Raw genomic sequence first — 43,395 nt, 5'->3', positions numbered from 1 at the left:
GGTGGTGAATCGATGAGAAAACTGGCGCAATCCGATCACTTAGGGTAAAAATAAGGGGAAGAGAGAAAAGATGATTTAGGTGATCGGATTAAACCGAAATGAGTGATCGCAATCGCCGGAATACGCAGTTGTTAATTATTTTGGTGTGTTTATGGGTGACTCTTAAATGTTGATACAATTAGAGGTGTACTAAATTCAATTTATTCGTATAAGAGAAAGCAATTGATTCGTATATGGGAAAACAATCTGTTTTGATAGGAGTGGCAGTAGGCGAATAGGTGATATCTATGGAAATAGCTGTTGCGTGACGAAATCATGCATGGAGGGTCGATGGATTTGAAGAGTGCAAGCTTAGTGAAGCGGAGAGGGAGGTAGGAAGCTTAATAAAGCGATGTTGTGAATTGCTAAGCGCGTATTAATGAGATGACGAATCGTCCGATAGAGGCCCTTTTCGACATTCCTTGTCGACATTCCTAGTCTAGAAGAATAGTTATCTTATCGGCCAATTTAGATGAGTGTCAGATAAACACAAAGGAAATGGCTTATTGCGCCACCTAATACGAACAGGTGCCAGATAGCATGGTTATAAGGGATTTTTTTGCCCACATAAAAGACAACCCCCAGACTGTAAAAAATCCCGCCAGTTAACAATAACTGGAAACCCAGAGGAGACATGGCCGCAGTCAGATCAGTGATGACGGTCATACATAACCATCCCATAATCAGATAAAGGACGACACTAAATTTCTTGAAACGATGGATAAACAGGGTTTTAAAAAGCACGCCACCCAAGGCTAAAGACCAAATTGAAATTAAGATCACCGTTGCTTGAGTGCCCGTGAGTGCGATCAACATCAAGGGGGTATAGGTTCCCGCAATCAAGAAATAGATGGCGCAATGGTCTGCGATTTTAAGTTTATGTTTCAACGATGGATCTGACACTGAGTGGTACAGAGTAGAACAGGCGAAAAGCAGTATGATGCTGGCACAATAGATGACAACACCGATTAACTGAATATTAGTTAATGTCTCTTGCCCTTTGAGCAAGGAGAAAATAAGACCGATTATCCCGGCTATTACACCCAGAGCATGGCTCATGCTGTTTGCCGTTTCTTCACTCTTTGTGTAACCACTTGAATTAACGCTTATCGACGGCGAGGGAGTGGAATATAGTTCCTGTACAGGCATAGTAAAGTCAACTTCTGGTAAGACCAATTGAGGTGAGTGTAACAGTGTTTAATTCAAAATGCCATGAATGAGCGTACACGTGTACGCTAATCTGTGGCATCTATCCTACAGCCATAAAATGGCTGGATTTAAAACCGAGTGTTGTAGGGTTACGCGAGTAAAAAACAGTACCGACAAAATCGAAATACCACTGTTTCTTAATGCTGATTGCAACTATTTAGTTTATTAAAATCCAGGCGAGTGCAGCTTATCTGAGCACAAAAGCTGAGGTGAATGACTGAATAGTAGGCATGTAAATGATGATTTTAATTCATGCATAGGGCTGGATTGGTCAACAAAAATGGAGGGTTTCTTGGGTAGCTATCTGTTTTGTATGAGGTTGTGTTGGATTTGTTATTGTGTCCCCTACCTAGTGAGAATAAAAAATAAACCCCTTGTTTAATTTAATGCATTAAGTCTATACTTCTCAGCATCTTGTCGGAGTGCCTATTGGCTGAGACCGTTTATTCGGGATCCGTTGAACCTGATCGTGTTAATACACGCGAAGGAAACAAGCATGATAATTACACTAAATCTGTGCGATAACGTTTAATAGTCGAGTACATTTGTACCAATAAAACTTAACTTACATTAAGATTTATTATCGATACGTTACAGTCGTACACATTAGTAATTATTTGATGCATCTTCATTATTTGTGTTGATGTATTTGCTATTCAACTCTCCTGGCAAGCAACTTCATTCTTTTTTAAAAGTGAGATTGCTTATGTCAACACGTCGTGAAACCCGAGCTCAAGCTCAACAATTTATTGATAATCTAAAACCACTCCAACATCCAAATTCTGAGAAAGTTTACTTAGTCGGTAGCCGTGATGATATTCGGGTCGGTATGCGCCAAATACACCAATCAGATACCATGATTGGCGGCACCGAATCTCATCCCATTTCAGAATCAAATCCGCCACTGAAAGTGTACGATTGTGCCGGTCCATATTCTGATCCCAACGCCAAGATTAATGTCCGTGAAGGTCTGGATAAGTTCAGGGGGAATTGGATCCTTGAGCGTAATGATACCGAGCAGTTGAGTGCTGCCAGTTCTGGTTTTACACAGCAAAGGCTAGCCGATTACGGACTCGACCATCTGCGTTTCGATTCTCTTCTTTCACCCAGAAAGGCCAAACAAGGTCGGTGTGTGACTCAACTTCATTATGCCAGGCAGGGGATAGTTACCCCCGAAATGGAGTACATTGCCATTAGAGAGAATATGGCTTTGAGTGAGGTGAGCGATGAGGTGTTAACTCAAAAAGCACCAGGTGAAAGTTTCGGCGCCGCGATAAGTCAGCCGATTACCCCTGAGTTTGTCCGGCAAGAGGTGGCACGGGGACGTGCCATTATTCCGCTGAATATTAACCACCCCGAAGCCGAACCTATGATTATCGGTCGTAACTTTCTGGTTAAAGTGAACGCCAATATCGGTAACTCTGCGGTGACCTCTTCAATCGAAGAGGAAGTTGAAAAACTGGTTTGGTCGACGCGTTGGGGAGCCGATACGGTAATGGATCTATCGACGGGTCGATATATTCATGAAACAAGGGAGTGGATCATACGAAACTCTCCGGTGCCCATTGGTACCGTGCCCATCTATCAGGCTTTGGAGAAGGTCAATGGCGTGGCGGAAGACCTCACTTGGGAGATATTCAGAGATACTCTGCTTGAACAGGCAGAGCAAGGCGTCGATTACTTTACTATCCATGCCGGTGTGTTACTTCGCTACGTCCCTATGACGGCCAAACGTTTGACCGGCATCGTCTCACGGGGTGGATCGATTATGGCAAAGTGGTGCCTTTCTCACCATCTTGAAAACTTCCTCTATGAACACTTCCGCGATATCTGTGAACTTTGCGCCGCCTATGATGTTTCATTGTCACTCGGTGATGGAATGCGCCCTGGATCAATTGCCGATGCTAACGATGAAGCACAATTTTCTGAACTCGAAACCTTAGGCGAGTTAGTTAAGATTGCCTGGGAATACGACGTGCAAACGATCATCGAGGGACCGGGTCATATCCCCATGAATCTGATTAAAGAGAACATGGATAAGCAGCTCGAGGTGTGTGATGAAGCGCCATTTTATACCTTAGGCCCCCAGACTACCGACATTGCACCTGGTTATGATCATTTCACTTCGGGGATCGGCGCGGCAATGATTGCCTGGTATGGCTGTGCCATGCTCTGCTATGTGACACCAAAAGAGCACTTAGGTTTACCGAACAAGGAAGACGTCAAGCAAGGCTTGATCACCTATAAGATTGCCGCTCATGCCGGTGATGTGGCTAAGGGCCATCCGACAGCACAAATTCGGGACAATGCCTTGTCCAAGGCAAGGTTTGAGTTTCGCTGGGAAGATCAATACAACTTAGGCCTGGATCCTGACACCGCCAGGGCCTATCACGATGAATCGCTTCCCCAGGAATCGGCGAAAGTTGCTCATTTCTGCTCCATGTGCGGGCCCAAATTCTGTTCGATGAAGATAAGTCAGGAGGTCAGAGAATATGCGGCGGCGCAAGAGGTTAAGCTGCATACAGACACAGAGTTTAAGGCTAAGAGTGTCAAGGAGTCGGGTATGGCTCAGATGTCTGCAGAATTCAAGGCTAAGGGGGCGGCGCTCTATCATGAAAGCGGCGCGCTGGTGAAAGATGTTGAACTTGTAGAAACTGAGGGCTAGGCCATGACTAATTTAGAGCTGACGTCGTCAGCTTTAAAGCCTGTGGTTTGGACAATTGCAGGCTCAGATAGTGGGGGAGGCGCAGGCATACAGGCCGATCTCGCGACAATACAAGACCTTGGTTGTCACGCCTGTAGTGCGATCACCTGCTTGACGGCTCAGAACTCGGTGAGTGTAACCCTTGTTGAACCTGTGTCTGAGGCGATGTTACTGGCTCAGCTCGATGTGCTACTAGCTGACCTACCGCCTAGGGCGATTAAGATTGGACTCTTAGCGAGTCAAGCGCAGGTAAATTTACTCGGTAAATGGCTCAATACCTCTTTGCGTGAGTTTACACAAACGAATGCAATCGATGTGAGCGTCATACTCGATCCTGTGATGGTTGCCAGCTGTGGAGCCCATTTTACTGCTCAATCAAATACTGAACAAAATACTCAATCAAGCACTAAAGAATTAGACGAAGGCTCAGGTCATGGTTTAGATCACGGCTTAGAGAGTGGCTCAGCTAATGGTTCTGGTGAATCCGTCCGTGATGGGACTATGAGTCATCTGAACTTTCTCCCCTTGAAAGGGCTGATCACACTAATTACACCAAATTCGGCAGAGCTCAGTGTATTGTCAGGGCGCAGGCTCTCAGATATGAGCGACGCTCAACAAGCAGCCGAAGACTTATCAAAGACATTTGAATGTAATGTATTAGCCAAAGGAGGGGATAAGGGCCCGGCGTGGGATGCCCAAACCGCTCAAGATATATTTGTCTGTGTTCAGGCGCCCGGTAGTGCACTCATTCATCAACAGAGGAGCTTCTTACTCTCGAGTCCGAGAGTGGATAGTAACAATAACCATGGTAGTGGTTGTACCTTAAGCTCGGCTATCGCCAGTGTTATGGCGTGTGGCTTCGTACTTCATGACGCCATAGTGGTCGCAAAGGCCTACGTAACAGAGGGAATAAAGCAGAGCTATCGTCCGGGAAAAGGCCCAGGTCCTCTTGCACGTACAGGCTGGCCGGACAAGCTTGGTGGTTTTGCGCATATCTCTTCATTAGATGGCGGCGCTTCACTGCCTGACGATCTGAACTTTAAGTTCCTCGATGACCGTCTGGGTGTTTATCCGGTCGTCACCGAACTATCCATGTTACAAACATTGTTAGACACCGGAGCCAAGACGATTCAGCTGAGAATAAAGGATTCTGACTGCCCTGAACTCGAGGCGAAGATCATCACGGCAATTCAGCTAGGCCGGGATTACCGGGCGAAGGTCTTCATCAACGATTATTGGCAACTTGCGGTTAAACATCAGGCCTTTGGTGTACATCTGGGCCAGGAGGATCTCTATGATGCAGATCTGACCCAAATTGCACAATCCGGATTAGCACTAGGGGTATCGAGTCATAGCTATTTTGAGCTGTTACTCGCCTCGCAATTTAAGCCCTCCTATATCGCGCTAGGACATATTTTTCCGACAACGACCAAGATCATGCCGTCTTTGCCACAAGGACTCCATAAGCTTAAACATTACGTTGACCTGTTAAAGGGGCATTACCCCTTGGTCGCGATTGGTGGCATCGATCTCAATCGACTCCCCGCTGTGAAGAAAACGAATGTCGATGATATCGCCGTGGTTCGTGCGGTGACAGAAGCCGATGAACCGGCAGTCGCGTATCAAACGCTGGTCGCAGCATGGAGTATCGAGGATGAATGATTTAGATTTTATCCGGTATTCAAGGCAGATATTGCTCGATGAGGTGGGTGAATCTGGCCAAACATCGCTACTGTCTCGTCATGTTATTGTCATCGGCGTGGGGGGATTAGGCTCGCTGGTGAGTCAACAGCTCGCGGCCGCCGGTGTAGGCAGGTTGACCTTGGTGGATCATGACAGTGTCGAGTTATCTAACCTGCCCAGACAACTCTTGTTTAATGAGAGTGACATCGGAAAGAATAAAGCGATTACGGCGAGAGATAAGCTGGCTTTGGCGTACAGCCAATGCAAAATCGAGTCGGTCACCGATAAATTTGGTCAAGACAATGGTGCATCTATAGTGAAAATGGCCGATATGGTCATAGATTGCACCGATAATTTTGTCTCTCGTCAGCAAGTGAACAGATTTTGCGTCGAAGCGCAGCATCCCTTAGTCACCGCTGCTGTGGCACATTTTCACGGTCAGATATTCATGGTCGACCTGAAATCTGCGCCAGAGTCCGGCTGTTATCACTGTCTGTTTCCTGATGATTCAGTGGTATCAGAAACCTGCCGCAACGTGGGGGTACTTGGCCCTATGGTCGGGGTTATGGCCTCTATGCAAGCATTAATGGCCATCAATCACCTGTTCGGTATCGGGCAATGGTCAGGAAAGTTGATGAGATTTGATGGTTTAAACCTTAAGTGGAGAGAGGCCTCATTGAGCCGAGACCCACAGTGCGATGTCTGTGGTCAGAAATATAGCGTATCCGGTCATCACCAACCCAGTCATGAACACTCTTGTCATGACCGGTCTCGTAATCATCAGTCTTTTAATGAGGAGTCCAGTCATGCACCCGACTAAACCTGTCCTTGAGTCTAAACATGTCAGTACCATCACTGTCTCTATTAATGACTTGCCCCATATCATTCCCGAAACGCTCTCCATAGAGGAGCTTTTACTGGCGCAAAACATTGCGATTAATTCCGTTGCGGTCGTCTGTAATTCCAAGGTCGTAACAAAAGGGCTGTGGAAAGAACAAGCATGTGTCGAGGGCGATAGCTTTGAAGTCTTTGCCGTAGTGGCAGGAGGTTAGAATGTTAAAAATTGCAGAACATGAGTTTAACTCCAGATTGTTTACCGGTACCGGAAAGTTCTCATCGGCTAACTTGATGCTGGATGCGATCCAGGCTTCGCAATCCCAACTTGTGACTATGGCCATGAAAAGGTTAGATCTTAGCAGTGGTAGCGATGAGATCTTATTACCCTTACAGCAAAGTGGCATCAAGTTACTTCCCAATACGTCGGGGGCAAGAAATGCTAAAGAGGCAGTATTTGCCGCAGAATTAGCAAGAGAGGTACTGAACACCAATTGGGTCAAACTTGAGATCCACCCCGACCCCAAATATCTGATGCCCGATCCGGTTGAGACGTTAGCTGCCGCCAAAATTCTCTGCGAGAAAGGCTTCGTTGTCTTGCCTTATGTGCACGCGGATCCGGTATTGTGTCGCCGTCTGGAGGAGGTGGGTTGTGCTGCCGTTATGCCACTGGCGAGCCCCATAGGTTCAAATCAGGGCTTAGCGACCGAAACCTTTCTCAAAATAATCATCGAACAAGCACGAGTTCCTGTCGTGGTTGATGCCGGGATCGGTACACCATCTCAGGCAACACATGCCATGGAGTTAGGCGCCGATGCAGTATTGGTCAACACCGCTATCGCCAGCAGTCAGGATCCCGTCGCCATGGCTCGCTGTTTTTCTCAGGCGGTAGAAACCGGTAGAGCGGCGTATCAGGCGGGACTCGGCCAAGTCAGCGTTCGCGCCGAGCACACGAGTCCGTTAACGGGGTTCCTCAATGAATAAGATGATCAGTTTAGATTCATTACACGGGAGTCACTCATGAGCTTCTTCTCTTATCTGCAAAATCTTGATCGGGATAAACTTAAACTAAAGCTTTATTCAACAACCAGGGATGACGTTGAGAAGGCACTCATAACACCTGTGGGCTCGCTCGACAGCCTTTTGGCCTTACTTTCCCCCGCGGCAGAAGCATTTATTGAGCAGATGGCGCAGCGATCAAAGGCCCTGACAAGGCAAAGGTTTGGCGCAAATGTGGGTATGTATCTGCCTCTATACCTGTCAAATTTATGTGCTAATGAGTGTGATTATTGCGGTTTTAGCATGAGTAACAAACTGAAGAGAGAGACCTTGAGTCTTAAAGGTATCGATGCCGAGATGGCCGTGATTAAAAAAACGGGCTACGACTCGATACTGCTGGTTTCGGGAGAACACGAAACAAAAGTCGGAATAGATTATTTTAAAACTGTCCTACCGAGAGTAAAACAACATTTCAGTTATCTTGCGATGGAAGTTCAACCGCTTAAGGAGAGCGAATACCGTGACTTGGTGGGCTTAGGCTTAGATGCGGTGATGGTCTATCAAGAGACTTATAACCCGGATACCTACGCAAAACATCACACCAGAGGTAAAAAGCAGGATTTTGCCTATCGATTGGGCACCCCGGAGAGAGTGGCCAGAGCCGGCGTCGATAAAATTGGTATCGGCGTGTTACTGGGCTTAGACGATTGGCGCTTAGATGCACTGCTATTAGGCCATCACCTCACTTATCTTGAGTCCAGATATTGGCGTTCTCGTTACAGTGTCTCACTGCCCAGATTAAGGCCCTGCACGGGAGGCATCACTCCCAAAGTAGAGTTGACAGACAAAGGCCTGGTTCAGTTGATTTGTGCGTTCAGACTATTTAATCAACAGCTTGAGATCAGTCTTTCTACACGGGAATCTGCACAATTACGCGATAATTTGTTTGAACTTGGGATCACCAATATCAGCGCAGGAAGTTCCACTCAACCCGGTGGTTATGTTAACCCTGATACTCAGTTAAACCAGTTCGATATTAGCGATGAACGATCGGCGCAAGAGGTGGGTGCTGCGATTAAGGCCAAAGGCTTGAACCCGGTTTGGAAGGACTGGGAATCGGCGTGGATCCCAACTCATTCACCATGACACAGGGGAGGACTTAGTTATAAAAGCAGAGAATGACCTCTTTATTTTGTGCGTGTTTCTGGGTGTTTAATTGGTATAACCAAGCAGAAGTCATTGGCCTCAATTAAAAAATTGATCATGGTTGCAGTGAATATCTCCGGTTACCTTATCTTCAGGAGCAGAGGACGCTGTACTTTCTGTTGCTAATGGTTAATAATTGACCATAGGACTCAGTTTTTTGGAGCAATAGTTATGCAAATCCCCCCCAGTTTATCCTCTGGACTGTCTGGATTACAAAATGCGCAGTCTGGTCTTACTCAGGCTACGGTAGATGTGGCAAAGCCTGCACAGCCTCAGCCTAACGCAAACCTGGAGGCTGATGCTACCAGGCCCGTTGAAAATGTAGATAAGACAGAAGCGTTAGTTTCAGCAATTGAAGCGAAAAACCAAGGTGAAGCTGCGGTTGAAGTGTTAGAAACCTCTTCTGAGACTATCGGCACGATTATCAACCTTGAGGTGTAGTCATTATGTTAGGCGTCACCTCTTCGCCTGATATTCAGCGAAGGCAGGAACAATCGTTACCTGCTTCGCCTTCTGTTACTTCAGCTTCGCTTACCTCTGTAGCATTAAAGAGTGATTCAACGACTCACTCATCATTTAGCTCTTCAACCAACTCAACTATCACCTCCTCTACGGTAACCCGCTCATCCGTCGGACCCAAGCCAGTCAAACCTTTCAGTATTCAAATTTCGCCAGATACAGTTGGTCTCTCTCCCAATGTTTTTGCCCCGGTGACAAGCTCAGCAGTGCTGACCTCCGATGTCACATCGCCTGAATATTCCAGACCGTTAGCAGCATCCGGCGCAGATCTTGTCTCTGTAGGTGCTAATGCATCAAACGTCAATGCAAGCCAGACTCAGGCTGTGTTTAGTCTGGCGCTCGGCCCCTTGTCAGTCGCTGGACTAGTCAATGCACAAGCATCCACCTCCGTTGTTGGGTTAAGCGAGCCTGCCTTTAGCCCTCAAACGGTTGAAGGTTCTGAGAGTCGCTCGGTTTTTAATGATATTTATGCAACGCCAGTTACTAATACCGACAGCAATCCAGTTACAGATAGCCAAGTTTCACCGACAGCTGGCGACGTAAGCGCTAAGCCATCGGATACGTCAGAAAGTGTTGCACAGAACATTTTTGCAAAAGAGCCTCCAGTTACAGAAGAGAAAGTGACGGGTTCAATATTTAAGCCCTCTGAGATTAGTAAGAAAGCATTTGAGGAGCAGGGCAGCGATAGTAATGCAGTTGCCGAGCAACAAATTTTGGCAGAACTTTCTAAACGAGACTCCGAAGTCAAGGCTCATGAGCAGGCCCACTCTTCTGTGGGAGGCAATCTGGCTCAGAGCCCACAGTTCAGTTATGAGCAGGGGAGTGATGGTAAGAGATATGCCGTCGATGGTGAAGTGTCCATCGATATCTCGGTCGTTCGAGGCGATCCTTTAGCGACAATAAACAAGATGAGGCAGGTATACGCGGCGGCTATGGCACCGGCTAACCCGTCGATGGCCGATATCAGAGTCGCCTCCGATGCGATTAGAAAGATGAATCAGGCGCAATCGGAACTGGCAGCTAAGAGGCAGAGTGAAGTCATGACAATTAAAGATATGGCGCCACTGATAGATGCGCAAGCCATCATAGATGGTTTCACCCCGCCAGAGCCACCAGATATGACGATAGGCGGAGAGGTAGACAGCACGGGAGCCATACGAAGAGCGCAGCCTGAAGAAAATAATGTGGTTAACCAAACTATAGAGACGATAAACGGGCAGTTGACGGCTTCGTCTGAACCCGTATTTGAGCTATTAAGCAGTAAAGATCAAACTGAAGGTTATCTCACTAAGACCTTACTCGAAAAATACCTACCCGTTAATAAAGCTTCCGGCTCCTTGAGCTTCAGTGTTTAAAGCTAAACCCATTAATTTTGCGCATTAATTTTAATTTTTGCGGTGCTGTTCCATAATCAATTGCTCTAGTCGCTCACTTGCGGGACCTTGCCTGTCTCTGTTGGGGATGATCAGGCTCATCATGACCTTTTTATGGCTACTTCCCTTGAGGTTGAGTTGAGATAATTTTCCTGCTTCGATTAATGAGTCCACTAAATGCTTCGGGACCCAGCAAAAACCGATATTTCGGTTTAGTATGGCTAACGCTTCATGGAAATTTGAGACGGTCCACCTCTGTTCAGCCTTTAGCCAGCCAAGATCGATATTAGCTGCCTGCCCGGTGTCTTTAATCACGATTTGAAGGTGTTCGGCTAATGTCAGATCATCTTCAATATTGGGTTCACTGGCCAATGGATGTTCCGGGTGGCAGACTAATAAAAAATCTAACTCGCATAAGGGTTCACTGAGAACGCCTTTAGGTGCTACACCACCAGAGATTGCAATATCGACGAGTTGATCTTTAATCAGCTCATGTGTGCCTGTGATAACAGAGTCAACAATCGTTATGCGTGTACCCCGGCTCTCTGGCTGGAAGGCCGATAATGCATCGACCAGCTTGTCCATCGGATAGATGATCTCTCTTGCAATGGTGAGACTCGGTTCCCAGCCATTCTCCAAATTATTTGCGAGTAATTCGAGTTCTGCCACTGACTTAGTTATGTGGCGTGACCGTCTCAAGAGTACTTCGCCCTGCTCGGTCAGATAGGCTTTTCGGCCTTTGACTTCGAGCAGTTCTATACCTAATTGCGCCTGGAGTTTTGCCACGGCATGATTCAAAGAGGACTGACTCTTATTGAGTTTCGCTGCTGCTTGCGAATAGCCGCCATAATCGACGACCGCTTGTAATGTACGCCATTGCTCGAGTGTTGATTTGGCTCTATCCATAATTAACTCAATCCATCTCAATTAATATCATCTAGTTTCAGCTGCTTATAACGTCTACGCTAATGTGTGTCGACTATTTGGAATACTGCATTAACTCTACCGGAGCCCCATTAACCTCAATAAAAGCAACCATCAAGCCTTCACTTGGTGAAGTGGGTTCAATAATTACTTTTTTACCCTCTAGTTCTACCATTAAATCGTCAACCTCAAAAGCGACGTGTGGTACTGTTTTTACTAATTCAGGGTATGGCGCATCTGCCCAAAAACGCTGCCATTGAATGCCATATGGATTATTCTCATGATCTGATACCGTCATCTTTAAATGAGGCAAATCAATTTCACCTTCAAAGTTCCCCGTTGTTGGAATACCTAAGTGATTGAATTTCATCTGAAGTCCTAATGAGTATAAATTCAAGCACACTACAACGGCCTGATGCCTGTCAGGTCATCGATGTTATGCTCCCGGGAGTAAAATCATCTTGCAGGCAAAGGTGATCACGGCTTTTCTTTTACCTGTTTAGGCAGGTACTTCTTCGTTGCCTTAAGTTGTCCGAAGTAGGGACCCTTATGCAGCTTTTCGGGCCACTTGAGCAACATCATGGCTAATACATTTCTGTGTTCCCCCATGGCCAGAGCGGGGTTTCCCATCGGGGATGGAATGATCTGCTCCTCTTTATCGAATGCATTAATGATATGTTGCTGAGTTAGGGCGACAACAGGATTATCTGAAAGCCCTGCAAGATGAAAGCTAATACCGACTTCGGCAATAATATCATCTGTGGCGTCTTTCAATATTCGGTCGATATTGGCTTCAAAATAGTCAAGGATCCAGGCGAACTCTTTAGGGCTGACGTCATGCTGATAGTATTCACTGTCAGCAAAAATAAAGTGAGTCATGCCGTAGAGTTTATTACGATACTGTTTCTTATTTAGCTTATTGTCTTTGTTATCCGGGTAGACAGATATAAATGCCTGTTTATAGGACTCTAAATAATCCCCTACGCCCAGTTGTTTAGCCCAATAGACATAGTTAATAAGTTGAGCCGCCCAAGACTTTATCATCGCCTTATCGGTCAATCCCGCTTCAAGTTCCGCATTCTTAAGGGTCTTGATTAATTTGTCATGACAGGGACCGGTTAAACCAAACTCATCGATACGACTCGAGAAGCGTAGCAATACATCCGTATAAAACAAAAACTCAGGGAAAGGTTCAAGGGCTTTTTTTCGTGCTTTTGCTCTCGGGCCTTTTCCCAGTACTGAGATGGCTTTTTCGGCTTCAGACTGAATAAAGTTTGCCTTGTCCAAGTTGCAGGCGTAAAAGTTCTGGGAGTCGCTGACCGCGTAAAGGTCGACAAGCGCGGCATTGGCATACTTTTCGTCGCCAGTCATGCGATACATTCTAATACCATAGTGCCCCTGTATTCTGGGGGGGAGTTGGTATAGGTGCTGCTCTAAGTTATTTTTGATCCCATAAAACACTTCATCTTGAGGTGTAGGGCTCGTCTTGCTGGTGGTCACTTCTGAATTAGCAAGAGTACCAAAGCTAAAGAGAGCAAGTGATAGGACGCTGATCTTGAGGAAGGGGGGCATCATTTATCCTTTTAATGAGGGAGTTGGCATCGATGGGTGAACCCAAGAGTGTCTCAAGTCTCTGCTCCAGACGCGAGGAGGGTTCATTAATCAAAAGTATGTCAAAAACCTTGTCTTGATCCTGACAGTTTTTGGTTGTTTGATAAACAAAGTTGGCCAGAGACTCTTGCCAAACATGCTGATAATAAATTGGGCCTTCTTCGGCAATGGCAAAGAAGTTGTAAGCATAATCTTGTAATTTACTCCAGGCTTGCCCAAATGCGCGAATAAACTCATCGCTCAGATTAGGATAGAGTTTTGGCTCTGTATTGGAATAAAAATTGAGTGCGACCTTCGCTCTAAAAACCTTTAACTGTCGACTATACGACGCTAATTTCTGCTCACGACTGTAATCATCCAAAGGGAGGAGAATTGCATCGGTGAGGTAATACTCTAACCAAAGACGACCTAATTTTGAAGTATCCCGCGTTTCACCTAACGCATTGATAAGGTAGTGGTGGCTGCTGGACGCTAACGTAGCTAAGACTATTGCTGTGACCTTAATCAAGGCTTGCTGATCCCGGTAGCTATTGAGCAGAGGCTTAGATGATATCTGCATCTGTCCAAATTGGCTCCCAACAACCGGAAATCGCAGAGTCTGTGCACGAATATAGGAGGCTTCACTGAAGAATATGTCGCCTAATAATCTGTGTCTGTGCCACACTCGATGAATATTATCTGTGACGATTTCAACATGAAAGCCGAGTGGTTCAGCGGCCTTGTACAAACGTGTCAGCATCGAAACCGAATCTAATGGCGCTACCTCGGTTATGCTACTTTGGCTGAGGCTGGTACCGAACTGCCAAGGCGGCGAGTCCACTCGTCGAGTCACAGAATCCAAATAGGCTTTTACAAGTTCCGGTTTCGAAAGAAACTGCTTTGATAGTGAGTAGTCTGTGTGGTCCCTGAAGCCTGCTTGAGCCGCGGTCTCGTTTCTTAATTGAGCGATACGGGTTAATGCTTCTGCGTTCTTTTCACGGGCACGGCCCTGGTAGGCATTCCAAACAAGCCGTTGGCAACGTGCGTCTTTTTGCTGTATCAAATAACCCGCGATATTTTTATCGAAGGATTTGCTTTTTGTTTGCTGTTCGGCTTTCGTCTCTCTTCCATGGTCTATATCGCAGAGAGTATTGCCGAACTGCAATGTTAACGCTTGGGAACGTAAGCCTAGTTTCACCGCGGCTTGTGACGTATGAAGTTGAGATTTGTGGATTAAGTTGGCGTTATCATCGACAAGGTCACTCCAGCGTAAACTTAATTGAAGCAGCTCTTGGTTGTCTTGGTTATTGAAGCTGAGTAGCTGAGCTAACGCGGGTGACGCTAATGTTTCAGCCAGCAGATCGGCCAGATGAAGTTGGCATTGCAGTAAACTTTCCTGGTATTTGGGTGATATGGCCAGGCTTTTATAGTATCGCAGGCGATCTTTGACATTAAACAGGCCCAACATTGAGGCCTCTAATGCTCGGCTCTTGGTTACGGCATCTTCAATATCACGCAAGGGAATCGGCGACGAGATAAGAGCTGGTTTCGGAGTTTGCAGCTGCAGGCACTGCTCAACGAGCAGGGGGAGAGGAGATACGGCGGACAGAGCCGCCGAATTGACACTTAGGTAGAGGCTAAGGCTGAGCGCTATGAGCAAAATGCTTTTTGGCATATTCGACACGTTCATCCACAGTCATATTATGGTTACCCAAAGAATCGACATGATCCAGGTAGGGTAAAATCCCCCGGTTATTGGCGATCTGAATCGCAAGACCCGGTCTGGCATTAAGCTCTAACAGCAGTGGTCCCTTGACTTTATCGAGTACCATATCGGTACCGAGATAACCCATTTCACTCATTTCATAGGCTTTAGAAGCGGTGTGAAGGAGGAAATCCCAATGAGGAACCTCTATGTCGGTTAGCTTCTTATTGGTATCCGGGTGTAGCTCGACTGGCGTGTCAAACTGAACCGCATGCAGCCCCTTTCCTGTACCAATATCGACACCGACGCCGACCGCACCTTGGTGAAGGTTAGCCTTACCATCGGAAGCCGCGGTGGACAGTCTGAGCATTCCCATGACAGGAAATCCCTTATACACGATCAACCTGATATCCGGCACACCTTCATAGGAGTAGCCATCGAAAACCGGATCGAATTGAATGAGTCCTTCGACGATGGCCACATCCGGTGAACCACCTAATGAGAACAAGCCACTGAGAACATTTGAGACGTGGCGGTACATCTCACTTGGCCCGACTTCTTGGCCGTTAGGTTTATAGTAACGACCCTCTTCGACCTTGGTTATCACCAAGATCCCTTTGCCACCAGATCCTTTAGAGGGTTTGATAACAAAGCCATCCTCTTCGAGAACCATTGCGGGGATCTCTTCGATCTCATGTTGCTCACGCACCACGCCAATCAATGCCGGCACCGCAATATTATTAGCCAGCGCAAGTTCTTTAGTCGTTAATTTGTCGTCCACCCGCTTATAAAACTTACGTGGGTTACAGCGACCAATATAATCTATGTTACGTTTATTCATACCCAGCACGCCTTTATTACGCAATGCTGAGGGTTTGGTAAATGACAGTCTCATGGCTACTCTCCGGCCAATGGCTTAAAGCGTCTAAGCTCCAGCAAGCGGTAACCTGTATATTGGCCCATCAACAAGACCACGGCCAAAATTACCAGGTGAATGCCTAAGAAGTTGAACACCCAATGCTGTACCCAAGTTGCGCTCATAGCCAGATAAGCAAGTGTTGCAACGAATAGGCTGCCGCCACCTTGTAAAACCACCTCTTTAGGACCTTCCTCTTCCCATAAGATAGACATTCTTTCTATGGTCCATGCGAGAATAATCATAGGGAAGAAGGTGATGGTTAAGCCCTCACTCAGACCGATCTTATAAGAGATGAGGGTAAATACGCCAATAATACCGATAACGACGATAATGACTGCCGATATTCGGGAGATCAACAGTAGGTTAAGATCCGATAGGTATGAGCGTATCATCAGGCCACAGGCAACGATCAAGATGAAGCCAATGAGACCGGTTAGTAAGGTTGTCTGGATAAACGCTAATGCAATCAATACCGGCATAAACGTCCCTGACGTCTTTAGTCCGACGATGACACGTAAAAAAACCACCATAAGCACGCCAATAGGGATCAATAAAATCCCCTTGAACAGGCTCTGCTCTTCCAGAGGCAATTGATAGAGTGAGAAGTCTAGCGCATCCTGGTTATTCATCACATCCAGAGAGGTTGCCAGTGCCGAACGGGTATCTTGAAGCATCGAGAAGTTGACTTGGGAGTTTACGCCACCGATGACATCGAGTACCGATTTACCCGAGCGATCCCAAAGTAACAGATTGTCATCACGACCCTGAGTACCATTAGTGGGATCGAAAAGGTGCCATTCTCCTTTATCGTAGACTTCGACAAAGGGGCTCAACTGCTGTCTGCGACGCTGATCTTCCAGGAACAGGCCACTCACTTCCTGAGCGGGTATCCCTTTGCTTTGGAGCATATGCAAAAATAGCTTATTGGGAGAGTTGCTGCTTAACAGAAGTTCAATATTCTGGCTTCTCTCCTGCGCATTCAAGGCTTTGTTCAGCTGTTGAGCAAAAGATAGGTTAGTTGCACTCTTTGCCCAAACATCTTGGGTTGCCTGCTCCGCGGCGGCCTGTTCAGTTGCTGGCCAGATATAAGGTTTTGGTGCAGAAGGCTCTGTGCTAGCCATGACCTTCGTTGACCCGGTTGGAATAATGGTCACTTTGTAGTACAGGTCTTGCTGCCCTTGCGCCGAACGGACAGACCAAATAGCACGCCTGTCTGCTTGTTCGTTAGTATCGGTAATTGATAAGCCATAACCCGGTGATGTTGCATTTTCGACAAGAATTTCGAATGCTGGATCGTTAGGCAGTGAAAAAGAGACCTCGGCAGGGTCACCAGTGCCTTGAAATTGCACCTTGGCATCGACAGCCCAACTTTGAACCTGCTTACCGGGCAGGAAAGGCACTTTATGTTCTACGCCACGATAAACGCTCGCAGTGATCCCCAAAATAAATAGCAGCGCAACGAGTATGTAAAAGGGTTTCTTAGAATGCATCAACTAAATTCCTATTTGTTTACGACCGTGGCCGTCTTCTTTTTTCCATGAACATAGGTTTGCCCGACATCGACAACTGCGATGTCTTGCATAAATTTACGACCGAGTAAGAGTGGAAATTCTAAGTGACTGCGATCAACCAGGTTAAGATCGGTTTCGGCCTTATACTTTCCTATCTTCAGGTGAGCATGAATAACCGGGCGGCGATCGGTTTTCTCATCGGCGTCCTGCTTTATGCGTACAAAACGTTCGACTTTTGATTCGAACGTTTGTGCCGGAGCCTCGGCTCCATCGGTGAATACATCGAAGCGGACCCACTGTTTTCCATCTCTCTCGAATAGGATGATATTTCGTGCGTCGAGTGAAGATGATTCTGCACCTGTGTCTATACGGGTATTAAAATTAGCTTTAACCTCGTCAATATAGACATTCTCTTCCGCTCCGAGCAGGAATTTACCGCCGAGGGGGGAGGGAGGACAATCCATTGGGACTGGAACAATGGTCTCCTTAGGTTCGATACTTGTCGTCGAAATTTGAGTCTCGAGTGCTTTTATTTGCGCAGATAATGCTGTAAAACCTGTAGTTTGAGCTTGTTTAGACTCATCGATAGCGATGACAAGTTCTGCCTGTTGTTTCGCCAGACCAGACTCTAAAGCCGCAGCATCGATAGGCTGAGGTGCATTTTCTGCTGTTTTAGTTGCTGCACAACCCGCTAAGGTTGAGATCACGGCAATACAGATTATCTGCTTTAACATAGTGCTTCCCATTTACTATTGTATTTCAGTACGTTTGATATCGATGTTTACTTAATCGACTCAATGGTAGTCATTACCAAAAATGTGAAAAATAAATTTTAAGTTAAATCTTTATTGGGCTGATTCTTTGTCGCGATAAACGTCGCGCGTTTAGGCGCCGGATAACCTTCGATGGTCAGGTCTACGTTGGTAGGATCCAGGTAATCGACTAATGACTCATTCGGCATCCAATCTGTGCTTCTCTGTTCTGCCAGTGAGGTGACATCGATATCTACACATTTAATATCAATAAAGTCTGCTTTTTTTAGCCAAAGTTCTAATGCGGCTGCCGAAGGAAGAAACCATACATTATTCATCTTGCCATATCTATCTTCCGGTACGAGAACAGTATTTTCATCACCATCAATGACTAAGGTCTCTAAAACTAATTCACCACCTGTTCGCAATTGATCTCTTAGTTGTAACAAATGATCAATAGGTGAGCGACGGTGGTACAAGACCCCCATCGAAAATACGGTATCGAATGCATCCAGTGGCGGAAGCTCTTCGATTCCTAATGGCAGTAAATGAACCGGGTGGTGATCGCCTGCTAGGCGTTTGATTGCCTCAAACTGACAAAGGAAAAGCGTGGAGGGGTCGATACCCACAACATGCTTGGCTCCTTCGCCTAACATACGCCACATATGGTAGCCACTGCCACAACCTACATCTAATACGGTGCGATTGTTTAACGAAGATAGGTGTGGAAGGATGCGCTCCCATTTCCAGTCTGAGCGCCACTCAGTATCGATATCGATACCATGTACTGAGAAAGGCCCTTTGCGCCAAGGTTGAAAAATACGTAACAGGTTTTCGAGCTTTTCCCGTTCACCTTTAGCCAACTGCTGCCCGGAACCAACAGAGACACTGTTTTTCAGGTCGATGGTATCAGGGGTTGGATAATGTAACTTGTTCAGCACTTTTTCCCATTTAGGTAGGGTGCCATGCTTATGCTCACGTTGCCATTGCCCTAAGATGGCGGGAAGGGTTTCTAACCAATGTTGTAGGCTGGAATCTGCAATTTGTTTATAGAAGGAGCTGAAACTGATCACTTTATTGTCACCCTAGATTGCTGCAAAATTGAAGCAATGGTATTTGGTTGATATTCGATGAATGATTTTAATTCATCTCATGGCATGATTCTTATGACTATCAATTACTTAATGGCAACCATAGATGCAAAGTTAAAGCATTGAAACCACACGTTAAAATGTTTGAAACCTTGTTTTTTTAGACGAGCTTCATGCTGCTCCAAGGTATCAGGTTTCATGACGTGCTCTAAAGAGCTGCGTTTTTGGCTGATCTCTAATTCACTGTAGCCATTGGCTCTTTTGAAATCCAGGTGCAGATCCACCAGTAATGACTGTATAGACTCATCTTCAAAGTTTAGCTTCTCAGAGAGAACTAAGATCCCGCCGGGTTTGAGTCCTTTATAGATGCTGCTTAGTAGGGTCTCTCTATCTTTAGGGGCCAGAAATTGCATAGTGAAATTAAGAACGACCATAGAGGCGTTTTCAATCTTGATGTCCCTGATATCACCGCAGACGAGATCGACTGGTGTTTCACTAACATAGGCACTAAGATTTTCTCTGCAACGCTGGATCATCGACTCACTGTTATCGACGGCAATTATTTTGCAATTACGATTATCTATGTGTCTGCGTATACTGAGTGTAGCAGCGCCAAGCGAACAGCCGAGATCATATATATTGCTGTCTGTGCTGACATATTTATTAGCAAAGTCACCGAGCGTGTTGATTATTTGACCATAACCGGGGACTGAGCGTCTGATCATGTCGTTGAAAACACCAGCTACTTTTTCATCGAATTGAAAATCGCTTATGTTTTCATATGCTTGAGCATATATAGTATCTTGGGATGTGTTCATTTGATTAACATGGGTAATTTCAACGTTTTATTCTAACGAATGATAGTTGCAACCAGCAAGTCTAGTACTGGAAATTTATCATAAAATTTTGTTTAATAGCTTAAGAATAACAAGATATTTACACTAGTGTGACGTTTGGGAATAGCATTTGAAATCATTTATTAAGCTTCTGACATTTTTGCTTGTCGCTTTTTTTGCCACCGGACTCTATGCCAATGAGGGAAAGCCGTTAGTCTTAGTCATGGGGGAAGATAGTTACCCATATCAGTTTGTGGATGAGAAAGGAGAGCCTCACGGCATACTTATTGACATGTGGAAAGCCTGGAGCCAACAAACGGATACTGAAGTCGTATTTGTTTCACGGCACTGGCATGACTCACTCAAACAACTCTCACAGGGAGATGCCGATGCACATGTTGGTTTAGCTCAGACTTCGGTGCGTTCAGAGATATTTGATTTTTCTCGACAGATATCGCAAGTCAGAACCTACCTTTATCTGCATAAAAACCTCTCCGATAAATTATCATTTTCAGATCTTTTACCCTATCAAATTGGCATCGTTTCTGGCTCCTCTCACGAAGTCGAATTGCTGGCTCTGGAGCCTAAATTATCTTTTAAACGCTACAACAGCAGACATAGTTTATTAAAAGGGGTGATAGAAGGTGAGGTGCATGTTTTTGCCGGAATGGAAGGCTACCTCAAAGACAATAACCTGAATCGACAGGTCGTCAGCTTTTTTCCCATAAAGAACCGACTCTTGATCAAAGAATCGCCTCTGCATCCGGCTGTTATCAAGTCAGATTTAAAGACTGTAGATAAGATAAATTTAGGATTTGCGGCAATTTCCAGTAAGCGTTTTGCTGCTATAGAGGAACGTTGGCTTGGCATTAATCAGCAAAAAAGAGGGATAACGGTTGCGACGACACTCAATATTGAACCTTTCGTCTCTCTCGGTGGTGATGGTCAGCCCCATGGTTTGTATGTGGACATTTGGCATTTGTGGTCTGAAAAAACGGGGATCCCGGTTTTCTTCTCCACAGGGGATATGAACAGTTCACTTGATGAAGTTCGAATGGGCCGCGCCGATGTTCATATTGGCTATCCAGAGAGTGACGCACTGAACAGTGGCCTACAGAGAAGCCAATTATTGTACAAGGTGAAAAGTCGATTATTTAGTTTCGGTCAATCAATAGATAACTTAGATACACTTGATGGAACACTCATCGGCGCGGTACCGACGGCGCCTTATCTTGGGAAATTAAAACAGGCCGTTCCGAATACCAAGCTCAAACTTTATGATTCTGTGGCGTCGATGATCCAAGCGGCTCGAGAGGGGCATATCAGTAGCTTCGTCGCATCATCAGCATGGACCCAGCACTATCTGGTTTTGAATAATGCCTGGTCAGAGTTCCATCAGTTTGATGAGCTTGAATTTGAAACCGACATATTTGTGTTAACCCGACCCGAGAATGTGGGGTTAGATAAACGTATCAAGGCGGGATTCGAGTTAATTGATCAAAATGAATTGGCTGAAATTGAACAAAAATGGATGCTTAACAGTAAGAATCGTGTTTTCGATGTTGAAAATTCGCGACTGGAATTCTCTCTACAACAAAGAGATTATCTGGCATCTGTCGATGTATTAAGAGTGGGTTATCTGAATAATTGGAAACCTATGGAGTATGCCGACTCAAACGGCGAGTTTTCCGGAATTAACAGTGAAGTTGTAAAACTTATTTCAGATAAGCTGAATTTGAAGTTAGAGTCTGTCGTTTATGATGAATGGCAGGATTTGATCACCGCACTACTCAATGGTGATGTTGATATTGCCGGCAGTGTGGCTGAGACAGAGGAGCGTAAGAAGAAACTACTCTTCAGTGATCCTTACTGGCCATCGCCATGGGCCTTGGCGACACCGATAGATCGAGTCTCTGTGTTTAATATGCAACAGTTAGCGGGTCAAAGGCTGGCTATCGTCGAGGGTTATCAACTGGTCTCCGATCTCATGAGCGCCGATTATGGCCTGGAGTTGTTGATTGTTGCCGATACTCGTGCTGGGCTGAAGGCCGTATCAGAGGGGAAAGCCGATGCCTTCGTCGAAAAAGTCATCAATATGGCCGCAGAGCTTAAACAGGGAGATTATGGACAACTAAAAATGTCCGTATTGGCAGACTTTTCAGAGCAGCACAGTCACTTTGGGATCCATCCGGATAAAGCAAAATTAGTCCCGATGATAAACATGGCAATTGGTACTGTAAATCAGCAAAAACAGCAAGAGATCTATCAAAATTGGGTTAAGCAACTGCCCCTTACACCGAAACCGACACTAGCTCAGACTTGGTGGTTTTTTCTCTGCTTCCTTATACTCGCAACGATGATGTTCCTTGTGTTATTCAAGTATCGAATGGGAGAAGAGATCAGCAAAAGATTAGTGTTAGAAGATAAACTGAATCATCTTGCTAACCATGATAGCTTGACCCAGTTACCTAACCGTTCACTGCTAGATGATAGGTTAGAGCAGGCAGTGCTCCATCACAGCCGGGAATTAAGCACATTTGCTGTACTTTTTGTTAATATCGGTTGCCTCAAAGAAGTTAATAAAAAGCTAGGTCACAAAATGGGTGATAACTTGCTTATCAGTATCACACAAGGGTTGAAACTGTCGGTTAGAAAATCTGATACTGTGGCAAGGTTCGGCGCCGACGAATTTGTAATTATATTGAATCGAACTAAAGATCTGGATATCGTCTGTCAAGTCGCCGAAACAATCTTAACTAATTTAGCAAAAGACCCCGTTGGCGACATACCTGCCCAAGATGTGAAGCCAAGTATTGGAATTGCTATTTACCCCGCGGATGGTGATACGGCAGTCGAGTTATTAAAAACGGCTGACAAGTTAATGTACCGCGCGAAAAAAAGTGGTGGAAATTGCTATAAATCATCGTGATAATGCATGTTAATTTGTACGAGCTCTGATTGCTCGGGAAAAGAATTGATTGATACTTCGCCAACTAGCGGCGTAGTGGTTTTGTAATCGGCAATATTTAACTATAATGCCGCTTTTGTCTTGTTTAGAATATTCCTCAGCCATAGGTTTGCGGATAAAGGAAAGAGTTAGATGCGCAGTCAATATTGTGGAGACGTCAATAAGTCTCACGTTGGACAAGAAGTGACCCTAGTGGGTTGGGTAAATCGTAGTCGTGACTTAGGCGGCGTTGTCTTTCTCGATCTTCGTGATAGAGAAGGTATTGTTCAAGTAGTATATGATCCTGATTTACCAGAAGTATTCGATGTCGCGAGCACGCTGCGCAGTGAGTTTTGTGTACAAGTAACTGGCTTGGTCCGTGCCCGTCCTGACAGTCAAGTGAATAAGGATATGCGTACCGGTGAAATTGAAATTTTAGGCAAGGGCCTGACAATTTTAAATAGTTCAGCTCCTCTGCCGATCAACATGGATAAGAACCAGCACAACACCGAAGAGCAGCGATTGAAATATCGTTACTTAGATCTACGTCGTCCTGAGATGGCCGATAGAATTGTATTTCGTTCGAAAGTGACCAGTGCTGTTCGCCGTTTCCTGGATGACAGTGGGTTCCTGGACATCGAAACACCGATATTAACCAAGGCTACCCCGGAAGGTGCTCGTGACTACTTAGTCCCTAGTCGCACATACAAAGGGCAGTTCTTCGCGTTACCTCAATCACCTCAGCTATTTAAACAGTTGCTGATGATGTCAGGTTTCGACCGTTATTATCAGATCGTAAAATGTTTCCGTGATGAAGATCTGCGTGCCGATCGTCAACCTGAATTTACTCAGATTGATATTGAAACTTCGTTTATGACCTCTGCGCAGGTGATGGCGAAAACAGAATTAATGGTCCGCGGTCTGTTCCAAGATCTTTTAAATGTCGATCTGGGTGAATTTCCTAAGATGACATTTGCTGAAGCTATGCGTCGTTTCGGATCTGATAAGCCAGACTTGCGTAACCCGCTTGAATTGATTGATGTTGCAGATATCGTTAAAGACGTTGAATTTGCCGTTTTCAATGGTCCAGCTAACGATCCAAATGGGCGTGTTGCCGTTCTTTGTGTTCCAGGCGGTGCCAAATTATCGCGTAAACAATTGGATAATTACGCTAAGTACGTCACCATCTACGGCGCTAAAGGTTTAGCCTGGATGAAGGTGAACGATCTTGATAAAGGTCTGGAAGGCATTCAATCTCCGGTACTTAAGTTCCTTAACGAAGACGTTGTCAACGGTCTGCTTGAGCGAACTAATGCTAAGTCTGGCGATCTGATCCTGTTCGGTGCCGATAAAGCTAACATTGTAGCCGAGGCTATGGGTGCGCTTCGTCTTAAAGCCGGTGAAGATTTTGACTTGCTCAATGGTGAGTGGAAACCGTTATGGGTTGTCGACTTCCCAATGTTTGAACCAACATCTGATGGTGGGTTGCATGCGATGCATCATCCATTCACTGCACCTATGGGCATCACGCCTGAACAGCTTGAAGCCGATCCAACGGCCGCTATCTCTGATGCCTATGACATGGTACTCAATGGTTGCGAACTCGGTGGTGGCTCAGTTCGTATTCATAACAGTGAAATGCAATCTGCTGTATTCCGTATTTTGGGCATCGAAGAGGAAGAGGCTAACGAAAAATTTGGTTTCCTACTTGAGGCGCTACGTTATGGAACACCGCCACATGCCGGTTTAGCATTTGGCTTAGACCGAATTGTTATGTTGATGACGGGTGCGACATCTATTCGTGATGTGATGGCATTCCCGAAAACGACAACTGCTGCATGTCCGTTAACCAATGCTCCTGGTTTCGCGAACCCGGCTCAACTTGTTGAGTTAGGTATTAATGTTATTGAAAGTGAAGATAACAAAGAAGAACAAGAGTAGTAACCACATCGGCCGGGTGATCGCCCGGCTGTTTCGAGTCCACTGTATTCACCGTTATAACTGGACTCGAATCAAGGAGAGTGAGATATGGCAGGTCATAGTAAATGGGACAACATTAAGCATCGTAAAGCGGCGCAAGATGCTAAACGCGGCAAGCTTTTCACCAAATTCATCCGTGAACTTACCGTCGCTGCCCGTGAAGGCGGATCGGATGTCGATTCTAATCCACGTCTTCGTGCAGCGATTGATAAAGCCTTATCCAATAACATGACGCGTGACACCGTTGAGCGGGCGATTAAACGAGGTGCCGGCGAACTCGATGGCCAAATTCTCGAAACCATCATGTATGAAGGCTATGGCCCGGGTGGTACTGCTGTGATGGTTGAAACCATGACGGATAATAAAAACCGTACAGTATCAGGTGTTCGTAATGCATTCAGTAAGTCCGGAGGCAATTTAGGTACAGATGGTTCGGTATCTTATCTCTTCGAGAAACGAGGCGTTATCTCCTACGGTGAAGGCGCAGATGAAGACACCATTATGGATGCAGCGCTCGATGCTGGTGCCGATGATGTGGTCACTCATGAAGATGGCTCGATTGATGTATTTACCACACCCGAGGACTTTGGCACGGTTAAAGATGCGTTGGATGCGACCGGTCTTGAGGCAATCAATGCCGAAGTGACGATGATCCCGTCGACAAAAGCCGAACTCGATGCCAGCACTGCCCCCAAGTTTATTCGCTTAATCGATAACCTCGAAGATCATGATGATGTTCAAGAGGTATACCATAATGCAGATATCTCAGATGAGATCATGGAATCCTTAGATTAAAACATGTCAATTATTCTCGGTGTGGATCCAGGCTCAAGGATCACCGGCTATGGTGTGATCCAGTGTGTTGGTAGGCACCAGACATATTTAGGAAGCGGTTGTATTCGTACCGCTTCCGATGAACTGCCTTACCGACTTAAACAGATTTTTGATGGTATTTCTGAGATCATACGTCAATATCAACCCGATGAGTTTGCCATTGAACGCGTCTTTATGGCGAAGAATGCCGATTCGGCGCTTAAACTTGGGCAGGCTCGTGGCGCTGCGATTGTTGCTGCAACGAATGCCGATCTGCCGGTAGCCGAATACTCTGCAACTCAGATAAAAAGTGCGGTTGTTGGAACGGGTAAAGCACAGAAATCTCAAGTTCAACATATGGTTCAACAGCTCCTCAAATTACCCGCCGCTCCCCAGGCCGATGCCGCCGACGCATTAGGCGTCGCTATCTGCCATTTTCATACCAGCCAAAGTTTAATTGCTTTGGGGGGAAGAGCTAACGCAAGAACTTATGGACGTTACAGATGATAGGTCGTTTAAGAGGTTTACTTGTTGAAAAGCAAGCACCTGAAATTTTACTCGAAGTGCAGGGTTTAGGTTACGAAGTTCAGATGCCGCTAACCAGCTTTTATGAGCTTCCGGAACTTAATCAAGAAGCCATCGTATACACCCATTTCGTGGTGCGTGAAGATGCGCAACTACTGTACGGTTTTATCACCAAACAGGAACGTGCGCTTTTTCGTTTGCTGATAAAAACCAATGGGGTAGGACCAAAGCTTGCTTTGACTATTCTCTCAGGTATGACCGCAAGTGAATTTGTTGCCTGCGTCGAACGTGATGATATTGCGACGTTAGTTAAATTGCCCGGTGTCGGTAAGAAAACAGCCGAGAGATTGTTAGTAGAGATGCGTGATAAGCTTAAGAGTCTGATGGAGGCCTCTGCAGGCTCTGAGCGTGAATTTATGCTTAAGTCTAATTACACTCCTGCACCTGTGATTAATACCGCAGAAGAAGATGCCATTGCGGCACTATTGTCTCTCGGGTATAAGCCTGCGCAGGCAAGTAAGGCTGTCTCAGCGGTATATCAAGATGGCATGGACTCAGAGACATTGATTAAATCGTCACTGAAATCGATGTTATAAACTGAGTTAATGAAGAGATATTGATGATAGAAGCCGATCGTTTAATCCATGCTGAGCCACAAGGGCCCGAAGAGCGTGATGAGCAGATAGACAGGGCGATGCGTCCTAAGTTGCTCGATGAGTATACGGGTCAAGATGATACCAGAGCTCAGTTAAAGATATTTATTAAAGCGGCCCAAAATCGCGGTGAGGCACTCGATCATATGCTGATCTATGGACCTCCGGGGCTGGGAAAGACAACATTGGCGATGATCGTTGCCAATGAGATGGGGGTAAATATTAAATCTACCTCGGGACCGGTGCTGGAAAAAGCCGGCGATCTTGCTGCACTCCTGACTAATCTTGAGCCTGGTGATGTCCTGTTTATCGATGAGATCCACCGCCTCAGTTCGGTAGTCGAGGAGATCCTTTATCCAGCTATGGAGGATTACCAGTTAGATATCATGATTGGTGAAGGCCCTGCTGCTCGTTCAATTAAATTGGATCTGCCTCCCTTTACGCTCATTGGGGCGACTACGAGAGCTGGGGCGCTAACTTCGCCATTACGCGCAAGATTTGGGATCCCTCTCAGGTTAGAGTTTTATAACACGAAAGATCTCAGTTCAATCGTATCGCGTTCGGCTAATGTTCTCGAGTTGCCGATCGATGACGAAGGTGCTATAGAACTGGCCAAGCGCTCTCGTGGAACGCCGCGGATCGCCAATCGTTTGTTACGACGAGTACGGGATTTTGCTGAGGTAAAGCACGATGGCGAAATCAATAAAGCTGTGGCAGATCTGGCATTAGATATGTTGGATATCGATGCCGAAGGTTTCGACTATATGGATAGGAAGCTATTGCTGGCCATCATAGACAAGTTTATGGGGGGACCCGTAGGCCTCGATAACTTAGCCGCAGCGATTGGTGAAGAGAGAGAGACCATCGAAGATGTGTTAGAGCCATTTTTGATACAACAGGGCTTTATCCAGCGTACACCCAGAGGCCGTATTGCCACAGACCGTGCTTACCGCCACTTCGATATTATTCAACCCGAAAAATAGCACCAACATTTGCCTGAGGCCTTAAGTTTTTACTATAAGGCCTCTGGCAGATAGATTGAAACGATTTCGTTCAACTCAGTCCAACCTGACTCACTCCAACCCAACCCAACCCAACCCAACCCAATCAAATCAAATTCAATCCGATTTAAGCCTGATTAAACCTGCTGAGTCCAATGTCATCTTTAAGACTGGGACGCGTTTAGCGTGAAGACGATGGTGAGTGTGCAAACACACTTTATACCGATTGGTATAACACTTCAGGATTCGTTTTGCTTTTGAAAGGAGGGCCTTTATCTACAGAGTTGCTCGCTGTGAACAGTGAGAGACTCTTGTCAGCTTCTCCTTTGATTTAACAACCATAATTCATAATGTGTAAACAATCATTTGATAACGATAATTCGATACCCATGCATTGAGTATTATGAATCGTAAATGTTATCCATGCCTTTCCATACTAAATATTCTTCATAACGTTTTGTAGTAAATAGTCATCCTGTCTATTTACCTGGCTATTAAAGTAAACATTCTGTTCTGAATGATGTCTGTTTCAATTCTATTTTAGCGGTGGTTTATATTTAACATTGTTTTATTGGTTAATTATCTTGGCTCTTACTTGTGTGTTGTCGCTGGTATATTGACATTTAGTAAATCATCTACTTCCCTGTTCACAATAATGCAAACTTAAAAGCATTTACCACCCAAAAGTATCGGTGTGTAACCGCATCGTTTTGTTACAAATGCATAATAATTTGGCATTTTGCAGGATAACTAACTGTATGAAGGCTTAAGATTTTATCAATCTAAGAAAGGTGAGCTTGTAAAAGTATAAAATACTGTTTCAAGCAACTTGCCCTGCCCATTAACAAAACCAGCTTTTGTGATCCGCGTCACAGTTTGGGTATTTTGCATGGTTACTGAAAAGTTGCAGATTGCGCAGTTTTAAAAACTGTTACGTTTGACTCTTGCCAGTTATAAAAACTAAATTATCAGATTTATTAATAATTGATTAGGTTTATTTTACAAGGTTGCCACAAGTTAAGTTATTTTGCTTAACAGTTATTTTGAGTAAGTTAATGGTTTGAGTGATTGACTGTATTAAGGTGAAACTTCAGTATCAATTTCAACGCCAATAAATAAATTCTAAAGGCGTAATAAAAAATAAATAATAAGCATAAGTTAGGGAGTAAGTTTTAATGATAAGAACCTCGCAGCATTCTCGTAGTAAATTAGCCTCAGCAATTAAATTTGGTTTAATTGCTTCAGTGTCAACCACAGCATTTACCGTATCAACAAGTGCAGTGGCAGAAGAAGCTAAAGTCGAACGTATTGCAGTAACCGGCTCCCGTATTCAACGTCAAGATATGGAAACAGCATCTCCTGTAACAGTGATTGATGCTGCAACTATCAAAGCTGAAGGTTTCACTTCAGTAGACCAAATGCTACAAGCACAAACTTCTATGGCTGGTGCCGCAATGGGTTCAAGCACCAACAATGGCTCAGACGGTGTTGCTCAGGTTGACCTTCGTGGTATGGGCTCACAGCGTACGCTGGTATTGTTAAATGGACGCCGTATGGTGAACTCAGGTTCTGGTGCTGACAGCGCTGTGGATCTGAACTCTATCCCTGTCGCTATGATTGCACGTGTCGAGATCCTTAAAGATGGCGCTTCAGCAGTATATGGCTCAGACGCCATTGCCGGTGTTGTTAACATCATCACGAAGAAAGATTTCGAAGGCTTTCAGATTGATGTTACTGGTGGCATGACTGATAAGAGCGATGGTGAAAACGGCGAGATCAGTGCACTCTACGGCTTTAATACTGATACGGGTAACTACACATTCGGTGCGGCTTACTCTGAGCGTCGTGGTGTTGTTCAGTCTGACCGTGACTGGACAGATCCAGGTGCCAGCTCATTCATTCCAAACGGGTCATTGGGCGGAATGGTTAAAGATGAGAATGGTAACTGGGTTGATCGTGAAGAAGGCTACGATTATACACAAGACAGCTTTTATCAAACGCCGAGTAAGCGTTATAGCTTGTTCGCTAACATGACGCAAGAACTTGGCGATGATCTGGTGCTAACGGGTGATATCCTTTACACCAAGCGTAAATCTAATCAGCAGTTGGCACCACAGCCAGCAAACTTAGACTTAGATGTTTGTGAGCCGGGTGTAGTATCTGATTCATGCGTTGAACTTGATGATGACATGATTGCTGCTGGCATTAAACCAAATGACAAGGGCCAAGTTAACTACAGAAAGCGTATGAATGACGTTGGTCCACGTGTTTATACACAAGACACTGATACATTACGTGTTTCTGCAGGTCTAGCGGGTTCAATTGATGTCAATACCGGTATGGACTGGGATCTTTCGTACACTTACGGTAAAAACAAGGCTAAGACGGCGGTAGAGAACTCAATCAATGCATCAATCATGACGGATGCAATCTATGCCGATCAAGATCCTTGGTTGACAGGTCAGCCGATGACAGACCAGGATTTGCTGAACAGCGTTGCTTACACCGAAGAAGCCGATGGTGGTAATGAGCAGCATGTATTCTCTGCGGGTTTAACGGGTGAGTTATTTGACCTTGATGCCGGTGCTGTGGCCTATGCTATCGGTGCTGAATACCGTTACGAAAGCGGTTACTACAACCCAGACCCAATTGTGGTTGCGGGTGAAAGTACTGCCGCACAGCAAGATCCAACCGATGGTAACTACAATGTAATTTCTGTATTCCAGGAAGTCAGCGTGCCATTTACGGATAAGTTGACCGGTGAATTCGCACTTCGTTTTGACGATTACTCAACATTTGGTAATGCGTCAACCTGGAAAATTGGTCTAACATACGAAGCGACAGATGACTTGATGATCCGCACCGTAGCAGCGACGGGCTTCCGTGCACCGAGTGTTAGCGAGCTATACGGCGGAAACTCAGGTTCATTCGATTACCTGGATGATCCATGGAAGAATGAGCAAGATCCTCAGATCCTAGTGAATCGCACCTCAGATGAAGATCTTAAGCCTGAAGAGTCTGAGTCATACACCGCGGGCTTAGTGTATTCGCCTAGCTATGTGGACGGTATGTCGCTTACTGTCGATTACTGGCGCTTTAAAGTTAAAAACGCGATTGCCCGTATGGATACGCAAAACGGTTTACAGAGCTGTTATGATTATCAAGAAAAAGGAATCGGCGATGACTCGGCCTGTGTGGCCTTTAACATTGGACCAAACGGTAATTTAGATAACCTGACAAATACACTAACTAACGTCGGTTACCAAGATACAAGCGGTATCGATTTTAACTTAGCCTATAGCTTTGAAGCGTTAAGCTTAGATTGGACAATAAGCAACGATACCACTTACTTGCTGAACTTTGAGCAAGATGGCGTCGATTACACTAACACCATCGATGGTAATTTCGGTGCTTATGCTCAAGTTCGCAACAACTTCAGCGTTAAAGCGGGTCAAGATGACTGGAGCGTCATGTACTTCAACCGTTATATTGGTGAAATGGATGACTTAGGTGAAGGTACTAAGGTTGATGCCGTGCTTTATCACAACGTATCAGCATCTTATTTCTTCAATGATACTTGGATGGTGAGTGCGGGCGTTAAGAACCTGACTGACGAAGAGCCATCAAATGTGTCTAACGGTAGTGCCGGTGGTACTGTACCAGAAGTGTATGACACCATTGGTCGCCAATACTACGCTGGCGTAACCGTTAAGTTCTAATGAAAAAACATCGTTAATTCGATAGAAAAAAGCGCCTTACGGCGCTTTTTTTATTCTTGAATTTGACCCGTCCTGAAATGTATTTAGCCAAGTCCTTTCTGTGCCGAACTCATCTGGATTAGCTCAATTTTATAACCGTCAGGATCTTCAACGAAGGCGATCTCTGTGCTCCCGCCAGCGACGGGACCCGGTGCCCGAACAATCTTACCGCCGGCATTCTCGATGGCTTTACAGCGGGCATAGATATTCTCTTCACCAATGGCAAGGTGACCGAAGGCATTCCCCTGTTCGTAACTGTCGGTATCCCAGTTATGGGTGAGTTCTATCACGGCACTGCCCGTTGACTCATCATCGAATCCGACAAAGGCGAGTGTGTATCTGTACTCACTATTTTCAGATTTTCGCAGTAGCTTCATTCCCATGATTTGGGTATAAAAATGTATGCTTTTTTCTAAGTTAACAACACGGATCATGGTGTGTAGAAGTTGAGACATGGTCACCTCGAGTGATTTTTTATTAATGGCAGGGATTATAATACCAATCGGTATAATACATCTGTTCAAGTTTGGGTGATGATCAGAAAAATAGTGCTATTCATTAACTTGAGACCAGATCACACTTTCAATATTTATTGGTTTGAATCTATGTTATTTCTTTAGATAATGCGATAGGGAACTATCACTACCATCTAATGAGAGTCTTAAATGAACACAGAATTAAAAATGGCCGTCGGTACCACTGCTATCATTGGCGTGTTTTTATCGGTTTTCTTCGTTTGCTTGTTCTAAGCGTAAAGCGAAAATGCAGATAAACAAAAAGCCGCTATGCGGCTTTTTTTGTTTCCGGACAATGATCACTCCGGATAGACTTTGTCTTTGAATTCACAAAGCTCTTCAATCAGGCAACTACCACAGCGGGGTTTTCTTGCTATGCAGGTATAACGTCCGTGAAGAATGAACCAGTGATGTACGTCGACCATAAACTCACTGGGGACCACTTTCAGCATCTTATCCTCAACATCGACAACATTCTTACCCATTGCAAATTTTGTTCTGTTAGCGACTCGGAAAATATGCGTGTCTATGGCGATGGTAGGCCAGCCAAACGCGGTGTTGAGTACCACATTGGCTGTTTTTCTGCCGACACCCGGTAGTGATTCGAGCGCTTCGCGATCCTCCGGCACTTCACCATCAAACTTTTCGACGAGTATTTCACAGGCCTTAATAACGTTAATTGCCTTGTTGTTATAAAGCCCAATTGTCTTTATATATGCTTTTAGACCATCGACACCCAGAGCGTGGATAGCGTGGGCAGTATTTGCAACGGGGAATAGCTTATCGGTGGCTTTATTGACACTGACGTCAGTTGCCTGAGCCGAGAGTGTGACCGCAACGAGCAACTCAAACGGACTGGAGAAATTAAGCTCAGTTTCGGGGTGAGGGTTATTCTCTCTTAAGATCTCAAGGATCTGTATTCGTTTAGACTTGTTCATCTCTTTTTTTTACTCTTTTAATGAATGCAGATTAGCTAACTTTAGTTATTCTGGCGCGCGTAACCGGTTCGGTAACAGTGGGCGTCGTTGTACGGTCAGAAATTTGCTTATCGACAATGTTTTTGAATGCTATCAGGAAGCCCATACCGATGAATGCCCCTGGTGGTAACATGGCGAGTAAGAAGCTGGTATCGACCTGCCAAAGATGAATCGTCAGGCTGGCAGCCCAATCGCCAAGCAGTAGATCAGCGCCTTCAAATAGTGTCCCTTGCCCTAAGATCTCACGAGACGCGCCGAGAACCGACAGGACAAGCAGAAAACCAAAGCCCATCATGAAGCCGTCGAAAGCGGATTTAACCACGGAGTTGCGTGATGCAAAAGCCTCGGCTCGCCCAATGATCACGCAGTTGGTGACAATCAGAGGTAGAAATATGCCTAGTGAGAGATATAAGCCGTAGGCATAGGCATTAATAAGCAACTGCACACAGGTGACGAGCGCCGCGATGATCATGACGAAAACCGGAATACGGATCTCCCGTGGGACGAAATCTTTCACGAGTGATACCAGCACATTTGAACCAATAAGCACTGCCATAGTCGCAAGGCCTAGCCCCAGAGCATTGGTGAGCGTTGCTGTGACGGCTAACAGGGGACAAAGCCCTAACAGTTGGACTAAACCTGGGTTATTTTTCCATAACCCTTGTAATGCGATTGTCTTGTATTCATTCAGTTCATTGTTCATTGGTAGTTAACCTCACAATTTGCAGGCCTTGTCAGCAAGGTATCTTTATTTGAATTGAAATACAGTAGGGCATTTTTGACCGCTTTAACGTAGGCTCTGGGGGTAATGGTTGCACCGGTAAATTGGTCAAAATCTCCGCCATCTTTTTTTACATGCCAGAGTCTGTCCTTCTCATCTTGTATGGATTTTTTATTAAAGCCCAGTACCCAATCTGATTTTCTTAAATCAATCTTGTCACCAAGCCCAGGTGTTTCTGAGTGAGTCAGGGTTCTTACACCCAGTACTTCACCCGCGGTATTGACACCTATAACGAGTCTGATATTACCGTTATACCCATCAGGCGCCACAGCCTCTATTGCGATAGCGACAGGAAGACTCTGCTTTGTTGCTATGTATGAAGGCAAGGGCTCATCGATACCTAATGCATCTTCATCATGAATAAGAATACAGTATTCAGTTAGTTCATTATCATGAAGTTCATCGGGGATGATTTGATGTAACACCCGCTTTAACTCGAGCTGCTGCTGCTGTTTTATCTTGTCGAAGGTTTGCTGGTTGACTACCGCCACGAGTGCAGTACAAAAAAATGCAAATACACCCAGTAGCAAACCGTTTTTTATCATAGATTTTTTCAAGTGAAGCTCCGGTCTGCTTAAGTCGCTGATCTATGGCCGTAGGCCCTAGGTTTCATGTAATGATCGATAAAAGGAGCACAGAGGTTGGCTAATAAAATGGCAAATGCAAAGGCATCCGGGTAGCCACCAAACGTTCGAATGATATAAACCAGGATACCGATCAAGGCACCAAAGACTATACGTCCTCTTACACTGGTTGCAGCCGTCACAGGATCGGTGGCAATGAAGAAAGCTGCCAACATGGTCGCACCAGAAAATAGGTGCAACAGGGGCCCTGTGAATGTGTCGGGATTAAGCAGGTAGCCAATACTCGAACAGATAAACAGAGCAGCTAATATGCCGCCAGTGATATGCCAACGAATGACCTTTAGTTTCAGCATGACTAGCCCACCGGCAAGATATGCCAAGTTGACCCAAAACCAGCCCACACCATACCCATTTGAAAAGATGGCTTTTGAAAGACTTTCAATTGTGGTCAGACCCATGGCCAAATCTGTCTTGATTGTATCGAGTGGGGTTGCCATCGATATGCCATCAAACCCGAGTTTATAGGCACTGATTTCAGAGGGGGAAGCACCAGTGAAAATCATTTGTAAACTATGAATAAAGTCTACCGGCTGGCTCGCTATAACTGAGGGGGCAACCCAACTCGTCATCTGTACTGGAAATGAGATCAGTAACATGACATAAGCAGCCATGGCGGGATTAAAAATATTATGCCCAAGTCCGCCGTAAAGCTGTTTAACTACCACTATCGCAAACAGGGTGCCTATCACCGTTACCCACCAAGGTGCGAGGGGGGGAATAGCGATACCTATGAGTAATCCTGTTAGTAGTGCGCTGTTATCTCTGAGTGTTTCGGTGACGTTGCGCGTTCTGAGTTTAAGCACAAGAGCTTCACTTATTAATGCAACACTCATGGCTAGTAGGGCTTGGATAACAGTACCCCAGCCAAAAAAGAAACACTGCACCGCTACACCGGGGAGGGCACACAACATGACCCGCTGCATTAAAGAGCTGGTCTGAAAACTACGACTCAAATGAGGCGAAGAGGCTATCTTAAACGCCATCAGTTATTCCTTTTCACTTTCTGTTTTTAACATTGCTTTTTTAGCCTTCGCCTTGGCGACCGCTGCCGCTATTCGAGCTTTCTTTTCATCTACGGGGGAAGCTACCTCTTGTGGTGCGTCGCTTGCGTCTACAGAAGCCACAAGTTCATCACTGCTACCAGTTTCAGAGGCTTGCTGCGCAGCCTTTTTAGCCTTTGCTCTGGCAACGGCTGCAGCAATCTTAGCTTTTTTATCATCGACGGGGAGGGCTACCTCTTGTGATGGATTGCTTATGTCTACAGAAGCCACAAGCTCATCACTGCTACCAGTTTCAGAGGCTTGCTGCGCAGCCTTTTTAGCCTTTGCTCTGGCAACGGCTGCAGCAATCTTAGCTTTTTTATCATCGACGGGGAGGGCTACCTCTTGTGATGGATTGCTTATGTCTACAGAAGCCACAAGTTCATCACTGCTACCAGTTTCAGAGGCTTTCTGCGCGGCCTTTTTAGCCTTAGCCCTGGCAACGGCTGCAGCAATCTTAGCTATCTTATCATCGACGGGGGGGGCTACCTCTTGTGATGGATTGCTTGTGTCTACAGAAGTCACAAGTTCATCACCGCTACCAGTTTCAGAGGCTTTCTGCGCGGCCTTTTTAGCCTTAGCCCTGGCAACGGCTGCAGCAATCTTAGCTATCTTATCATCGATGGGGGTGACCACCTCTTGTGACGGCTTGCTTACGTCTACAGAAGCCGCCAGCATATCATTGCTATCAGTTTCAGAGGCTTGCTGCGCAGCCTTTTTAGCCTTAGCCCTGGCAACGGCTGCGGCAATCTTAGCTTTCTTATCATCGACGGGGGGGACCACCTCTTGTGACGGCTTGCTTACGTCTACAGAAGCCGCCAGCTGTTCATTGCTATCAGTTTCAGAATCTTGCTGCGCCGCTTTTTTAGCCTTTGCTCTGGCAACGGCTGCGGCAATTTGGACCTTCTTGTCATCGACGGAGGTTGCCTCAGAAGGCTGTGAATGGTCTGTGGCGTCATCAGGGTTGCTCTGTGCGGCCTTCTTGGCTTTAGCACGAGCAATCGCAGCAGAGACATCCTTACGCTTATTATCGGGGGCGTCTGGTGCATTAGTGGGGACATTTGAACTGGCGGCTGCCTTCTTGGCTTTAATTCTGGCCATGGCCTGAGCTACGGCATCGTTGTCTGTAGCGGACATATTTAACTTACGTCGTTCGGCAGCGGCTTTTTGCTTCGCTTCACGGGCGAGTCTTTCATCCTCTAACCGCTGAGTTCTCAATTCAAATCTTTGCTTAGCCAGTTCGGCTTGTTTCTTCTCTTCAGCTTCCGTCTTTACCGCCGATTTGGCGATTCTGTAATACTCGACCAGTGGAATATTACTCGGACACACGTAGGTACAACATCCACACTCGATGCAATCGGCAAGATTGAAATTGACGGCTTTATCGTATTCTTTAGCTTTAGCATGCCAAAACAGTTGTTGAGGCAACAGTTGAGCCGGGCACACTTGAGCACATTCTCCACAGCGCACACAAGGCAGCTCCTTTTGCTCTGGAGCCAGCTCTTTACTGTCGGGCAAGAGCAGACAGTTACTGCCCTTTATGATGGGAGCGCTGTCATTGTATAGGGCATAACCCATCATGGGGCCACCGATAATAACCTTATCGGTTTCATTGCCTCTGAACCCCGTCTGAGTTAACAGATGAGATATTGGTGTGCCAATTGGTACCCAATAATTACCGGGGTTGGAAGTGTTATTACCTGTAACAGTGACAACACGTTCAATGAGCGGGTAATTTCTTAAGACCGCATCCTTGATGGCAAAGCTGGTCGCTATGTTTTGGACCACTATCCCAAGATGGGCTGGAATCGAGCCTGAAGGCACCTCTTGGCCAGTCAAAATCTGTATTAACTGTTTTTCTCCACCGGAAGGATAAAGGGTGGGAACACTGGTGATCCTGACTCCCTCTGTGGGGAGCTGACTGCGGTTTAACGCGTGATGCATCTCTTCGATAGCTTCAGGTTTGTTATCTTCGATAGCAATTATCAGTCGTTTAGGTTGAAGTAACCGGTAGATGATGGCGATTCCTAAGCATATCGCATCACTATGCTCTCGCATGAGCACGTCATCGGCAGTGATATATGGCTCACATTCAATGGCGTTGATGATCAGCAGCTCGATTTCGCTGGCCGGGTTAAGCTTGATATGGGTAGGAAATGCCGCGCCGCCCAAGCCTGCGATACCAGCATCTTGTATTTTCTTTAAGATCTCTTCGTTTGACCAAGAGGCAATGTCATTCCAGGAGAGTGGGGCATGAATGTTTGGATTCAGTGTATCCAGCCCATCAGGGGTAATGACACAACTTAACACCGGGAGTCCGGATGCATGATTACTTGGACGCTGTTCAATCTTAGTCACATGGCCCGATGTAGGCGCGTGTACAGCCAAATGGCCAAAGTGAGTGCCGCGTGTTAAGGGCGTGCCTTTGGTGACATACTCGCCCTCAGAGATAGCGAGAACCGATGATTCACCAACTTGATTCAGCGGGACTACAAACTCATCGGCCAAGGTCAATGTTGCAATGGAAGTTCTATTTGAGAGGGTTTTTCTCTCCGGGGGGTGGATACCGCCAATTGAACGCCAAAGTGTTCCTTTATCAATCTGTTCAAATAAAGTTAGCACTGGCAATCCTCATCCAAGGTTTTTACGGGAATAGCATTAAGCTTCCAATCCCAATTTTTAACGGTTTGTTCTACGGGCAGCATATCTATGCAATCAACCGGGCAGGGCGCTACGCAGAGGTCACAGCCAGTGCAGTAGTCGGTGATAACAGTGTGCATTAACTTACCGGTACCTAAGATGGCATCGACAGGACAGGCTTGAATACACTTGGTGCATCCAATGCATTCGTCTTCACGGATATAAGCGACTTTCTTGACTTGTACCTCTTCGGTGGCCGAAAGGGGCTCAGGTTCAACCCCTGCCATCTCGGCTAACTTTTCCATAGTGGCACTGCCACCGGGCGGGCACAAATTGATTTTTTCGCCGTTGGCAATCGCCTCGGCGTAGGGACGGCAGCCTGGGTATCCACACTGACCACATTGAGTCTGAGGTAAAAGGGTTTCTAATTGATCGACCAGTGGATCGCCCTCTACTTTAAATTTCTCTGCTGCAAAACCGAGTAAAATACCAAACAAGAGTGCCAGGATTGTGAGTAAAATTATTGCGATAAAAATTCCGGACATACTTATTTAACCAATCCTGTAAAACCCATAAATGCAAGAGACATAAGACCCGCAGTGATCATGGCAATGGCCCCTCCTCTAAACGGAAGAGGCACATCGGCTGCGGCAAGCCGCTCACGCATGGCTGAAAAAAGGATCAGTACCAGAGAAAAACCGACAGCAGCCCCAAACCCATAGATAGCTGACTCGATAAAGTTATGTTTCTCACTGATATTCAGTAAGGCAACACCGAGCACTGCACAGTTGGTCGTGATAAGAGGGAGGTATATACCCAGAGCCCTGTAGAGAGAGGCACTGGTTTTTTGGACAAGCATTTCGGTAAATTGAACGACAACGGCAATGACTAAAATAAAGCTCATCGTTCTTAGGTAGCCCAGCTCAAAAGGCAGTAACAGATATTGGTTAACCAAGTAGCTCAATACGGACGCGAGAGTAAGGACAAACGTCGTCGCCATCGACATCCCAATGGCTGATTCGAGCTTGCTGGACACTCCCATGAAAGGGCATAAACCAAGAAATTTGACTAATACAAAGTTGTTGACCAACACAGTGCTGATCAATAGCAGGAGATATTCACTCATCTCTTATTCATTTTTGAAGGCAATTATTCCCTCTATTATCGACTTTTCCGTGTCTATAAACAACACATAGAATACAAGGTTTTACTGAAATTCTTCTTTTGCTTTGTTATTACTCTATCGTCTGTGCAGCTTGGGGTTGTGAAATATAGTAGCCTTGTAAACCATCGACGTGCATTCTCTCCAATACCAGCTTCTCTTCCTGACGCTCAACACTCGTCGCAATAACCCTGATACCGAGCCTTCTGGCTATATCGACGATCATCTTAATGAAAAACTTATTGTTAGTGTCCTCAACAATCCCATCGGTGTAGCTACCGTCGAGTTTGATATAGTCGGGCCTCACCTCTTTAAAAAATTTAAAGGAGGTAAAGCCCATACCAAAGTGTTCGACTGAAACCCTGGCACCAACGCTATGCATAATTCGAACAAATTTATGGCTGGCAGATAAATTGGATTGCATGCCTGACTCATTGACTTCAAATACTAATCTGGCTGCGATATGGCGTTGTTTTGCGAGTAGATCTTTAATCCAGGCCACAAAATCATCTTGCATAATAGAAGATGCGCTAATATTTATGCCGTAGGCTCCTGACATGGCAGGGGTATTAATCAGCATCTTAATCGTGTTTATTATGATGAGTTTATCGAGATCTAACATCATGCCGTGGCGCTCAGCCATTGCGATAACCGTAGTGGTTGGTAAAAACTTCCCTTCACTGTTATAGAAACGGGTCAGCAACTCTTTATAAACTAATACCTCGGTTCTACAGGGGTGGATCGGCTGCTGATAAAATTTAAGAGCTTGTCTGTGAATAAGGTCATCGATAGCTTCTTTCCAGCGTGTATCTCCATATACCTCATCGCCATTAAATTTATCCTGCATATAAAAACAGTTTGGTCCCAATGTTTGGGCAATGCTTACCGCCGTATCTGCCAGTGTGAGTAATTTGACCGTGTCACTGTCGTGTTGATAAGGCACAAGTCCAACATGAGCGACGGAATCTGTATTTAGGGATTGTTGATATTCGTCAAATAGCGATTTTAATGACTCAAGAAAGGGGATGCCATCTTTAAGGATCAGACCTGGAATGAACACTGCAAAATCGGCTGTCGAAATTCTGTAGCATTCAGCGTCTGGAAACTCACTCAGAGATTTGCGAATGCAGTTGGCGACCTCTAATAAATAGTCGTCACCGGCTGTACGACCAAAGTTATCATTTACTTGTGCCAATTCAGAGGCTTTTACAATCGCCATCAGACCAATGTGCTCTTTACTCAGTTCTGAAAAAGATTCTAATTTTTGTGTAAAGACGGTGCGTGTGGCTAGGCCGGTAACAGGATCTTGATAAGCGACTTTAGCCAGTTTTTCATTTTCATCGGCGGCTTGTTCTAAGTTCGCCTTGAGCTTTACTTTTAACTTTTCCAGCGCCAGTCCGATAGGTTTTAACTCTGAGCCGAGTTTAGAGGCTTCAAAAGCATCAAATGAGTGATTTGAAAGGCCTGCAATATAGTTCGCCGAGTATCTGATCGCCCGCTTAAGCCTTAACATCAAGAGAAAAAAAGTGACGGCCACAAGCAGGTAGGCGGTTCCCAAGACGATTATTGCATTTTGAAAATTAGCTATTGCAGCATCTAGAATATCTTCTTTAAACAGCTTTATCTGTAGCCGGCCCTCTTCGAAAGTTCGGGTATCAGGCATCTCTATTGGAAATAGTGGAGCCAGAAGGTGATTAGAAACCAAAATTAACTCGCCTTGGGTAAGGTTATAGCTGCTATCCGTACTATGGATATATTGAAAGAATTGAAATTTGTTCTGTTTTTCCAGTTCGCCTAAGAGTTCATTGCCATGGGACGGCAAGGTTTGTTCGGTATTAAAGCTATTTTGATAAAGTGCGAGTCTGGAATGGGCTTTTTCTGAGAGTAAATGGGTTTGTTCTACGTATACGAGGAAACAGATACCGACAAAGAGGACAAATAAAAAGCTTTGAAATATTTTTGTTAAGCTCATAAAGAATCCATACGCAGAAATGAAAATTCATATTAATTTTAGTAAATTCTGGAGGTTATTCTATCTGAAAACGAGACTGAGCGAAAATTAAATGCTGATATTGGAGAGAAGAGGGCAAAAGAATGGAATAAATGGCTCCCCGGACTGGACTCGAACCAGTGACATACGGATTAACAGTCCGCCGTTCTACCAACTGAACTACAGGGGAATCGATCTATATCTATCAAACAAGTTTTTTTAATTTGGCTCCCCGGACTGGACTCGAACCAGTGACATACGGATTAACAGTCCGCCGTTCTACCAACTGAACTACAGGGGAATCGAATTAAAATGTACTACTAAACTAATGGCTCCCCGGACTGGACTCGAACCAGTGACATACGGATTAACAGTCCGCCGTTCTACCAACTGAACTACAGGGGAATTACTAGTTTATTTTTGAAAAAGTGGCTCCCCGGACTGGACTCGAACCAGTGACATACGGATTAACAGTCCGCCGTTCTACCAACTGAACTACAGGGGAATCGATTTTTCAATGATGCTTATTGTTACTAACAAAGTGGCTCCCCGGACTGGACTCGAACCAGTGACATACGGATTAACAGTCCGCCGTTCTACCAACTGAACTACAGGGGAATCGATTTTACTTTATCATTAACAAGTGAGTTTAATAATTTGGCTCCCCGGACTGGACTCGAACCAGTGACATACGGATTAACAGTCCGCCGTTCTACCAACTGAACTACAGGGGAACATCATTATTAAACAGGTAAACACCTGTTGTGCTTCACTTTAAAATAACTTTGGCTCCCCGGACTGGACTCGAACCAGTGACATACGGATTAACAGTCCGCCGTTCTACCAACTGAACTACAGGGGAAACGTTTAAGCTATTCGTCGTTGAAGACGGAGCGCATATTAAATCGCTCTTCATGATGAGTCAACTCGCGTAACAAAAAAAAGTGTAATTAAGCTGTTAAGTGCTCATCTAACGTCCATCATGATGTAGATTCCATCGTTTTGATGCTTGTCTGGCCATTTTTATGGGGCCGAATATTAATCAGGTGTGAGCATATCAATAAAAGGCTGATAGAAATGCGGTTTTTAACCCCTTATACCAATACTTGCTAATTGGAGATGGCACTATCTATACCGAGTAAGATAGAAATCCGGAGCTATCACGAAGGAAGAGTGAAATTTGCTGTGTGTGGAGGAGTAATGTCTGAGTCGTGAGAGAGTGTGTTGTTTGTCCATGGTTAAATGCCAATTAGAATGAGTGAACATGTCATGGCTTAGCAGCCATTAAATTAGGGCTCTCTATACAAGGCGATATGTTTTTAGCATTGCAATTATAAGATGTAGAATCGAAGAAAGGTTAATAGAGTTTCAAATGTAGCAAAATTACATACATTTCTTATGAGATGTCCCATCAGACTGAACCCTCCAAAACCCACGTGTAATCAGGGTTAGATTGACTTATCCACTAAATCTGTGGATAAACCTGTGAGTTAAGCCGAAAAATGTGTTTCAAAGCCTCATAAATAGGGACTTGAGCTTAAAATGCGCATCATTTTTGTATGTAAATAAAACCCTTTGTTTACAATGTTATACGAAAATCAAGAACTTCTTTAAATCTTATATTGACCTGTTGCTTAAATGTAACTGAATGAATGCTCTATCTTGTGTATTAATTTGGCATTTTCATTGGGGTTGCGGCGATATATTAACCATTTTTGGCATCGATTTGCCATGTTCTAAAATTTCATGCTTAAAACAAAAATATGTCATCTTGTTATGTTAAGAACCGAACAATCAAGGGGAGATGATTGATATTCTCGTTTCTCATCATGACTCTAGTGAATAAAATACATCTCTTAAAAAATCATCCAGTTAGAGCAATTACTCTTGGTTTTTTTCTTGATTTTCCTCTTTAAAGTGATTAATGACAGTTAAATAATTCTGAACTTGAATGGTATGAAGATGGCACCGAGATAGAAGCGACGAGTTTCAAGGTGTCGCAGTTTGTCGATACCGTTTAACAAATCCTTAGAAGTGACCGTCAGTTTGTACGCCTACCTTCCGGTGTTTTAAAT

General features: G+C 45.2%; 34 protein-coding genes, 7 tRNA genes and 1 riboswitch. Of the genes, 15 read left to right on the top strand and 26 right to left on the bottom strand.

Annotation, left to right across the window (positions count from 1 at the left end; all coding sequences use genetic code 11):
* Positions 1–507 precede the first annotated feature (507 nt).
* Positions 508–1,188: a PAQR family membrane homeostasis protein TrhA gene (trhA, locus tag EKG38_RS18265; protein ID WP_126521722.1), complete on the bottom strand. Its 681-nt coding sequence runs from the start codon at positions 1,186–1,188 to the stop codon at positions 508–510.
* A 468-nt stretch (positions 1,189–1,656) separates the two neighbouring features.
* Positions 1,657–1,755: riboswitch (TPP riboswitch) on the top strand.
* A gap of 199 nt (positions 1,756–1,954) precedes the next feature.
* On the opposite strand from trhA, the gene thiC reads away from it, so the two are divergent.
* The 8 genes from thiC (at position 1,955) to EKG38_RS18225 (ending at position 10,548) form a co-directional block, all read left to right on the top strand.
* Positions 1,955–3,913 carry a phosphomethylpyrimidine synthase ThiC gene (gene thiC, locus EKG38_RS18260; protein ID WP_246033211.1) on the top strand — a complete coding sequence of 653 codons (1,959 nt, stop codon included), beginning with the start codon at positions 1,955–1,957 and terminating at the stop codon, positions 3,911–3,913.
* 3 nt (positions 3,914–3,916) lie between these two features.
* A complete protein-coding gene (thiE, locus tag EKG38_RS18255; protein ID WP_126521720.1) occupies positions 3,917–5,614 on the top strand; it encodes a thiamine phosphate synthase in 1,698 nt (565 codons plus the stop codon).
* Positions 5,607–6,455, top strand: a complete 849-nt coding sequence (locus EKG38_RS18250; protein ID WP_126521718.1) for a HesA/MoeB/ThiF family protein — start codon at positions 5,607–5,609, stop codon at positions 6,453–6,455. Before thiE ends, EKG38_RS18250 begins: the two co-directional genes overlap by 8 nt.
* Positions 6,442–6,687, top strand: coding sequence for a sulfur carrier protein ThiS (gene thiS, locus EKG38_RS18245; protein WP_185826901.1), 246 nt, complete (start codon positions 6,442–6,444; stop codon positions 6,685–6,687). The genes EKG38_RS18250 and thiS overlap by 14 nt, the downstream gene beginning before the upstream one ends.
* Position 6,688: 1 nt before the next feature.
* A complete protein-coding gene (locus EKG38_RS18240) occupies positions 6,689–7,453 on the top strand; it encodes a thiazole synthase (protein ID WP_126521714.1) in 765 nt (254 codons plus the stop codon).
* A 36-nt stretch (positions 7,454–7,489) separates the two neighbouring features.
* Positions 7,490–8,614, top strand: a complete 1,125-nt coding sequence (gene thiH, locus EKG38_RS18235; RefSeq protein WP_126521712.1) for a 2-iminoacetate synthase ThiH — start codon at positions 7,490–7,492, stop codon at positions 8,612–8,614.
* 231 nt (positions 8,615–8,845) lie between these two features.
* Complete coding sequence (locus EKG38_RS18230) at positions 8,846–9,115, top strand: flagellar basal body rod C-terminal domain-containing protein (RefSeq protein WP_126521710.1); 270 nt, start codon at positions 8,846–8,848, stop codon at positions 9,113–9,115.
* Positions 9,116–9,120: 5 nt separating this feature from the next.
* Entirely contained in the window at positions 9,121–10,548 is a 1,428-nt protein-coding gene (locus EKG38_RS18225) for a putative metalloprotease CJM1_0395 family protein (protein WP_126521708.1), read from the top strand.
* Between the two features lie 30 nt (positions 10,549–10,578).
* Here the strand turns inward: EKG38_RS18225 and EKG38_RS18220 are convergent, their stop codons facing one another.
* The 9 genes from EKG38_RS18220 to cmoA all read right to left on the bottom strand — a co-directional run bounded on the left by EKG38_RS18220 (position 10,579) and on the right by cmoA (position 19,876).
* Positions 10,579–11,472: a LysR family transcriptional regulator gene (locus tag EKG38_RS18220; protein WP_126521706.1), complete on the bottom strand. Its 894-nt coding sequence runs from the start codon at positions 11,470–11,472 to the stop codon at positions 10,579–10,581.
* A gap of 73 nt (positions 11,473–11,545) precedes the next feature.
* A complete protein-coding gene (locus tag EKG38_RS18215) occupies positions 11,546–11,860 on the bottom strand; it encodes a VOC family protein (protein ID WP_126521704.1) in 315 nt (104 codons plus the stop codon).
* A gap of 107 nt (positions 11,861–11,967) precedes the next feature.
* Positions 11,968–13,062, bottom strand: a complete 1,095-nt coding sequence (locus tag EKG38_RS18210) for a DUF3541 domain-containing protein (protein ID WP_126521743.1) — start codon at positions 13,060–13,062, stop codon at positions 11,968–11,970.
* The gene (locus tag EKG38_RS18205) at positions 13,016–14,755 is read right to left on the bottom strand and encodes a hypothetical protein (protein WP_126521702.1); all 1,740 of its coding nucleotides are present in this window, start codon (positions 14,753–14,755) and stop codon (positions 13,016–13,018) included. The genes EKG38_RS18210 and EKG38_RS18205 overlap by 47 nt, the downstream gene beginning before the upstream one ends.
* Positions 14,718–15,680, bottom strand: coding sequence for an alpha-L-glutamate ligase-like protein (locus EKG38_RS18200; RefSeq protein WP_126521700.1), 963 nt, complete (start codon positions 15,678–15,680; stop codon positions 14,718–14,720). The genes EKG38_RS18205 and EKG38_RS18200 overlap by 38 nt, the downstream gene beginning before the upstream one ends.
* Before the next feature lie 2 nt (positions 15,681–15,682).
* Complete coding sequence (locus EKG38_RS18195; RefSeq protein WP_126521698.1) at positions 15,683–17,194, bottom strand: UUP1 family membrane protein; 1,512 nt, start codon at positions 17,192–17,194, stop codon at positions 15,683–15,685.
* An 11-nt stretch (positions 17,195–17,205) separates the two neighbouring features.
* Positions 17,206–17,949, bottom strand: coding sequence for an ATP-dependent zinc protease family protein (locus EKG38_RS18190; protein ID WP_126521696.1), 744 nt, complete (start codon positions 17,947–17,949; stop codon positions 17,206–17,208).
* A 98-nt stretch (positions 17,950–18,047) separates the two neighbouring features.
* A complete protein-coding gene (gene cmoB, locus EKG38_RS18185) occupies positions 18,048–19,040 on the bottom strand; it encodes a tRNA 5-methoxyuridine(34)/uridine 5-oxyacetic acid(34) synthase CmoB (protein ID WP_126521694.1) in 993 nt (330 codons plus the stop codon).
* Positions 19,041–19,144: 104 nt separating this feature from the next.
* Complete coding sequence (gene cmoA, locus EKG38_RS18180; protein WP_126521692.1) at positions 19,145–19,876, bottom strand: carboxy-S-adenosyl-L-methionine synthase CmoA; 732 nt, start codon at positions 19,874–19,876, stop codon at positions 19,145–19,147.
* Between the two features lie 148 nt (positions 19,877–20,024).
* Here cmoA and EKG38_RS18175 point away from each other — a divergent pair, with 148 nt between their 5' ends.
* The 7 genes from EKG38_RS18175 to EKG38_RS18145 all read left to right on the top strand — a co-directional run bounded on the left by EKG38_RS18175 (position 20,025) and on the right by EKG38_RS18145 (position 31,532).
* Positions 20,025–22,823: a transporter substrate-binding domain-containing protein gene (locus tag EKG38_RS18175; RefSeq protein ID WP_126521690.1), complete on the top strand. Its 2,799-nt coding sequence runs from the start codon at positions 20,025–20,027 to the stop codon at positions 22,821–22,823.
* A 171-nt stretch (positions 22,824–22,994) separates the two neighbouring features.
* The gene (gene aspS / locus EKG38_RS18170) at positions 22,995–24,782 is read left to right on the top strand and encodes an aspartate--tRNA ligase (RefSeq protein WP_126521688.1); all 1,788 of its coding nucleotides are present in this window, start codon (positions 22,995–22,997) and stop codon (positions 24,780–24,782) included.
* An 87-nt stretch (positions 24,783–24,869) separates the two neighbouring features.
* Positions 24,870–25,616, top strand: a complete 747-nt coding sequence (locus EKG38_RS18165; protein ID WP_126521686.1) for a YebC/PmpR family DNA-binding transcriptional regulator — start codon at positions 24,870–24,872, stop codon at positions 25,614–25,616.
* Positions 25,617–25,619: 3 nt separating this feature from the next.
* The gene (ruvC, locus tag EKG38_RS18160; RefSeq protein WP_126521684.1) at positions 25,620–26,141 is read left to right on the top strand and encodes a crossover junction endodeoxyribonuclease RuvC; all 522 of its coding nucleotides are present in this window, start codon (positions 25,620–25,622) and stop codon (positions 26,139–26,141) included.
* On the top strand, positions 26,138–26,755 hold the full coding sequence (gene ruvA, locus EKG38_RS18155; RefSeq protein WP_012142377.1) for a Holliday junction branch migration protein RuvA: 618 nt from the start codon (positions 26,138–26,140) through the stop codon (positions 26,753–26,755). The genes ruvC and ruvA overlap by 4 nt, the downstream gene beginning before the upstream one ends.
* Positions 26,756–26,778: 23 nt before the next feature.
* Complete coding sequence (ruvB, locus tag EKG38_RS18150; RefSeq protein WP_126521682.1) at positions 26,779–27,795, top strand: Holliday junction branch migration DNA helicase RuvB; 1,017 nt, start codon at positions 26,779–26,781, stop codon at positions 27,793–27,795.
* Positions 27,796–28,988: 1,193 nt separating this feature from the next.
* Positions 28,989–31,532, top strand: a complete 2,544-nt coding sequence (locus EKG38_RS18145; protein WP_126521680.1) for a TonB-dependent receptor — start codon at positions 28,989–28,991, stop codon at positions 31,530–31,532.
* A gap of 83 nt (positions 31,533–31,615) precedes the next feature.
* On the opposite strand, the gene gloA is transcribed toward EKG38_RS18145, so the two are convergent.
* The 16 genes from gloA to EKG38_RS18065 all read right to left on the bottom strand — a co-directional run bounded on the left by gloA (position 31,616) and on the right by EKG38_RS18065 (position 42,182).
* On the bottom strand, positions 31,616–32,026 hold the full coding sequence (gene gloA / locus EKG38_RS18140) for a lactoylglutathione lyase (protein ID WP_126521678.1): 411 nt from the start codon (positions 32,024–32,026) through the stop codon (positions 31,616–31,618).
* A 359-nt stretch (positions 32,027–32,385) separates the two neighbouring features.
* The gene (gene nth, locus EKG38_RS18135) at positions 32,386–33,024 is read right to left on the bottom strand and encodes an endonuclease III (protein ID WP_126521676.1); all 639 of its coding nucleotides are present in this window, start codon (positions 33,022–33,024) and stop codon (positions 32,386–32,388) included.
* 31 nt (positions 33,025–33,055) lie between these two features.
* Complete coding sequence (locus EKG38_RS18130; RefSeq protein ID WP_439332667.1) at positions 33,056–33,766, bottom strand: electron transport complex subunit E; 711 nt, start codon at positions 33,764–33,766, stop codon at positions 33,056–33,058.
* On the bottom strand, positions 33,763–34,401 hold the full coding sequence (gene rsxG / locus EKG38_RS18125; RefSeq protein WP_185826900.1) for an electron transport complex subunit RsxG: 639 nt from the start codon (positions 34,399–34,401) through the stop codon (positions 33,763–33,765). Before rsxG ends, EKG38_RS18130 begins: the two co-directional genes overlap by 4 nt.
* A gap of 17 nt (positions 34,402–34,418) precedes the next feature.
* Entirely contained in the window at positions 34,419–35,471 is a 1,053-nt protein-coding gene (rsxD, locus tag EKG38_RS18120) for an electron transport complex subunit RsxD (RefSeq protein ID WP_126521674.1), read from the bottom strand.
* A gap of 3 nt (positions 35,472–35,474) precedes the next feature.
* Positions 35,475–38,150, bottom strand: a complete 2,676-nt coding sequence (gene rsxC, locus EKG38_RS18115; RefSeq protein WP_126521672.1) for an electron transport complex subunit RsxC — start codon at positions 38,148–38,150, stop codon at positions 35,475–35,477.
* Positions 38,144–38,713, bottom strand: a complete 570-nt coding sequence (rsxB, locus tag EKG38_RS18110) for an electron transport complex subunit RsxB (RefSeq protein WP_126521670.1) — start codon at positions 38,711–38,713, stop codon at positions 38,144–38,146. The genes rsxC and rsxB overlap by 7 nt, the downstream gene beginning before the upstream one ends.
* Positions 38,714–38,715: 2 nt before the next feature.
* Positions 38,716–39,294, bottom strand: a complete 579-nt coding sequence (gene rsxA, locus EKG38_RS18105; protein WP_012142388.1) for an electron transport complex subunit RsxA — start codon at positions 39,292–39,294, stop codon at positions 38,716–38,718.
* A 109-nt stretch (positions 39,295–39,403) separates the two neighbouring features.
* Positions 39,404–41,302, bottom strand: a complete 1,899-nt coding sequence (locus tag EKG38_RS18100) for an EAL domain-containing protein (protein ID WP_126521668.1) — start codon at positions 41,300–41,302, stop codon at positions 39,404–39,406.
* Positions 41,303–41,434: 132 nt separating this feature from the next.
* Positions 41,435–41,510: transfer RNA gene (locus tag EKG38_RS18095), tRNA-Asn, on the bottom strand.
* 35 nt (positions 41,511–41,545) lie between these two features.
* Positions 41,546–41,621, bottom strand: a tRNA-Asn gene (locus EKG38_RS18090).
* A gap of 28 nt (positions 41,622–41,649) precedes the next feature.
* Positions 41,650–41,725: transfer RNA gene (locus tag EKG38_RS18085), tRNA-Asn, on the bottom strand.
* A gap of 24 nt (positions 41,726–41,749) precedes the next feature.
* Positions 41,750–41,825 (bottom strand) — tRNA-Asn (locus tag EKG38_RS18080).
* A gap of 37 nt (positions 41,826–41,862) precedes the next feature.
* Positions 41,863–41,938: transfer RNA gene (locus EKG38_RS18075), tRNA-Asn, on the bottom strand.
* Positions 41,939–41,978: 40 nt separating this feature from the next.
* Positions 41,979–42,054: transfer RNA gene (locus tag EKG38_RS18070), tRNA-Asn, on the bottom strand.
* Between the two features lie 52 nt (positions 42,055–42,106).
* Positions 42,107–42,182 (bottom strand) — tRNA-Asn (locus EKG38_RS18065).
* Positions 42,183–43,395 lie beyond the last annotated feature (1,213 nt).

The organism is Shewanella canadensis (assembly GCF_003966225.1).
Classification (GTDB): domain Bacteria; phylum Pseudomonadota; class Gammaproteobacteria; order Enterobacterales; family Shewanellaceae; genus Shewanella; species Shewanella canadensis.
The sequence above is the reverse complement of the archived record's forward strand: the minus strand, read 5'-3'. Positions and strand labels throughout refer to the sequence as shown.

Bases quoted from the DNA above. Each gene is read 5' to 3' on its own strand.
- EKG38_RS18210 (WP_126521743.1), bottom strand. From the start codon at position 13,062: ATGCCCCCCTTCCTCAAGATCAGCGTCCTATCACTTGCTCTCTTTAGC.
- trhA (WP_126521722.1), bottom strand. From the start codon at position 1,188: ATGCCTGTACAGGAACTATATTCCACTCCCTCGCCGTCGATAAGCGTT.
- EKG38_RS18100 (WP_126521668.1), bottom strand. From the start codon at position 41,302: ATGAGCTTAACAAAAATATTTCAAAGCTTTTTATTTGTCCTCTTTGTC.
- EKG38_RS18145 (WP_126521680.1), top strand. From the start codon at position 28,989: ATGATAAGAACCTCGCAGCATTCTCGTAGTAAATTAGCCTCAGCAATT.
- EKG38_RS18165 (WP_126521686.1), top strand. From the start codon at position 24,870: ATGGCAGGTCATAGTAAATGGGACAACATTAAGCATCGTAAAGCGGCG.
- EKG38_RS18250 (WP_126521718.1), top strand. From the start codon at position 5,607: ATGAATGATTTAGATTTTATCCGGTATTCAAGGCAGATATTGCTCGAT.
- rsxB (WP_126521670.1), bottom strand. From the start codon at position 38,713: ATGTCCGGAATTTTTATCGCAATAATTTTACTCACAATCCTGGCACTC.
- EKG38_RS18240 (WP_126521714.1), top strand. From the start codon at position 6,689: ATGTTAAAAATTGCAGAACATGAGTTTAACTCCAGATTGTTTACCGGT.
- thiH (WP_126521712.1), top strand. From the start codon at position 7,490: ATGAGCTTCTTCTCTTATCTGCAAAATCTTGATCGGGATAAACTTAAA.
- EKG38_RS18215 (WP_126521704.1), bottom strand. From the start codon at position 11,860: ATGAAATTCAATCACTTAGGTATTCCAACAACGGGGAACTTTGAAGGT.
- EKG38_RS18200 (WP_126521700.1), bottom strand. From the start codon at position 15,680: ATGAGACTGTCATTTACCAAACCCTCAGCATTGCGTAATAAAGGCGTG.
- ruvA (WP_012142377.1), top strand. From the start codon at position 26,138: ATGATAGGTCGTTTAAGAGGTTTACTTGTTGAAAAGCAAGCACCTGAA.
- EKG38_RS18190 (WP_126521696.1), bottom strand. From the start codon at position 17,949: ATGTTAAAGCAGATAATCTGTATTGCCGTGATCTCAACCTTAGCGGGT.
- EKG38_RS18225 (WP_126521708.1), top strand. From the start codon at position 9,121: ATGTTAGGCGTCACCTCTTCGCCTGATATTCAGCGAAGGCAGGAACAA.
- EKG38_RS18205 (WP_126521702.1), bottom strand. From the start codon at position 14,755: ATGCCAAAAAGCATTTTGCTCATAGCGCTCAGCCTTAGCCTCTACCTA.
- rsxD (WP_126521674.1), bottom strand. From the start codon at position 35,471: ATGGCGTTTAAGATAGCCTCTTCGCCTCATTTGAGTCGTAGTTTTCAG.
- aspS (WP_126521688.1), top strand. From the start codon at position 22,995: ATGCGCAGTCAATATTGTGGAGACGTCAATAAGTCTCACGTTGGACAA.
- thiC (WP_246033211.1), top strand. From the start codon at position 1,955: ATGTCAACACGTCGTGAAACCCGAGCTCAAGCTCAACAATTTATTGAT.
- thiE (WP_126521720.1), top strand. From the start codon at position 3,917: ATGACTAATTTAGAGCTGACGTCGTCAGCTTTAAAGCCTGTGGTTTGG.
- cmoA (WP_126521692.1), bottom strand. From the start codon at position 19,876: ATGAACACATCCCAAGATACTATATATGCTCAAGCATATGAAAACATA.
- rsxA (WP_012142388.1), bottom strand. From the start codon at position 39,294: ATGAGTGAATATCTCCTGCTATTGATCAGCACTGTGTTGGTCAACAAC.
- gloA (WP_126521678.1), bottom strand. From the start codon at position 32,026: ATGTCTCAACTTCTACACACCATGATCCGTGTTGTTAACTTAGAAAAA.
- EKG38_RS18130 (WP_439332667.1), bottom strand. From the start codon at position 33,766: ATGAACAATGAACTGAATGAATACAAGACAATCGCATTACAAGGGTTA.
- EKG38_RS18195 (WP_126521698.1), bottom strand. From the start codon at position 17,194: ATGCATTCTAAGAAACCCTTTTACATACTCGTTGCGCTGCTATTTATT.
- EKG38_RS18230 (WP_126521710.1), top strand. From the start codon at position 8,846: ATGCAAATCCCCCCCAGTTTATCCTCTGGACTGTCTGGATTACAAAAT.
- ruvB (WP_126521682.1), top strand. From the start codon at position 26,779: ATGATAGAAGCCGATCGTTTAATCCATGCTGAGCCACAAGGGCCCGAA.
- nth (WP_126521676.1), bottom strand. From the start codon at position 33,024: ATGAACAAGTCTAAACGAATACAGATCCTTGAGATCTTAAGAGAGAAT.
- ruvC (WP_126521684.1), top strand. From the start codon at position 25,620: ATGTCAATTATTCTCGGTGTGGATCCAGGCTCAAGGATCACCGGCTAT.
- thiS (WP_185826901.1), top strand. From the start codon at position 6,442: ATGCACCCGACTAAACCTGTCCTTGAGTCTAAACATGTCAGTACCATC.
- EKG38_RS18220 (WP_126521706.1), bottom strand. From the start codon at position 11,472: ATGGATAGAGCCAAATCAACACTCGAGCAATGGCGTACATTACAAGCG.